This window comes from Microbacterium sp. 10L49, from assembly GCF_056395125.1.
Window position 1 is genome coordinate 732,052 of the sequence record NZ_JBFTIW010000001.1, and the last position, 57,671, is coordinate 789,722.

A 57,671-nucleotide genomic window follows, 5' to 3' on the forward strand; every position below is an offset into this window, starting at 1 on the left:
GCAGGATGATGTCGCCGTCCGACGTGTATTTGATGGCGGGCTCGACCGAGCCGACCAACATCTTCCAGTCGAGCTCGTCACTGCCGTTCGGTGCCACCAGGCCGGTCAGCCGCACGACCAGATCCTGCCGGTGCCGGGTCTCGCCGACCTTCCAGTCCAGCGCCCGGGCCGCTTGCGCCGTGAGCACCACTTCGATCCCCTCTGCCGGATCCGTGCTCTTCGGGTACTCGCCCTGCACGAGCAGGCTGCGCCGCGCGAGCCCCGGATCCATGACGAGCTGCACCAGGTTCTTCGGAACGGCCCGGTCGGCGAAGAGGCCGGTCGCGCCGAAGGCGCCGATCATCCGAGGAGCGCCGAGAACGCTCCGCAGCGGCTCGGGCTGCCTGTCCCGGGCCGCTGCGACGACGCCCAGGGGCCCTGACCACGCATCGACTGTCGGCGTCCCCTCCAGGCCGGCGATGCCGGAGTACGCCGCAGTGAGGGATCGACCCACGTCGGGGATCCCGCCGATCTGGTGCTGCACCGTCGCGGTGCGGGCCTGGTCGATGAGCGCGGGCACCAGCACGCCCACGAACGTCAGCGCGGCGATCGCGAGCACGAGGAAAGCGGAGAGCAGCGGCGCAGTGAGCACGGTGCGCAGGATCACCGTGGGCGCGGCGGGATGGCGCGTCATGAGCCGCTCCCCCACATGACCGGCAGCACCACGGCCACGACGGCGAGCCCCGCCGCCACGCCGCCGAGCGCGCCGAAGATCGCGATGCCCGTCACCTCGGCGAACCTCGCGGACCGCTGTCGTACGGTGCTGAGCCCGAGGGCGCGCAGCGCGGTGCGCTCCTCCGTGCGGCGGGACCGATCCGCGGCGACGGCCGAGAGGAAGCCGAGCAGGCCCAGGAGGGCGGCGGCCGCAGATCCCAGGGCGAGCAGGATCGCGGACGACCCCGTGATCGGAGCGTCGCTCACCGCGGCGGGGGTGAGGATCCGCAACGGGGTCTTCGCCCGGGAGCGGATCGTCGCGGCCACGGATGACGGATCCGAGGTCGCGACCCACAGCTCGTTGGCGGGCAGCCCCTCGGCCATCGACGTGGCGGCGGTGCGGTCCGCGAGGATCCCGGGGCCGGATCCGACGCCCGCGATCGTTGGAACGATCGCGGACACCTCAGCCTCCAGGCGCGCACCCTCGGGTCGCAGCGTGATCGCGAACCGCGTCCCCTGCGCGGCGCCGAGCCGCTGCGCGAGAGCCGTGGTGATCGCCACGGGCAGGCGGCCACCGGATCCGGCTGTGAGCGCCGCCCGGTCCGCCGCGGGCAGCGCCACGGCCGACGGGTCGACGGCGACGAATGCCACGGTGTCCGCGCCGACCTCCGCGTCCCGACTCAGCACCTCGGCGGCAACGGTGACCGTCGGCAGCGCGGCGGTCTCCGCTGCGGTGAGCGGCACCGCCTGCTGTGCACCGACGGACGCGCGGACATCCAGCCCGAGCGCGGCCCGGACGGCCGAGTGGTCGACAGCGGCGGCGAGCGGGCCCACGCCGACCGCCATCGTCGCGGATCCCGCGGCGAGGGCAAGGCACAGGATCGCGACCGCCGCGATACCCGCCCGGCGCGCGATCTGGCGCAGCGGCAGCACGGGCATGATGCCGCGACCCCGGCGGGCGACGCGTTCGGCGATCGCTGCGACGAGCACGGCGAGCGCCGGGACGAGCAGGCCGAGTGCGAGCAGCGATGCGGCACCGGCGGCCGATGCGACCGGATCCGCGGTGCCGTCGTCCGCGACCACGCCGCCCCGCGTGAAGAGCTGCCAGAGCGCGAACCCCGCCAGAGCCGTGACGACCAGCGCCGGCAGCAGGAGTGCCAGCATGATCCCCCGACCGGCATCGGATCGCGCCGCTGCCGCCGGTGCGGACGCACGTACCGCGGTGAAGGCGGCGGCACCGGCGGCGATCAGGACGGTGAGCGCGGCGGCCACGATCGTCGAGGCGCCGAGAACTCCGGCAGGGAGCAGGGCGATCACCGCCAGGACGGCGCCGATGCCCGTCGCCGCCGTGGCCTCACCGGCGGCCGCAGCGGCGACGCCGGTGGCTGCGGCGCCGCGCGCGCGGATCAGACGCAGCTCTTCCCGGCGGGCTCCCGCCAGTGCGGTCAGGATCACGGCGATCGCGATCGCCCCGAGCGCCACGATGATCGCAGTGGGCACCGCCATCATGCCGCGGGCGACCGCGACCGCCCGAGTCTGGCGGTCCAGCAGGTCGCCGAGCGCGCCCTCGACCGCGGTGTTGGAACTGTTGTCCGCGTCGACCTCGGCAGGAAGCTGTACCAGCCGGGCCAGGCCCGCGCGGTATCCGTCCAGCCTGTCGGCGGTCAGTGAGGTCGGCTGGACGGTCCAGGTGATTGTCGGCGTGGTCCACAGCCGTGCCATGTCGTCCGCAGTGATCAGCACGGGCCCTGCCGCGCCTTCGGAATCGCCGGAACCCACCGCGGGGTCTCCCGCCCAGGTCGGATCGGCGGGATCCTTCGCCGTCCAGGTGCCGACCACGGTGACGTCGACGATGCCGCCGGACGCATCCGGACCGAGCGGGATCCGATCGCCGATCCGCCACCCGCGCGTCTCCGCGGCGGCCGCCAGCACGGCCGCCTCGCCGGAGCGTCTCGGCCACTCGCCGTCGACGAGCTCGCCGCGATCAGCGATGCCCTCCCCGCCGATCGCCTGCACCGCATCGGGGTTGCCCACCGAGATCTCGCTCACGGCCATCCGGCTGACCGCGATCGGTGCGCCGGCGAAAGCCTTCGTGATCGCCGCTCGCACGGCGCGGTCCTGCGCGTCAGGATCATCCGCACGCAGCGCCGTGACCTTCGTGACGCGCGTTCCCGGTTCGGCGTGTTCCGCAACCTGGCGCACACCGTCGCCCACGAGCCGGACCGACAGCGCCTCGGTCGCCCCGACGCCGAGCACGACGAGTCCGGCGGCGAGCAGCACGAGCACGAGTCGCGCGGTCTGCTGCCGCGCCCGCCTCACCGCAAACGTCATCGTCCTCGCCTGTGTCACCGACCGCCGCGCGCGCTCGTCGCGGGATCGTTATCGATCCGAACGAATTGCACTTCCCCATCCTGGAGGCAGCGCTGCGACCGCGCAACGGTGTTCTCCGCTGCGACCGGGCGCAGCACGCACACGCGCGTTCAGGCCTCGCGCACCGCGATCTCCTCCGGTTGCGGCACACCGTTCGCGGCCGCGGGCAGCCGCCGCTCGAGCGCGATCGTCAGAGCGCAGATCAGCAGGGAACCCGCCACCATCGCCACGATGAACCAGATCTGACGCCCCTCGCCGAGCAGCATGCCGGCCGCGATCGGCCCGGCGATCGCCCCGCCCTGGAAAGCCGCGGCGTTGATCGCGTTGTATCGCCCGCGGCTGCGGTCGGAGGCCAGATCGTTGCAGATCGCGGGCACCGTGGGCTGCAGCATGGTCTCTCCGAAGGCGAAGACGCCCATGAACAGCAGCACGCCGATCGCTGAGACCAGAGTCTTCGGCAGCAAGCCGGTGAGCCCCAGCAGCACCCAGGAGAACCCCCAGACCAGGGTCATCACCTGCATCACGCGGGTGCGTCGGTGTCCGGCGATGAGCTTCAGGACGGCGAACTGCAGAAGCACGATGACGGCGGTGTTGACCGCGAATGCGAAGCCGATGACCTGCGTCGAGACGCCGGACACCTGGCGGGCGAAGGCCGGGAACCCGCCCTCCATCTGCCCGTAGCCGATGAACACCGCGAGGAAGGTCAGCAGTGTGAGCCAGAGCACCGCCGGACGGCGCAGGATCTGCCGGTACCCCTCCGCCGGCTCTTCGTGCTCGTCGCCGGGCTCGGCATGCGTGCGCACATGCCGCAGCGGCCCGAGCAGCAACGCCATCGGGATCAGCGAACTCGCGGCGTCGATCAGGAAGATCGCCACGAACGTCTCGGGCCGGTGCACGTCGACGAAGAAGCCGCCGAGGATCCCGCCCACGCCGATGCCGAGATTGATCAGGGCGAAGTTCACGCCGAAGTACTGCTGGCGCAGCTCACCGGCGACGATCGTGGCGATCAGCGCATTGAACCCGGGCCATGAGACGCCGAAGTTCACTCCCATCAGCACGAGCGCTATCGCCGCCACGACCGGCGATGTCGCGAACGCGAGAAGGGTGCAGCCCGCGATCATCGACGCGAGGCCCGCCAGCAGGATCCGCCGGGCGCCGTAGCGATCGATCAGGGTGCCGGCGGGTGCGGTGACCACCAGCCCCGTCACGGCGATGACGCTCATCAGCGCACCGGAGACGCCCAGGTCGAACCCGCGCACCTCGTGCAGATAGATGATCGTGAAGGGGAGGGTCAGCCCGCGGCCCAGCGTCTGGATCGCGACGGTCGACAGCAGCCAGCGCCCGGTCGTGGGCAGCGCTGTCCAGAAGGTTCTCATTCCGGTCACCCGCCAAGTCTGCCGGGTGCCTCGGACATCACTCCGCGCGGACGGCGATCCTGGCCAGCGCCTGCGCCAGATCGCCGATGAGATCCTCCGGATCCTCCAGCCCGATCGAGAGCCGAACGATGTCGGCACCGGGACGAGCCTCCGCCGCGACCGGCCGGTGCGTGAGCGCCGCCGGGTGCTGCACGAGGGAGTCGACGCCGCCGAGCGACACCGCGTGCGTGAACAGCCGTACGCAACCGGTGAGGGCCTCGGCGGCGTCATAGCCGTCCCGCAGGCGCACGGCGATCATGGCGCCCCCGCCGCGCATCTGCCGCGGGATGAGACCGCGCTCGTCGCCGATGCCGGGGTAGAACACCTCGGCCACGGCGGGGTGTTCGGCCAGCCACGCCACGACGCGCTCGGCGGAACGCTGCTGCCGTTCCATGCGCACGGGCAGCGTCGCGAGCCCGCGGTGCAGCAGGTACGCACCGAGCGGATGCAGCAGCGCACCGGTGATCGCACGGACGCGACGCAGCGCCCGCGCGGTCTCCTCCGAGCACGCGATGACGCCGGCGATCACATCGCCGTGCCCGCCGATGTACTTCGTCGCGCTGTGCAAGGACATGGCGGCGCCGAGATCCAGGGGGTTCTGCAGCAGCGGGGTCGCGAACGTGTTGTCGACGACCACGGGCACATCACCCGCCTGTGCGACGACCGCGGCGATGTCGACCAGGTCCAGGGTGGGGTTGCCCGGCGTCTCGACGACCACGAGGCCCGTGTCGGAGCGAAGGTGCGCGTGCACCTCGTGCTCGGCGCAGAACGTGGTCTCGGCGCCGAGGAGCCCGGAGTCGAGCAGGTGATCGGTGCCGCCGTAGAGCGGACGGACCGCGACGATGTGGTGCTTGCCGGCCGCCATGGTGTGCGACAGGATCGCCGCCGTCATCGCGGCCATGCCGCTGGAGAACGCGACGGCCGCCTCGGCGTGCTCGAGCTCCGCGAGGCCCTCCTCGAAGCGCGCGACCGTCGGGTTCCACAGCCGCGCATAGACGTTGCCGCCGTCCGGCAGCGGCTGCCCGCCGGTCGCCATCGACTCGTAGGAGTCGCCGCCGTGCGCGATGTCGGGCAGCGGGTTGGTCGAGGAGAGGTCGATCGGCGCGGCGTGCACGCCGAGGGCGGCGAGGTCTGCCCGGCCGGCGTGCACCGCGACGGTCTCGGGACGCAGGGGCATGTCACGCAGGGAATCGTCGTCGCTCATGCACACAGGATCCCTCCACGCACAGCAAACTGCTATCTGCGTTGCTGCACGGATCCGCAGATGATGTCAGTCTTGTGTTCAGCACAACAAACGGGCGATACGAGGAGTGGATCTTGAGCACGGAGCAGCACGGCGTCGACGGCCTCGATCTGCGCATACTCGCCGCCCTGTCCGAGCACCCCGACGCCCCGATCAAGCAGCTCGCGGCCGCGCTGGGGATCCCCGCCTCCACCTGTGCATTCCGGCTGCGCTCGTTGCGCACGCGGGGTGTGATCCTCGGGCTGCGCCTGCAACTGGATCCTGCCGCGCTCGGCCGCCCGGTGCAGGCCGTGATCCGGGTGCGGCTGGGCAACCACAGCAAGACCGGTGTGGAGGCGCTGTTCGACGCACTGGAGACGACCGAGGGCGTGCTGCAGGTGTTCCACATCGCGGGTGCCGACGACTTCCTCGTGCACGTCGCCGTCGCCGATGCGGCCGCGCTCCGCGACATCGTGCTGGAGCGCATCACGGTGCACGACGTCGTCCGCGCCACCGAGACGCAGCTCGTGTTCGAACGCCGCGACGGCTCGGGGCTCGCCGCGCCGCGCTGACAGCCCGGCTGTACAACGTCGCGGAGGTTGGGCACTCTGAAGGGGTGGCCGCCCGCCACCGCGCGGATCCGGCACGAACCGCGCGATCATCGCAGAGAGAGCAGCGTATGACCGCCTCTGACAACGCCCCCGCCGGCACCATCGCTCCCCCGTCTGCACCGCGCGAGACGCCGCGCTGGATCCGCGCTGTGCTGACGTATCTGCTGCGCAATCCGTTCAGCGCGGCGCTGGCCCTGGTCGTGCTGGCCGCCGGATTCGTCACGGGGACGTTCCTCGGACGGTTCCCGCAGGAGTTCGCCGCATCGGTGAGCACCACGATCGAGGACGGCGACTGGTGGACCCCGCTCACCGCGCTGCTGTTCGGAGACTCGGTGATCGGCGGGGTGCTCGCGATCCTGCTGATCCTGACCGCCGGCGCGTACGCGGAGCGCAAGCTCGGCAGCGTCCGCGCCGCGTGGACCTTCTTCTTGACCGGCGTCCTCGCGATGGTCATCGGCCTGGGCGGCCAGTGGCTGCTGGTCTCGTGGGGCTCGCAATGGGGCCTGCTCGCCAGCTACGACGCCGTTGCGGATCCGACGATCGGCACCGTCGGCATGCTGATGGCGGCGAGCGCCCTCGCCCCGGCGCTGTGGCAGCGCCGCATCCGCGTCGTCGGCTTCACTCTGCTGATGATGTTCGCGCTGTACGCCGCGGACAGCGACAGCGTGTTCCGGCTCATCTCCGGGGCGCTCGGGCTGCTCCTCGGCCTCGTGCTGGCGCGCGGCGCGATACGGCCGACCTGGCATCGCAGCTCCCATCGCGAGGTGCGCACCCTGGTCGCGGCCATTGTCGGCGCCACGGGACTCGGGCCGTTCATCGTGCTGATCTCGGGCGCCTGGTACTCGCCGCTCGGGCTCGTGGTCTCGGGATTCTCCCCGATCGAGGCCGCCACCATGCCCAAGTCCTGCGTCGATGACTTCACCGCCGACTGCGTGCGCCAGGCCGACGCGATCCTCAACTCGGGCCCAGGGCCGTTCCTGGTGAGCCTCGTCCCACTGGTGCTCACGCTGGTCGCCGCCTGGGGGCTGCGCACGGGCCGCCGCGCCGCGTGGATCATGGCGCTGGCGGTCAACGCCGTGATCGCCCTGCTGACGGCCACGTCGGTGGGCATCAACGACCTGCTCGACGACAAGCTCCGCGGCGCCCTGCTCATCGAGGACGGGATCGCGATGGTCCTGGCCGTCCTCGTCCCGATCGGCGTGATCGCCCTGCTGCTGTTCACCCGGCGGCACTTCCGCGTCGCCGCGCCTCCCGCCGCCGTGCGACACTTCATCCTCACCGTGGTCGGTGCGTTCGCTGTGTTCGCCGGGCTCTATCTCGCCATCGGGCTGATCGACGGCGACAACTACCTGGACGGCCAGCCGTCGGTGGGCGAGCTGCTCGCCGACATGGTGCGTCCCTTCGTCTCCAGCGGGCTGCTACCCGCCATCTCCGATGCAGGGATACCGATCGACGGCGCAGCGCTGTTCGTCTACCAGTGGGTGGGCGTGCCGTTCTGGATCGTCTTCATCGTCGCCAGCGTGCGGCTGTTCCGCGCCACCCAGGTGGACCGCGCCGTCGTCGAGGAGGCGCGGTTCCGAGCGCTGCTGCGCGACGGGGGCGGCGGCACCCTCGGATTCATGGGCACCTGGGCCGGCAACAGCTACTGGTTCACCGCAGACGGTCGGGGTGCCGTCGCATACCGCGTCATCCGCAAGGTCGCCCTGACGGTGTCGGATCCGGTGTGCGCCGAGGGAGCCGAGCGTGAGACCGTCGAGGCCTTCATCGCCTATTGCGAGTCCCAGGGCTGGTCGGCGTGCTTCTACAGCTTCCACGAGCGCTACCTGCCGATCTTCCAGTCCTTCGGCTGGCAGTACATGTCCGTCGGCGAGGAGACCGTGATCGACCTGCCGGGCTTCGAGCTCGCCGGCAAGGCGTGGCAGAAGGTGCGCCAGCCGCTGAACCGCGGCGAACGCGAGGGCATCACCACGCTGTGGTCGACGTGGAACGACCTGCCGACCCGCTACTCGCGGGAGATCACCGCCGTCAGCGAGGAGTGGGTCGCCCACAAGAAGCTGCCGGAGATGGGCTTCACCCTCGGCGGCATGGAGGAGCTCAAGGACTCCGATGTCGGCATCTTCCTCGCCCTCAACAAGGACGGCGGGATCGAGGCCACCACGAGCTGGCTGCCGAGCTGGACGGACGGGAAGGTCACCGGCTGGACCATCGACTTCATGCGCCGCAGCGACGGATCCATGCCCGGCATCATGGAGTTCATCATCGCCTCGGCGGCCCTGCACATGAAGGAGCAGGGCGCACAGACACTCAGCCTGTCCGGTGCACCGCTGGCCACCAAGCCCGGCGAGCAGGCCCCGGATCCGACCGTCATGACCCGCCTGCTCGGCTGGCTCGGAGAGATGCTCGAGCCCGCCTACGGGTTCACGTCGCTGTTCCGGTTCAAGAGCAAATTCAACCCGCGCTACGAGACCATCTACATGGCCTATGCGGATCCGGCCAAGCTCGCGGCCATCGGGCTCGCGATCGGCGAGGCCTACCTTCCCGAGGCCACGCCGAAGGAGTATCTGGCGCTCGCGCAGACCATCACCAACCGCGGCGGCGGGCGCTGACGACGTGCTCCGATCGCGCCACGCCGAGACGGCGTTTGACGGCCAATGTATGGAACTCTCAGGAACGATCCGTATTATTACGGAGTTGTAACACCCCTCCGTTCCCCCCGATGGCGGAGACGTCACACCCCCTCCGCTGCCCGAGGAGCACATCATCAGTTCGCGAGCCCCCGAAACCGCGCACCCCTCTGCCCGCACGACAGAAGCCCCGTCCGCGACCGTCGGCACCACCGCGCCCCGTTCGCGCCGGGAGATGAGGGAGGCCGCCGCACAGGCGACCACGTCCGCGCAGACCTCTGCACCCGCCGGCACCTCGAGCGCCCCGGCCGAGCCGGCCCCGCAGCCGCTGTTCGACCCGACTGCACCCCAGGCGCGCGTGCCCGCACCCCCGCAGGCCCCCGAGCCGGCGACCCGCTCCGCGGCCCCCGCGCACATCGTCCCCGCCGGCACGCGTCCCCGTCGTGGCGCCAAGAACATCGGGCGCAGCACCGGCGCCGCCCTCGCGATCTCGGCGCTCGTCGTCGGCACCGCGCTGCCCGCCCTCGGCATGGTGCATGCGGGTGACGCCAAGCCTTCCAACAGCGCATCCGCCGACATCCGCGCACAGTCGTTCACGGCCGCAGGCGATGTGCTTCCCGATGTGCAGGTGCACGGCACGTTCACGGCGACCACGCCCTCCGAGCTCAGCGCGATGCAGGCGGCGACCGCCGCCGCCGAGCGCACCGGCGTCGCCTCGATCGCCAAGCCCGGTCAGGTCATCTACCCGATGGCCGCGGGCTCGTACACGTTGACCGATGGCTTCGGCGCCGCCCGCACCGGGCGCAGCCACATGGGCCAGGACTTCGCCGCCGGCATCGGCACCCCCATCTACGCCGTGGCCGACGGCTGCGTCACGCTCTCGTCCGAGAGCTACCAGGGCTACGGCGTGACGGTCGAGATCGCGCACCCGTCCCTGAGCGGCAGCAACGCCGTCTCCACGCTCTACGGGCACATGACCTATGGCAGCCGTGCGGTCCAGGCCGGCGAGTGCGTCACCGCGGGTCAGTTCATCGGCCGGGTCGGCGACACCGGCTGGACGGTCGGATCCTGCCTGCACTTCGAGGTGCACATCAACGACAGCGCCATCGACCCGCTCGCGTGGCTTCAGTCCAACGTCTTCTGATCCGACGTCGCACGAGAAGAGGCCCCCGCCCCGGCGAGGGTCTCTTCTCGTCTGCACCCCGGGCCGTGGCTCAGTGGTGCGCGTGCGGATCGACGAGCGGCAGATCTGCACCGACCCCACGATCGTGTGGATCCCCGTTCGTCGCGGCATCGGTCTGCGCCAAGCCCGGCATCGCGAGCGCAGCGACGAGGAGGGCCCCCACAGCCACCCCCGCCGCCCGCGACCGGGAGGCTCGGACCGGCCCCTCCCCCTTGCCGGTCCGGGCCACCCCCGCTTCCCGCATCCGCGCCGCCATCGCTCCCGAAGCGATGGCCAGCGCAGACGAGGTCCCCACCGCGATCACCGGTGCCCCTCCGACGAGGGCGACAGCCCCCATCAGCACCGCGATGATCGCGCCGACCGCTGCGGCTCTTCCCCCGCGGATCCGCCCGGCACGGAGCACGGCGACACCCCAGGCGATCTCCGCGGCTCCGACCACGAGCATCGGCGTCAGCAGCATGATGGCGTTCCCATCGCCATCTGCGCGGGCGACCGCGGCCCCGATCGCCAAGTGGATCAGACCCGCGCCCCAGGCGAGGAGCGCGGGCCAGCTGCGCAGCACGACGACCTCAGGCCATCGCCTCGCGGGACGCGCCGCGTTCGACGCCCAGCCCGACCGCGAGCAGCAGCAGCGCGCTCGCGAGGTGCAGGAAGTGATCGAACGTGTTCAGCGCGAGGATGTTCGCCGCGGTCCCCACGAGGAAGAATCCGACGATGCCGAGCAGCAGGTATGCCGCCCCCACGACGGTGTTCACGCCCTTCGCCGCACGCGTGGACGCGAGGCCCGCAGCGAGCAGTGCGGCGCCGATGAGCAGGTGGGCGACGTTGTGCAGCGGGTTGACCATGAAGATCCCGAGCAGCATTCCTCCCTGGGTCGCCAGGAAGGAGACTCCTCCGGTCACGGCGAAGCCGAGTGCTCCGACGACGATGTAGACGGCGCCGAAGATGACGGCGATCAGACGGTTCGGTGACGAACGCATTGCTCCTCCTCGAGTGCGGCACGGTGCCGCTCACCCTCTGTTCGGAGCCGTCTGCGGATCGGATGGGATCGTCTTCGGAGCGTGCGGACCGATGGCGGGGCGAGAATCCGCGGAAGCCGCGTCCGCACGCCGACCGCCGCTCGCTTGAGCACGCCGCGAAACCGGATCCGCTCGTACGCGCAATGGGAGATTGTTAACGCGCGCGTTGTTGTCGTCGTCACCCGGGCATGGTTGCATCGGTCCTCATGACAGATGAAACACATCTCCACCGCCACGCCGACGCCCCGCAGCCCCGGTGGTGCTCCTGCGCCGTCCCCGATGACATCGAGCAGGAGCGACGCTCAGGGCTGAGCCGGCGCGGATTCCTGACCGGCGTCTCCGCGGCGAGCGCCCTCGCGGCGGCCGGCTGGGTCGCCACCAGCTCCGATTCGGCGTCCGCGGCTGCAGGCGGTGTCGGCAAGTCCGTGACCATCACGATCATGGGCTCCTCCGACATCCACTCGCATGCGGTCAACTGGGACTACTACAAGGACGCGGAGTACACCGACAAGGCCGGCAACGTCGTCGGCCTGTCCCGCGTCTCCAGCGTCGTCAACCAGATCCGCGCCGATCGCGGGCGGGACCGCACGCTGCTCTTCGACGCCGGCGACACCATCCAGGGCACCCCGCTGGGCTTCTACTACGCGACCGTCGACCCGATCACCACGAGCGGCGCGATCCACCCCATGGCCGCGCAGATGAACGCGATCGGCTACGACGCGGTGGCCCTGGGCAACCACGAGTTCAATTACGGCCTCGACTTCCTCGACACGTGGATCTCGCAGATGAATGCGCCGGTGCTCGGCGCGAACGCCGTGCACACGGGAACCACCGTGCCGGCCTACACGCCGTACACGATCAAGACGCTGCACCCGAAGGGCGCCAAGCCGATCCGGGTCGGCGTGCTCGGCCTGACCAACCCGGGAATCGTCATCTGGGACAAGGCCAACGTGAGCGGCAAGCTCGAGGTGCTGGACATCGTCGAGACAGCGAAGCGCTGGGTGCCCGTGATCCGCGACCAGGGCGTCGACGTGCTCGTCGTGAGCGTGCACTCCGGCGACAGCGGCACCTCGTCATACGGCGACGCGCTGCCCAACGAGAACGCCGCGGCACTGATCGCCGAGCAGGTGCCCGGTGTCGATGCGATCCTGTTCGGCCACGCGCACAAGGACATCCCGCAGCGGTTCGTGACCAACGCCACCACGGGACAGCAGGTCGTGCTCAGCGAGCCGATGTGCTGGGGACAGCGCCTGAGTGTCTTCGACATCGAGCTGCAGCAGGTCAAGGGGCAGTGGACGGTGGTCTCGAAGAAGGCCACGAACGTCAACACGAACACGGTTCAGGACGATCCTGCCCTCGTGTCGCTCATCCAGGCGCAGCACGACGCCGTGGTCGCGTACGTCAACAAGCCCGTGGCGAACTCCACGGAGGAGCTGTCGGCCGCCGAGTCCTGCTGGAAGGACACCGCGATCCTCGACTACGTCAACAAGGTGCAGGTCGACACCGTGACGAAGGCGATCGCCGGCACGGCGGAGGCATCGCTGCCGATCGTGTCGATCGCCGCTCCCTTCAACCGGCAGGCGACATTCCCCGCCGGGGAGGTCACGATCCGCGACGTCGCTGGGCTGTACATCTACGACAACACGCTCATGGCCTCGGTGCTCACCGGTGCGCAGATCAAGGACTACCTGGAGTACTCGGCGAAGTACTTCCAGCAGGTCGCCCCCGGCGCCCCGGTGGATCCGGCGAGCTGGACCAACGCGCTGAACACCCCGGACTACAACTACGACCAGTTCTCGGGAGTGACCTACGACGTCGACATCGCGCAGCCGCAGGGATCCCGGATCCAGAACCTGTCCTGGAACGGCGCGCCCGTCGACCCGGCGCAGAAGTTCGTGGTCGCGGTGAACAACTACCGCCAGTCGGGCGGCGGCGGCTTCCCGCACATCGCGACCGCGCCGGTCGTCTACAACGCGCAGGTCGCGATCCGTGAGGCCATCGTGTCCTACGCCTCGGCGGCCGGCACGATCGACCCGAAGGACTTCCACGTCGTGAACTGGCAGCTCACGCGCGCGGGAACCCCGGTCTTCTGAGCGCTCACGACGCCCCTCCGTTTCGATCCCGCGCGGAGGGGCGTCGCCGTGCCGCCTCTACTTCACAGTGGGCGGCGCGGGGATCGCGTAGCCGGACGGGGCGATGTTCGCGTCGAGCGACTTCTTCCATGCCCCGGAGGAGATGTAGTCCTTGAGCGCGGTGCGCACGGTGTCGAGCCGGTGGTCGCCCTGCTTCAGGCCGACCCCGTAGTTCTCATCCGTGAAGCCCTTGCCAATCACGCGCAGCACGCCCTTGTATTCGGGCAGTGTCGCGAAGCCGGCGAGGATGAGGTCGTCGGTCGACACCGCATCGACCGTGCCCGCCGCCAGATCACGAACGCATTCGGACCAGGACGGCACCTTCACGACGGTGATCTTCCCCCGATAGTGCGACGTAAGGTAGTCGATCGAGGTCGTGCCGGCGGCCGCGCACACCTTCTTCCCATCCAGGGTCTCCGGACCGGTGATCGTCTCGTCGTTGCGGCGGATGAGCAGATCCTGGTGCGCGACGAAGTACGGGCCGGCGAACGCGATCTCCTTCTCCCGTTCCGGGGTGATCGAGAAGGTGGAAACCACCAGGTCGACCTTGCCCGAGGTGAGCGCGCTCACCCGCTCATCCTGGTCGATGCGCTGCCATGTGATGTTCTTCGTCGGCACGCCGAGCTTGCCCGCGACGTAGTTCGCCGTGTCGATGTCGAAGCCGGCATAGCCCGCGTCCGTCTTGAGGCTCACGCCGGGCAGGTCGTCCGCGATGCCGATCGTGAGGGTCGCGGATCCGGTGGCGTTGTTGTCACCGGTGTTCTGCGGGGTCGCGGAGGAGCAGCCGGCGACGAGCATCGAGACCGCGACGAGGCCCATTGCGACGAGGCTGAGGCGGCGCATGTCACCGGCTCCCTTCGCTCTTGTCCGAGCCGCCCTCATGCGGGTTCTTGTCCGGCTCCTCGAGGTTGTCCCACTCGTGCATCTCGATCTCGATGGGACCGATCTCGATGCCGTCGTCGTCCTCGTCCTCATCGCGCTCGTGCACGTCGAACTGCACGGTGCCGAGGGCGGCGATCGATTCGGTGCGCGGGCCGGGTTCTCGAGGCGGATAGCGCAGGCCCGTGTCGGTCCACTTGCTGAGCATCCGGCCGTCGGTGTGCGCGGCGACCTTCCCCTTCACGATCAGCCAGCCGAGCTCGAAGATCACGAGCAGCACGGGGATCCCCACGACGACCACGACGAAGCCGGTCTTGTGCCAGAAGTACGGGGAGGCCTGCCACCCCGAGATCGCCATGCCGACGATCACGAACACGAGGAACGCGAGGCCCAGGTAACTCGTCCACGGAGTGCCCGGTGCGCGGAACGTGCTCGCCGGCAGCACTCCCCTGTCGCTGAGTCTTCGCAGACGCAACTGACAGATGAAGATCGTGCCCCAGGTGAACACCACCGCGATCGAGGCCGCCTCCAGCGCGATCTCGAAAGCATCGGGGCTCACCGCGTTCAGGATGGATCCGAACACGTAGACGACGGCCGTCATCACGATGCCCGCCCAGGGGACGCCGGACTGGCTCATCTTGAGCGTGAAGCCCGGAGCCTGCTTCGCCATGCCGAGGCTGCGCAGCACGCGACCGGTCGTGTACAGCCCCGAATTCAGCGACGACATCGCCGCGACGATGAGGATCGCCTGGATCACGTTGGCCATCCAGGGGATGCCCATCCGCCCGAACACGGTCACGAACGGGCTGATGCCCGGAGTGAACTCGCTCGTCGGCAGGATGCAGACCAGCAGCAGCAGCGCACCGCAGTAAAAGACGCCGATACGCACGATGACCGCGTTCACGGCCTTCGGCACCTCGCGCTTCGGATCCTCCATCTCACCCGCCGCGATGCCGACCATCTCGATGGCGGCGTACGCGAAGACGACGCCCGACATCACGATGATCGGTCCGTACCAGGCGAAGCCGTCACCCGAGGGCCAGAATCCGCCGGGGTTGGACCAGAGGTTCTGGATCCCCGCGCGATGCCCTCCGACGTCGAAGCTGAACGCCACCACGACGATCCCGACGACGAGGAAGACGATGATCGCGGTGACCTTGAGCACCGACGCCCAGAACTCGAACTCGCCGAACGCCTTCGCGGAGAGCAGGTTGACCACGAGCACCACGGCGAGCGCAATGAGCACCGTGGCCCACGTGGGCATCTGCGGCCACCAGTACTGGATGTACAGGCCGACGGCGCTGAGCTCGGCGATGCCGGTGAGCGCCCAGTTCGTCCAGTACATCCAGCCCGTGTAATACGCCGCCTTCTCGCCGAAGAACTCGCGCATCCACGACACGAAGGCGCCGGAGGTGGTGCGGTACAGCACGAGCTCGCCGAGCGCGCGCATGAGGAAGTAGGCGATCACGCCCACGAACGCGTAACTGAGCACGAGGGCGGGGCCGTTGCTGTGCAGCCGGGAAGCGGATCCCAGGAACAGGCCCGTGCCGATCGCACCGCCGATCGCGATCATCTGCACCTGTCGGCGGTTCAGGCTCTTCTTGTACCCGGCCTGCTCCGCATCGTGCTCCGCGCCGTGGTCTTCGGCGTGCATGAGACTCCCGGCATCGGTCTGCGACATGCGATCCCCCTGTCGTTCACCCGTGGTCACCGGTGGGGCGGGTCGCAGGACGGCTCGGAGCATCGGTGCTGACGTGGTACCGAGGATGGCACGTTTTCTGGACCGAGGGCAACGGATCCCCGGCGCGTTCCGGTTCCGGTGCTCAGCCCTGCCGCTCGGCGATGTCCTTCATCGCACGCACGAGGCTGTCCCACATCCTCTTCGAGTGCAGGGCGGCCGCCTCGTCGGGGTTGTTGTCCTGACTCAGCGTGAACTCGACCGGGCCGTCCCCCGCGATCGTCCAGGTCAGCGTGTGGTAATTCTCCGGGATGTCGGGCTTCCCCGTGAGAGGGCTGAAGTGCGTGCAGACGAGACGCCGCCCCGGCTCGGCCTCCAGGATCACGCCCTTGTCCTCATAGGCGCGCCCCTCCCACTCCCCCTGCCAGCGGATCGGCGCCCCGACCGTCCAGTCCGTGACGACCGTCGTCCCGAACATGAACTCCCGGACCGCGTCCGGATCCGTCAGCACCTCCCACACGCGGTCGGGGGACGCATCGATCATGATGCTCGACGTGGCGACCTGGTCCTCGGACATGCTCGACTCCCGTTCGTTCGGCCCTCGCCCCATGATCCGCCGAAATCCGCGGCGCGTACAGGGGCGCAGCGCGAACCGACTCCGGCTCAGTGTCTCCCGCACGCGGCATGATGGGTGCAAGGATCCGGGCTCGGATCCTGCGGACGAGAGGGCTCAGCGCATGACAGGCGACGACATGCAGGACTGGGTGCAGGCGCGTGCCGAGGAGCTTCCCGGCGTCACCGTGGACCAGCCGTTCGGGCCCGAGGTCGACGTCTTCCGCGTGCGAGGACTGATGTTCATGGCGCTCTCGCCGTCCACCCGCACGGGCGTGACTCTCAAGTCCGCGCCGGAGGACGCCGAGGCCCTGCGTGCCACGTATCCCGCGATCATCCCCGGCTATCACATGAACAAGCGGCACTGGATCACGCTGCGCGCCGACGGCAGCCTCGAGCGGGGCCTCGTCGAGGAGCTCGTCACCGAGGCCTACCGTCTCGTGGTCGCGAAGCTCCCGCGGGCGCAGCGCCCAGTGGATCCTGAGGTCTTCGGGAGGGTGTGAACCAGAGGCCGGCCGCGGCCTCGATCGCCGCGCGGAGGACGAGTCCTGTATCAGGAGCGGCGCCGCGTGCTCCTTGTCATCGCTGGATCCCAGCACGACGAGAATCAGGGTGATCAGGATGAACGAGCTGTTCCGCTTCATGGTGATGCGTCCGGCGGATCTGCCCGCCACGACCGATGTGCACACGCTCGACGCCCGAGCGATCGACATCGGCGACGGCGCGCCCGCCCTCCGACGATCGGCGAAGGCGTTCCTCCAGTCCGACGTCGCGGTGCGTACGGTCACCGAGGACCCGCTGGGCATCGCGGCCCGCGCCGTCGCGGCCGCACTCGGGGTATCGCGTATGTCGAACGCCGACGCGGAGGCGGTGATCCTGGCGGCGACCGGACGCGCATCGACGGCGGTGGTGTCGGGAGGGGACTTCGCCGCGTACCGTCAGCGCGTCGAGGACACGCTGATCGCCGCGAAGGCGCTCTCCGACTCCTCGGGCACCGATGCGCGCGGTCTCGCGACGGTCGCGCAGGGTCTCGACGTCATCGCCCGGACGGCAGACGGCGACCCCGAGATCGCCGTGCGCCCGCTCGTCATGCCAGCAAGCCTGCCGAAGGCGGACAGGCCAGCATCCGAGCCGCCGTCGACGGACCCAGGGCCGAGGCCCACCGGCCCGGACGAGGGCAGGATCCGCGCCGAGATCGACCGTCTGGACCGCGCGATCGCCGCGCTGGGCGGGCTCTCCGCCTCCGGCTTCGCCGCCCAGACCCGCTCCGAGGCGCCGCAGCCGCGGACCCGCACCGCACGGGCGGCGGGCGACGCCGGCGGCGCAGCGCGTACGAGCGCTGCGCGCACCGAGACGGAGAACTCCGGATCCGTCACCCCTGGGATCCCCTGGGTCCTGGACACGTCCACCGTCCAGAAGCTGCCCGCCGCGGTGCGCAGCACCCTGCGGGGGCTCACGCTCGACGTCGCCGTCACCCCGCTGCCCGTCATGCTGCGGACGCTGGACGAGGCACGAGGATCTCTGCTGACGTCGCTCACCGTGCCGATCTCCGCGGTCTCCGCCGTCTCGCTCGTGGGCAGCGCCCTGGTGCAGACCCCGGGAGCATCCGATCTCGTAGGCGACCCCGCGACAGGCATGCCCACCGGGCACGGATCCATCCGCCCCGTCGGCGTGGGCGACCTGCTGCTCGTCAAGGAGCATGTCCTGCGCTACGAGGGCGGCGAGCTCGCACATGTGGAGAACGTGCTGAAGTCCGAGCACCTCGACCGCGAGACACGGCGTCTCGAGCGCACCGAGACCACGATCCTCACCGAGCAGGAGACGACGAAGGAGGAGGAGCGCGACACGCAGTCGACCGATCGGTTCTCGCTCAGCCGTGAGACCAGTTCCACGATCAAGGACGACACCCAGTTCAAGGCGGGCCTGTCCGTGGACGCGAAGTACGGCCCGTTCGTGGAGGTGAAGGCCAACGCCGACTTCGCCACGAACCACTCGTCGGAGGAGTCGACCAAGCAGGCCTCGGAGTTCAGCAAGGACGTCGTCGCTCGCTCCGTCAGCAAGGTCGTCGACCGCGTGCTCGAGCGACGTACCACCACCACGCTGAACGAGTTCGAGGAGCGCTATTCGCACGGCTTCGACAACACGAAGGGCGCCGGCAACATCTCGGGCGTGTACCAGTGGGTGGACAAGGTGCTGCAGGCGCAGGTCTACAACTACGGCAAGCGGATGCTCTTCGACGTCACGCTGCCCGAGCCTGGCACCGCCTTCATCGTCGCGCAGACCAAGGGCAAACTCGAGGGACAGACCTTCACCGCACCGGTGCCGTTCACGCTCACCCCGACCCTGGTCACGGAGGGCAATTACGCGTTCTGGGCGCATCAGTACGACGTCACCGGAATCGAAGCTCCTCCCCCGCCGGTGAAGACGTTCAGCAAGGCGTTCGACGGCACGGTTCCGCAGGATCCGTACGAGTTCAGCAAGTCGGCCGACATCGCGATCGACGACGGCTATCAGGCCAAGTACGCCCTGTGGACGGCCGCATGGAACACCTACTCGGGGGCGGCCTGGTATCTGCTCATCGGGAACAACGCGCTCAACGTGTTCGCCGACGCGACCTACGTCGACATGGCCGGCGAGGTGGGCACGGTGTCGGTGGCCACCTATGGCTGGAAGCTGCGCGACTTCGCGGCGACCGTGGAGATCTTCTGCGAGCGCACCGCCCGCGCGATGACGGCCTGGCAGCTGAAGACGCACGCCGCGCTGACCCAGGGATACCTCGCGAAGCAGCAGGCCTACCAGTCGCAGCTCGACGAGGCGGCGGCCGCCGCCGGCGTGGTCATCTCCGGCCGCAACCCGATGTGGAACTCGAGGATCGTGACGACGGAGCTGCGCAAGCAGTGCCTCACCCTGCTGACCGCGCAGCAGTTCGACGCGTTCGGCGCGCTGCAGACCTCCGTCGAGGGCTACCCGCAGCCGGATCTGCCGCGCAGCGAGCAGCAGATGCCGTACGTGCGCTTCTTCGAGCAGGCCTTCGAGTGGGAGCACATCGTCTACTTCTTCTACCCGTACTTCTGGGGCTGGAAGCCCGCCTGGTCGCACCGGATGCTGCTCGACGACGTCGACACCGAGTTCGCCGACTTCCTCAGAGCGGGCGCTGGTCGCGTGGTCTTCCCGGTCCGTCCCGGCTTCGAGGCCGCGGTCGTGCACTACCTGGAGACCGGCGAGATCTGGAACGGCGGACCCGCGCCCGACATCTCCAGCTCGCTGTACGTGCCGATCGTCAAGGAGATCCAGGAGGCCACCGGAGCGCCCGGCGACGAGGTGCCGGTCGGCGACCCGTGGCTCGTGCGGCTCCCCACGACCCTCGCCAAGCTGCGCGCGGACGACGCGCTCCCGACCTGGACCAAGGTCGGAGAGGACTGGCAGCCGTCCAACTGAGCCTCGTCCGTCCCGTGGCGGACGACGACCGGCAGGAGGCCGAGACATGCGCAACCACATCATCATGGCCGGCGTGGACTGGGAGTTCCAGGGGGTCGACTTCCAGGTGCTGGCCACGAACCGCCGTAAGTACCTCACGCGGCAGAACACCGCGAAGGCGGATCTCCGATTCCTCATGATGGACGTTCGCGCCGGTCAGGTCACCCGCATCGACGTGACCTACCCGGGCGGTACGAAGACCGAGACCTCGAGCGTGGTGGCGACGTTCGGGGCCGTCGGCCGCTCCAGCATCGGCACGTTCACCGACTCCGCCGGGGTGAGCCGCACCGGGTTCAAGCCGGGTCAGTTCAGCGTGATGTCGATCACGGACCTGTACGCCGCGATCCGCGACATCGGCCAGAACGCGCCCGGCACGCTGCAGGAGGTGAGCTTCTTCGGACATGGCTGGATGGGCGGCCTCATCCTCGTCAACAGCTTCAACGACCGTGCCCCGATCATCCCGGTGCCGTCCACGGGGGGCGCCCCGACCACGATCACGGCCACGCTCGGCCCGACGCAGCGGGATCCGAACGACAAGGACTCCCGGGGCGAGTACGACTTCGTCGCGCCGACCCAGGACGCCGCCGCGCTCACGCTGTTCCAAGCGGCGTTCGCGACGGACGGCTTCTCCTGGCTCTGGGGCTGTGCGTTCCCGCGGGTGATCCACCACGCGATGTGGGCGATGGAAGGCGCCAAGGGCTACGCGACGAGCGGCACCGGCGACAACACCGTACTGACGCTCGATCGGGTCGTGAAGGAGGACGTCGACTACATCGAGGGTTTCCTGCTGCCGATCCTGAAGACGCCGTTCCCGTCGCGCTCCACGATCACGACGAAGTTCAAGTTCCTCAAGTACGTGTTCTGCGCGGCCAACGCGTCGGCCTTCGCCGCCCAGCTCGCGACAGCGACCGGCAAGCCCGTCCGCGCGGCGCTGCTCGGCACCTACGCCGAGTACGACGATCCGACGGACATGATGCACGTGCACACCGGTTTCACCGCGCACGTCGCGTTCTACAAGAACTACGTGGGCATGTCGATGGATCCGGAAGGGCGCGGCTACGGCGTGTATCAGCCGGGGCTGACCTGCACGGCGCCCTCGGTTCCGTGACCCGACCTCAGTCGGGAACGATCACTCCGGTCGGTGGGATGACGTGAGCAGCATCCGTATTCCCGCCTGCGCCGCGGCGACACGACGCGGCAGGGAGGCCCATTTGTCCTCGAGCCCGGAGAGGACCTGCGCACCGACGAAGATCTCGTTCAACAGCTCGGCCGTCGCACGCACCTCGAGATCGGCTGACATCGACCCGTCCGCGACCCCGTCGCGCACGACGGCAGCCGCGATATCGACCCATGCCGTGTAGGGCGTGCTGGAGTCGATCTCCAACCCCGTCGCGGGCTGCATCGAGAGGCGGATCCCCGCCTGCACGAGCTCATCCGTCGCGATCAGTTCGGCGAGGCCCTCGAACAGCCCCAGGATGCTGTCCAGACCCGAACCCGGACGGGCCTGCACGTCGGCGAGCACCTGGGCCATGCGCCCCTGCTGAACAGTGAGAACCGCGCGCGCCACGTCATCCTTGTTCCCGAAGTGGAAGTACAGAGACCCCTGGCTGATGCCCGCTTCTTCAGCGATGTCCTTCAGTCGGGCCTCCGCGTACGCTATCCGCGAGAACACCGCGCCGGCCGCCACGAGCAGGGCTCGCTGCGTCTCCACACCATTGGCCCGCTTCGCGGCCTTCGCCTCCATCGCGCCTCCCGGGCCACTCCGTTGTCGGCCGTGTGCCGAACCCAGTACATCGTAGGTTCCTGTCACGGATATGCCGTGATCGCCGGCATGACGCGACCCGTGCCGCGCGCTCGCGTGCGGAGGAGTTCCCGTACCGCCCGATCGGTACGGGAACTCCGGGCGGCGCGGCAACACCCCCCTGCCGCTCAGCGCCGGCACGGCCGCCACATGCCCCAGGCGACCTTCCCGCGCTCACCGCCACTCCGATCATCCCGAGTCGCTTGCGGGCGAGCTCACGAAGATCCTAACCATACTAAGTCAGCGGTCCAACTAACGAGGACAGGTCTGCTCAGGGGATGTCGACGCGATGGTTCTGCGGCGCGCCTGTCTCAGACCAGGAAGGGAACTCGGCGCCACGACACGGACGAGCTCCGCTCGAGCTGATCCCGAAGAGTGGAACAGGAACACGCATCTCGGTGGATCCGCTCTCCCCCATCAGGACAAGACCGAGGCCCGGACTGAACGAGTTTCGCGCTAGATCTGCCTCCGCGGTGCGCGATGATCGTCTCATGAAGCGTGATGCCACTCTGGTTCGAGCTGACATCCTTTTGCGATGGGCAGAAATTGCGGTCCTAGTCAGGACGATCGCTGATGTGCACGCCCGATGCGTGATTCCTGTCACGGGAAGCGACTCCGAGATCGTGGATCAGCAGTATCCGCGCGAGTCCTTCAGCCAATGGGCCCGCGAAGGGCTGCGCTCAGGCCTAGACCACATGCTTGCCTGGGCAGACGTGGCGATACCAACCCAGCGCCGAGTCGATGGTCCGATTACGCACCAGGGCTTTCGGTGGTTCCACACGCTGTCCCGAGCCGCGATGGAAGGAGCCGCACAGTCGCTTTGGCTCACCAACGTCAGCAACACCGGCGAAGCGATCGCGCGTCTCATCCGGGCTGTCCGGGATGACCTCAGGGAACAACGCCTGGCTTGGAGCGCCCAGGGCAAGAGTCTTGTCGAGACCGATGAGCGGATAGCGTTCCATGCGAGAAACGCCCAGTCTTGGACGGAGTACGGCCCCTCTGTGGACAAGATGCCGTCTTACGTGGATATGATCCGCGCGGCCGCCGAACGCGGGGATTTGAACCCAGACCGCTGCGAAGCTGCCTGGAGAACCGCGAGTGCCGCTGCTCACGGGAAGACATGGGCAATCCTCGATCTGCAGACGTTCAAGGGCACGTCTGTGGAGTGGCGCCCGGGCCAGTTCCACACGCCGGGGGTCGCTGATCAAGATCGGCTCACGGAGTCGCTGGAAGTTGCGAGCTCGCTGCTCGCGAGCGCTTCTGCGCAGTTGTTGCTTCGGAACGGTTACAACCCGACTCCCGAGTACGCCAAGTCTGCCATCGCAGTGGGGCGCGGATCACAGATGAAGGACGGTGGCGCGCAGGTCGAGGCGCTAGCGAAAGAGTTGGGGATCGAGTAGTTCAACCACGAGATATCCCACATATCTCCCACGCGCCTTCCACCGGGCGCCTACCTAAACCAGAAAACCCCCGCCTTAGCGGGGGTTTTTCTTGCTGGGGTACCTGGACTCGAACCAAGAACAACTGAACCAGAATCAGCCGTGTTGCCAATTACACCATACCCCAAGGGCGAAACCGGAGCCTCGCACCGAGAGTCAAGCTTACCCGAGCTGATCCCGGGATCCAAACCGGGGCGAGATCCCGCGCGCGTCGCGCTCCCCCGCCCCGGCCCGCGATCGGGTCAGCCCAGGAACTCGGCCAGCGCGCGGAGGCGGCGGAGCGTCTCGTCCTTGCCGAGCAGCTCCATCGACTCGAAGAGCGGCGGCGACACCCGGCGTCCGCTCAGGGCGACGCGCGGCGGGCCGTAGGCGACGCGGGGCTTGAGACCGAGACCGTCGATCAGCGCGGCCGCCAGGGCATCCTGGATCGCCTCCGGCGTGAACGTATCGAGCGGCTCGAGCGCCACGACGGATGCCGTGAGCACCTCGGCGGCGTTCGCGGGCAGCCCCTTGAGCGCGTCCTCGTCGTATGAGACCTGGTCGGAGAACAGGAAGCCCAGCAGGCCGGGCACTTCGCCGAGCAGCTGCACGCGCTCCTGCACGAGCGGGGCGGCGCGGAAGGCCAGCACGAGCTGCTCGTGCGTCGGCTCCCCGTCGAACACGTCGGCGGCGGCGAGGTACGGCAGGATCCGCTCGGCGAAGTCCTTCGCCTCGAGCTTGCGGATGTGGTCGCCGTTGATCGACTCGGCCTTCTTCTGGTCGAAGCGGGCCGGGTTCGGGTTCACGTTGACGATGTCGAACGCGGCCGTGAACTCCTCGAGCGAGAACACGTCGCGGTCGGGGCCGATCGACCAGCCGAGCAGCGCGAGGTAGTTCAGCAGGCCCTCGTGGATGAAGCCGCGCTCGCGGTGCAGGAACAGGTCGGCCTGCGGGTCGCGCTTGCTGAGCTTCTTGTTGCCGGTCTCCCCCAGCACGAGCGGCATGTGCGCGAAGCGCGGCACGAAGGTCGTCACGCCGGCGTCGATGAGCGCACCGTAGAGCGCGAGCTGACGCGCTGTCGACGGCATCAGATCCTCGCCGCGCAGCACGTGCGTGATGCCCATGAGCGCGTCGTCGACCGGGTTCACGAGCGTGTACAGCGGAGCGCCGTTCGGACGCACGACCACGAAGTCGGGGAAGGATCCCGCCGGGAACGTGACCTCGCCGCGGATGAGGTCGACGTAGGTGACGTCTTCATCCGGCACACGCAAACGCAGCGCGGGCTGGCGACCCTCGGCGCGGAACGCGGCCCGCTGCTCCTCGGTGAGGTCGCGGTCGAAGTTGTCGTAGCCGAGCTGCTTCGCGCGGCCGTTCGCCTCGTTGCGGGCGTCGATCTCCTCCGCCGTCGAGTAGCTCTCGTACACGGATCCGGCGGCCTTGAGCTTCTCGATCACGCCCTGGTAGATGTCACCGCGCTGCGACTGGCGGTACGGCCCGTGCGGGCCGCCGACCTCGACGCCCTCGTCCCAGTCGATCTTCAGCCAGGTCAGCGCGTCGACGAGTTGGCGGAAGCTCTCCTCGCTGTCGCGCGCGGCATCGGTGTCCTCGATGCGGAACACCATCTTGCCGCCGGTGTGCCGGGCGTAGGCCCAGTTGTAGAGCGCCGTGCGGACCATGCCGACGTGCGGCAGACCCGTCGGCGAGGGGCAGAAGCGGACGCGGACGTCAGCACCGGACGCGGTCGTGGTGCGGGGATCGGGAGTAGCCATAGCCCTTCGATTCTAGTTGCGGGCGGCCTGCCTCCCGAGCAGGGTCCGGGGCCGGACGGGAGAACCCCGCCCGGCCCCGGATCGTGGAATCACTGCGCGACGAGCTGTGCGACGTACCCCGGCACCATGGGCGCGCCCCATCCGGTGGTCAGGTCGTAACCGTCCGTCGTGGCGTAGCCCGGCACGGCGTTCGGCGTGAGCGAGCCGTCATCGGCGAGCGCCCACATCCGGTTGCTGTCGAGCACCCCGCTCGGCGTTGTCCCGTAGGTGCGCGGAACGATGTCGTTGAACGCCGACGAGTGGTCGAACGACGCGCTGTACAGCGCCTTGTTCAGATCGCCGATCGGGCCCTTGCCCGCGGCGGCCCGCGCCTGGTTCGCGATCGCGGTCGCCGCGGCCGCCTGCGGGGACGCCGCCGAGGTGCCGCCGAAGACGCCCCACGCCGCGGGACCCTCGGTGCTCGGGAAGTACGTGTGGTAGACCAGCACGCCTCCGTTCACCGCCGCGTTCCACGCGAGGTCCGGCACGCCGCGCGCACCGCCGACGACGCCGGAGACGCCGTCCTGGTACGCCGGCCGCGAGTACACGGTCGACAGGCCGCCGCCTGTGCCGATCTGGAAGCCGCCCTCGTTCCACACGGGCTCGGTGTTGCCGCCCGAGTTCCACGCCCAGTACGCCGGGTTGCGGGCGCCGCTCGCGAGATACGGCACATCCTGGGTGGGGTTCCACGTCCAGCCGTCCTGCACCTGGGTACCGCCGACAGAGGTCACGTACGGCGAGACGTTGGGGTAGCTGACCTCGGGCGTGGATCCGACCGTGCCGGCGCGGTGCGAACGGACGTATCCGGTGGATCCGTCATCGCCGGACGACGCGAAGAACGTGTCGCCCTTCGCGATGCCGCGCTGGAAGGTCTGGTCGAACTTCGTGAACTGCGTCTTCGCCGCGGAAGCGGATCCGAAGGTCTGCTCGTCGGTGCCGAACGACATGGAGAACACCGTCCCCGACGGGTACTTCTGGATCGCCCAGTCGATCGCCTTCATCAGGTTGGGGACGCCCTGCACGCCCTGCGTCTCGGCTGGCGGGGTGGACAGCAGCACGATGTGCGCCTTCGGCGCCATCGCGTAGGCCCACTGCACGTCGAGGTTGGCCTCTCCGGCCCAGCCGGCGGCGGAGTTCGGGCCGGACTGCCCGACGCCCTTGCCGGTCGGGTTCTTGTAGTCGGGCGTGCCGAGCGGCGAGACCGCCTCGAAGTCCGGGGCAGGTCCACCGAACGTCTGGGCGAAGAAGGCCAGGTCATCGGCGGCGGTCGGGCTGCCGTAGGCGTCCACCAGCACGATCGTCTGTCCGGCGCCGTCGTTGCTGGAGGCGAGCGGACCCAGGCCGTAGTGCGCACGCAGCTGATCCGGCGTGTAGCAGTGGATCGTGGTGGAGACGCGGTTGTCCGGGGCGGGGCGCTGGCAGGCGATGGCCCCGCCGTCCGAATCGGCCTGCGAGGTGAACGCGCTGTCCGGAGCCTGCGCCGCGAACGGCACCACGCTCGCCGCGGCGGGCGGTGGAGACGAGACTGGGGCGAGGGCGAGCGCCGTCGCTCCGGCCATCGCGGTGACGCCGAGTGCGGCGAAGAGGGCCCTGGTACGTGACATGCCAACCTCCTTGTTGACGGATCACCCGGGCCGCCGGGTCAGCGGCGCGGGACCGCCCATGACGCTACACCCGCACCAGCGCTCTGATACCGGATGTTCAGCGGTCTCATAAGGACGGATCCCGGCGCATCACCGCGATCCCGGCGACGTGCCTCTCATCGCTTCCCGAACGGCGACAGCACGACGATCGCGGCGACCACGACGAGGGCCGCGATGGCGAGGCCCGCGTAGGAGAACGACTGCAGGATCACGCCGGCCAGCACCGCACCGCCGGCCGCGCTCAGGCTCATGAGCGAGTCGCTGCGGCCCTGACGGCGGGTGCGCAGCGCGGGCGCGGACGCCTCGGTGAGCAAAGCAGCACCGGCGACAGTCGCGGCGCTCCACCCGAGGCCCAGGAGGATCAGCGCGACCATCACACCCCACGTGGTCTCCCCCGCGAACATCGCGAAGCAGAGGGACACGACGAGCAGCGCCTGCCCGAGCAGCACCGTGCGCAGCCGGCCCCAGCGGTCGGCGAGGATGCCGAACACCGGCGACAACCCGTACATCCCGGCCACGTGCATCGCGATGGTCACGCCGACGAGCACGGTGACGTCGAGCTCCATCGACATGCCGTCGTGCATGCCACCCATCACCCCGCCGGCCATGGCCATGTGCGACAGGTGCACCGGGGTCATCGCCATGACCGAGGCCATCGTGACGTGCGAGCCGGCGATCGCGAAGATCGCGTAGCGGGCGGCGACCGGGCGGTCGACGCGCTCGATGCCGGCCGCGACGGATCCGGTCTCGGGCAGCGTGCGCGAGGTGAGCAGCGGATCCGGCCGGAGCGCGATCAAGTACAGCGCGAACGCCGCGATCTGCGCCACCAGCGAGAACAGGTAGGAGCCGGTGTGCTCAGGCATCCCGATCGCCCGGCCGAGCTGTTCGCCCGGGCCGAGCAGCAGGGGCCCGGCGACCCCTCCGATCGTGGTCGCCCACACGACGACCGACAGATCCCGACCGCGATGCTGCGGCTGGGCGAGATCGGTCGCGGCGAACCGGGACTGCAGGTTCCCGGCGTTGCCCATGCCGATCATGATGATCCCGACCAGCAGCAGCGGGAACACGCGGATCGCCGCCGCGCCGATCACCACCACGATGCCGACCAGGGCGAGCAGGTTGCCCGCCGTGAGCGCGAGGCGGCGGCCGCGCAGCCCGGCGAGGCGCGCCAGCGGGATCGCCGCGAGGGCGGCGCCGAGCGTCACAGAGGCGGTGGCGAGGCCGGAGAGCGCGTCGCTTCCCGAGATGTCCGCCGCGAGCAGCGCGCCCAGCGAGACCGTCGCGCCGAAGGCGATCCCGCCGAGGACCTGACCGAGCGAGAGGATTCCGACGGTGCGACGCTGGATCCTGGTGCGCTCCTGTTCGGTCAGGATCGCTGCGGTCACGACGCGGGCACGGCGTCGCGCACAGCGTTGCGCAGCGTCCCGATTCCGGAGATCTCGACCTCGACCGTGTCACCGGCCTCGAAGGCGCCCACGCCGGCCGGAGTGCCGGTCATGATCACATCGCCCGGCAGCAGCGTGAAGACGGCCGAGGCATACGCGATGATGTCGGCGACGGAGTGGATCATGTCGGTGAGAGGGGCGTGCTGGCGCACCTCGCCGTTCACCCGGGTGGTGAGCTCCGCGACGTCCAGGTCGACATCGGTCTCGATCCACGGTCCCAGCGGGCAGAACGTGTCGAAGCCCTTCGCGCGCGACCACTGGCCGTCCTTGCGCTGCAGGTCGCGAGCCGTGACGTCGTTGCCGACCGTGTAGCCGAACACGTACTGCTGCGCGTTCTCCGCGGCGACGTTCTTGGCGATGCGCCCGATCACGACCACGAGCTCGCCCTCGTGCTCGGTGCGCTCCGAGAGCGCATTCGGACGCACGATGGTGTCACCGGGGCCGATCACCGCGGTGTTCGGCTTGAGGAACAGCAGCGGCTCCGCCGGCGCCTCGCCGCCCATCTCGGCGGCATGGTCGTGGTAGTTCTTGCCGACGCAGACCACCTTCGACCGCGGGATCACCGGGGCGAGCAGCGCCACATCGGCCAGCGGCACCCGCTCCCCCGTCGTCTCGTAGCCCGCGAACATCGGGTCGCCGGCCAGCACGACCAGCTCGCCCTCGTCGAGGATCCCGTACTTGATGCCGTCGTTGTGGCTGAACCGAGCGATCTTCACACGCTCAGCCTATCCAGACGCGCGATCAGCCCGTCGTCTCGGCCTTGTTGCCGCCGGCCTCGAGCACGTCGCCCGCGGGCAGCTCCTTGTGCCCGCCGAACTGCAGGCGCATCGCCGAGAGCACCTTGTTCGCATACAGATCCTCGTCCCGCGACGCGAAACGCTCGAACAGCGAGGCGGCGAGCACCGGCACCGGCACGCCCACGTCGACGGCGGCCTTGACCGTCCAGCGGCCCTCGCCCGAGTCGGACACCCGGCCGGCGAGGCCGTCGAGCGTGGGGTTGCCCTGCAGAGCCGCGGCGGTGAGGTCGAGCAGCCACGACGAGATGACGGATCCGCGCCGCCACAGTTCGGCGACCTTCGGGGTGTCGATGTCGAACTGGTAGTACTCGGGCTCCTCGAGAGGTGCGACCTCGGCGGAGTGCTCGGCCTCGCGGATCCCCGCGTCGGCGTTCTCGAGCAGGTTCAGCCCCTCGGCCAGCGCCGCCATCACGCCGTACTCGATGCCGTTGTGCACCATCTTCACGAAGTGACCGGCACCGGACGGCCCGCAGTGCAGGAATCCGAGCTCCTCGTCGCTGAGCTCGCCGGTACGACCCGGGGTGCGCTCGATCTCGCCGACGCCCGGCGCGATGGTCTTCAGGATCGGGGTGATCGTGGCGAACGCCTCGTCGGGGCCGCCGACCATGAGGCAGTAGCCGCGCTCCAGGCCGAAGACCCCACCGCTGGTGCCGACGTCGACGTAGTTCAGGCCCTTCTCGCGCAGGGCCTTGGCGCGGCGCACGTCGTCGCGGTAGTTCGAGTTGCCGCCGTCGATGAGGATGTCGCCGGGCTTCAGCACCTCGCTGAGCTGGTCGACGACACGCCCGGTGAGCCCGGCCGGGATCATCAGCCAGACGACGCGCGGCCCGTCGAGCTTGGACGCGAGGTCGGCGTAATCGGTCGCGCCGATCGCCCCCTCCGCCACGAGTGCGGCGACAGCATCCGGGTTGACGTCGTAGACGACGCACTCGTGCCCTCCGCGCATGAGGCGGCGCACGATGTTCGCCCCCATCCGTCCGAGTCCGACCATGGCCAGCTTCATAGCGGGGTCCTCTCCTGTCAGGGATCGCGGTTCATGCGCCGCCTCCGCGTCGGAGGCGGCGTGGATCGTGCGGCGGGTCAGGCGTCCAGGCGGACGAGCCAGCCGTGGGTGTCCTCACGGCGGCCGTACTGGATGTCGGTGAGCTCCTCGCGCAGCGACATCGCGAGTTCGGTCGACGCGGGACCGGCGTGCACGATCTCGAAGTCGTCTGCCATGAGCGTGCCGATCGGCACCACGACCGCGGCGGTGCCGCAGGCGAACGCACCGACGATCTCGCCGGACGCGGCGCCGTCGCGCCACTCCTGGATGGAGACCTTGCGCTGCTCGACCTCCAGCCCGCGGTCCTTCGCGAGCTGCAGGATCGACGCGAGCGTGATGCCCTCGAGGATGGAGTCGCTGGCCGGGGTGATCAGCTTGTTGTCGCGGGTGACGAGCACGAGGTTCATGCCGCCGAGCTCCTCGATGTACTCGCCGTCGAGGAACAGGACCTGCTGGCAGCCCTTCTTGTACGCCTCCTCCTGCGGGAGCAGGCTCGAGGCGTAGTTGCCGCCGGTCTTGGCCGCGCCCGTTCCGCCGTGACCGGCGCGGGCGTAGTCACGGGACAGCCAGATGTTCACCGGCTGCACGCCGCCGGGGAAGTACGCTCCGGCCGGGCTCGCGATGAGGTAGTAGGCCACCTTCTTCGCGGCCCGCACGCCGAGGAAGGCCTCCTTGGCGAACATGAACGGGCGGAAGTAGAGGCTCTCCTCGGGGTTGCTGGGCACCCAGGAGGAGTCGACGGCGACGAGCTGCTTGAGCGACTCGATGAACAGTTCGGTCGGCAGCTCGGGAAGAGCCAGGCGCCGCGCAGAACGCTGCAGGCGGGCGGCGTTGCGGTCGGGGCGGAAGGTCCACACGGATCCGTCCGCGTGCCGGTAGGCCTTGAGGCCCTCGAAGATCTCCTGCGAGTAGTGCAGCACGGCGGCCGCCGGGTCGAGCTCGATGGGGCCGTACGGCGAGACGCGAGGACGGTGCCAGCCGCCCTTGTCCGACCAGCACAGATCGACCATGTGGTCGGTGAAGTGCTGCCCGAAGCCGGGCGCGGCGAGGATCTCCTCGCGGTCGGCGTCGGAGCGCGCGTCCTCGTTACGGGTGACGCGCCAGATGAGTCCGGCTGGTGACGGAGCCTGAAGAGGGAGTTCGATGGTCATGAATGCGTCCTGACAGGTCGAAGGGTGCGGCGTCGTGCGCTGACTTCAGGTTACGCCTGGAGCCGGGCGATGATCGCCGCGCCGGTCTGTTCGGTGGTGCGGGCGCCGTCCCGTGCGGCGATGTCCTCCGAGGCCGCACGCTGCACGCGTGCGGCCTCGTCGCTCAGCCCCAGGTGGTCCAGGAGCAGAGCGACCGAGAGGATCGCTGCGGTGGGGTCGGCCTTCTGCTGGCCCGCGATGTCGGGTGCCGAGCCATGCACGGGCTCGAACATCGACGGGAACGCGCCGTCGGGGTTGATGTTGCCCGAGGCGGCGAGGCCGATGCCACCGGTGACGGCGCCGGCCAGATCCGTGAGGATGTCCCCGAAGAGGTTGTCGGTGACGATCACGTCGAAGCGCGAAGGGTGGGTGACCAGGAAGATCGTGGCCGCATCGACGTGCAGGTAGTCTACGGCCACGTCGGGGTGCTCCAGCGCCACCTCGTCGACGATGCGCTTCCAGATCGCGCCGGCGTGCACCAGCACGTTGGTCTTGTGCACGAGCGTGAGCTTCTTGCGGCGCTTCTCCGCGAGCGCGAAGGCGTAGCGCACCACGCGCTCCACACCGAAGGCGGTGTTCACGCTGGTCTCGTTCGCGACCTCGTGCGGGGTGCCCTTGCGGATGGCGCCGCCGTTGCCGACGTAGGGTCCCTCGGTGCCCTCGCGGACGACGACGAAGTCGATCTCGCCCGGGTCCGCGAGCGGTCCGGGCGCACCCGGGTAGAGCTTGGACGGGCGCAGGTTGACGTAGTGGTCGAGCTCGAAACGGAGCTTCAGCAACAGCCCGCGCTCGATGTTCGCGTCCTTCAGGCGCGGATCCCCCGGCTGCCCGCCGACGGCGCCGAGCAGGATCGCGTCGTGCGCGCGGATCGCATCCAGATCCTCATCGGTCAGCGTCTCGCCCGTCTCCAGGAAGCGCGCGGCGCCGAGCGAGAAGCGGGTCTTCTCGAACGTCACGGGGCTCGAGGCGGTCACGGCGTCGAGCACCTTCTCCGCTTCGGTGACGACCTCGGGACCGATGCCGTCACCCGGGATGACAGCCAGCTTCACGACACGGGACGACGATTCCGACACGGGCGCTCCTTGCGATTCGTTACGGGTGCAGGATCCCAGGCTATCGGGAGCCGGAGACCCACCCGACAAAGAGTCGTCGAGAATGGTGGTCAGTTGCCGAGCCGGCGCCCGAGGGTGAGCGCGGCGATCGTCGCGGCGCAGATCACCAGGAAGCCTCCGATGAGCGAGGTCACCATGACGCCGGTGCCGAACGCCTCGGATGCGGCCTGCTGCAGCGCCTGTCCGAGCGCCCCCGGCAACTGCTCCGCCACGGAGAACGCTCCGGCGAGAGTCTCCTTCGCGCGATCGGCCAGCGCCTCCGGCACACCCGCCGGCACGACCAGCGAGGTGCGGTAGAACGCGGTGATGATGCCGCCGAGGATCGTGGTGCCGAGCACGGCGCCGAGCTCGTACGCCGTCTCCGACACGGCGCTGGCCGCGCCCGCCTTCTCCGGCGGGGCGGCGGCGAGGATGAGCTCGTTCGAGACGGTCTCCGCCGCGCCGATGCCGGTGCCGAGCAGCACGAACGCGACGATCAGGGGCGCCACACCGTGCGCGTGCGTGGTGAAGGCCACCACGAGATAGCCGGCGAGCGAGAACACCAGGGCGGCCGGGACGAGGATCTCGGGACGCACGCGGCGCGCGATCGGCACGACGACGAGTCCGGAGACGATCATCATGGCCATACCCGGGATGAGCGCGAGGCCTGCCTCGACGGGCTTCAACCCGAGCACGAGCTGCAGATGCTGCGACACGTAGTAGAGGAAGCCCACGAGGGCGACGACGCTGAGCAGGTTCACGAGGATCGCACCGCTGAACATGCCGCGGCGGAACAGCGCCATATCGAGCATCGGGATCTCTGCGCGCAGCTGCCGGCGCACGAACAGCACGCCCATGCCCACGCCGAGGATGACCAGGATCACGACGAGCGGGGTGAGCCCTTCAACGGCGAACTCCTTGATCGCATAGACCACCGGCACCATCGTGGCCATCGACATCAGGATGCTGAACGGGTCGATCCGGCCCGGCTTCGGATCCCGGCTCTCCGGCACCAGGATCGGTGCGAGGATCAGCAGCGGGATGAGCACGGGCACGGCGACGAGGAACACGGATCCCCACGCGAAGTGCTCGAGCAGCACTCCCCCGACGATCGGCCCGAGTGCGGAGCCGGTGGAGAACGCGGCCGCCCACACGGCGATCGCGAGCCGTCGCTGCTCGCGGTTCTGGAACACCGAGCGCAGCAGCGAGAGCGTAGACGGCATGAGCATCGCGCCGAAGAACCCGAGCAGAGCGCGGGCGGCGATCAGCAGCGCCGCCGTGGGAGCGAACGCGGCGAGCGCGGAGACGAGCGCGAACCCGGTGGCGCCGATGAGCAGCATCTTCCGTCGCCCGAAACGGTCACCGAGCGTGCCCATCGTCACCAGGAGCCCGGCGAGCACGAGCGGGTAGACGTCGATGATCCAGAGCTGCTCGACGCCATTGGGGCTCAGCGCCGTCGAGATCTCCGGCAGAGCGAAGGACAGCACGGTGTTGTCGACCGAGACCAGCAGCACCGGCAGCATGAGCACGACCAGCGCCGCCCAGCCGCGTGCACCGACGCGGGGGCCGTCCTCGGTCCCCGGAAGGGAGATCGACGCTGTTGCGGACATGGTGCACCTCTCGGATTCATCGCGGAAGGACGAGTTACTTAACCGTCCAGCTGGTATAGTAACAGACATGGCCAGACCTCCGCATGCCCGTGAGCGCGTTCTCGACGCCTACGAGGCCCTGCTCATCTCCGCGGGCGAGCGCACCGCGACCCTCGACGCCGTGGCACGGGCCGCCGGCGTCTCCAAAGGCGGTCTGCTCTATCACTTCGCGTCGAAGGACGAGCTCGCGAGTGCGATGATCGGACGCCTGGACCGTCTCGTCGAGGAGGACGTCGCGACGATGGGCAAGGCGCAGGATGGGCCGGTCGAGTACTACCTCCGCACATCGGTGATGATGGACGACTCGCTCGACCGCGCGATCATCGCGGCATCCCGGCTGGCGCAGGGCGGAAGCTCGCCCGCGGCGGAGGCTCTGCACCGGATGCGCGATCGCTTCGCGGAGGGGATCCGCCCGCACGTCCGCGATCAGGCGGCGCTCGATCTCGTGCTGCTGCTCAGCGACGGCCTGTTCTTCAACAATGCGCTGGACTCGCACGGGCCCGCAGAGGACGCGGACGGCGTCGTCCCCACCGGCGCCGACTTCGACGCCCTGGTCGCCTTGGTGCTCCGCTCCGTTGAGACCTGAGACTGTCCCGAAGCGAAGAACCGCCGCCCCCGGATCGTCCCGGGGCGGCGGTTCTTCGTTGAGCCGGGTCAGGCCTCGACGAGCTCGATCTGACGGAACAGGTCGGCGTCGATCGCCTCGCGCACCTCATCGAGGAGGGTCTCCGGGATCGGCGAGTCGAGCGTGAGCACGGACAGCGCCTGGCCGCCGGCCGTCTCGCGCGCGATCTGCATGCCGGCGATGTTGATGCCCGCGTCGCCGAAGCGCTGCCCGTAGACCGCGACGATGCCGGGGCGGTCGGTGTAGAGCATGACGACATGGTGCTTCTCGATCGGCAGCTCGACCGCGTGGCCGTTGATCGCGACGAGCTTCTCGATCTGCTTCGGGCCGGTCAGGGTGCCGGACACCGAGACCTGGCTGCCGTCGGCGAGCGCGCCGCGCAGCGTGATGACGTTGCGGTACTCCTCGCTGACGTCGTCCTGCACGAGGCGCACGGCGACGCCGCGCTGCTCGGCCAGCAGCGGCGCGTTCACGTACGACACGGTCTCGCTGACGATCGGGGTGAACACGCCCTTGAGTGCGGCCAGGCGCAGCACGCTGACCTCGTAGCCGTTGAGCTCGCCGTGCACCTCGACGTCGAGGCTCGTGAGCGGCGACTGGGCGAGACCGGAGAGGATCTGGCCGAGCTTCTCGGTGAGCGGGATGCCGGGGCGCACGTACGGGTCGATGACGCCGCCGGCCACGTTGACGGCGTCGGGGACCAGGTCCCCGCCGAGGGCGAGGCGCACCGAGCGCGCGACGGAGACGCCGGCCTTCTCCTGCGCCTCGTCGGTCGACGCACCCAGGTGCGGGGTGACCACGACGTTCGGCTGCGCGGTGAGTGCGCGCGCGGCGCTGCCCTCGACGGGCGGCTCGGACGTGAAGACGTCCAGGCCGGCACCGGCGATCTCGCCGTTCTGCAGGGCGACCAGCAGCGCCTCCTCGTCGATGAGCCCGCCGCGCGCGACGTTGACGACGTACGCGGTCTTCTTCATCGCGCGGAACTGGTCTGCGCCGATCATGCCCGTGGTCTCCGGCGTCTTCGGCATGTGGATCGTGAGGAAGTCGCTCTCGGCGACGAGGTCCTCGAGGCTGAGCAGCTGCACGCCGAGCTGCTGGGCGCGGGCGCTCGTGACGTAGGGGTCGTAGGCGACGACGCGCATGTCGAACGCCGCCAGGCGCGCCGCGACGAGCGCGCCGATCCGGCCGAGGCCGACGATGCCGACCGTCTTCTCGAAGAGCTCGGCGCCGGTGTAGGAGCTGCGCTTCCACTCCCCCGCCGACAGCGAGGCGTGTGCCGCCGGGATCCGGCGGGCGAGGCTGAGGATGTGGCCGACGGTGAGCTCGGCGGCGGAGACGATGTTCGATGTGGGCGCGTTCACGACCATGACGCCGGCGGCCGTCGCCGCCTTGATGTCGACGTTGTCGAGGCCGACGCCCGCCCGGGCGACGACCTTCAGCACCGGGGCGTGCGAGAGCGCCTCCGCGTCGACCTTCGTGGCCGAGCGGATCAGCACGGCGTCCGCGTCGGCGAGGGCGGCGAAGAGCGCCTCGCGGTCGGTGCCGTCCACCGAGCGGATGTCGAAGTCGGGACCGAGCGCGTCCACCGTGGCGGGAGACAGCGTCTCCGCGAGCAGGACGATGGGCTTGCGGGCGGACGTGTTCACGGCATTCTCGGGCACAGAGAGATCCTTCGGGGCTGGGAAGGGGGATCCGGACGCGCCGCACCGTCGGGGCGCGATAGTGCCCACACTCTACCCGAGGTGCCAGAGCCGCCCCGACCGTGTGACGGCGAGAGACAGGGGCGGTCAGTGCGTGCCGGAGAGCGTGTAACCGACCACGTCGAGCCAGAACACGGCGACCAGGCACAGGCCCGTGAGCAGCACGAGCGCCACCGTGCCGAGCCGGCGCCGTCGGGTCAGCGCGATCGCGACGACGTAGATGACGGCAGGCAGGATGATCGCCAGGATCAGCGCGACCCACGTCGTCGCTCCGACGGCGAGGCCCACGAGAGGGATCATGTACGCGATGGCGTTCCAGATCGCGTAGGCGTACAGGAGGCCGAACACGCCCAGCAGCGTGTAGAAGATCCAGCGCGGACGCCGCGGATCCGTCTGCGGTGCGGTCGACATAGACTCGGCGCTCATGCTCCCACCGTCCCGAACATCACGAAGGGCCACGGCACCAGCAGCGCGGCGCCGGCGATCAGCGCCACGACTCTGATCCAGGTCACCCTGCCGCGGGTGAGCATCCAGGCCGTGGCGAACCAGAACACCGGGGCGAGCGCTGCGAGCCACATCCAGGGGAAGTACATCCAGTCCACGAGCAGCAGAGACGCGCGCGGACGCAGACGGAAGCCGCCCACGATCCAGCCCACCGCGAAGAGCAGGTACACGCCGCCGATGATCCCGTAGAAGACCAGGGCTGCGTTGCCGATCCCCGCCGGTTCGTCGTCGGCGTCGGTCTCGACCTCTGCAGCCGACGTCGCCCCGCCCGTCGCGGCGCGCGCCACCGGAGTTCCGGCTGCGCTCTCTCCGACCCGCTCCCCCTTCTGAGCGTCGCCCGCGGAGGCCTGTGCCCGCGGCACTGCAGGGGGCGCATTCTTCGCGGCAGCGTCCGGCGCATCGGGCTCGTCGCCCTCCCAGCGCAGCGCGTCGTCCGGGTCGGTTGTCATGTGTCCAGCGTAGCGACCGATATCCCACGCGTGCGGCTTCGCCGCCGCTAGGCTCAGGTCCAGCATCAGGGGGAAGGGAAAGGACCACCGTGCCCGAGAACAGCAGCAAGAGACCCGCCCGCACCGCAGCGAGCAAGAGCGCTTCCGCCGCAGGGAACGCCGCGGCCGCCAACGGCCCCGCGGATCCGCCCGCCGGCTGGGTGCCCACCCCGGAGGCAAAGGCGACCGCGACCCGGTTCCGCTGGATCGCGGCCGTGCTCTGGGCCGTCGCCATCGCCGCCGAGGCCGTCGGCATCTTCTGGCTGCTGCGTCAGCGCCAGGTGGTCGGCGAGGACGGCAAGCTCGTCCGCAACCCCGACACAGGCCTGCTCGAGCAGCAGGGCGCGACCGTCACCTTCCCGCAGTGGGCGTTCATCACGCTCATCGTGCTGTTCGTGGTGATCGCCGCGCTCTCGATCACCGGATCCTTCCTGTGGAAGAAGGCGAATCATCTGGATCCGGCCCGCCGCTCCGACACCGTCCGCTTCTTCGTGCAGAACCAGCTCGGCGCGATCATCGCGATCATCGCGTTCGTGCCGCTCATCATCATGGTGTTCCTGAACAAGGACATGGACAAGGGGCAGAAGACGATCGCGGGCATCGTCGGCATCGCGCTCGCCGCGCTCGCCGTGGTGCTCGGCATCGACTTCAAGCCTGCGTCCGTCGAGCAGTACACGGCGGACCAGTCCACGGTCATCCAGCTGCTCGGCAAGGATCAGGTGACCTGGGTCTCCGGCGGCGCCGTCTACCACGTGTGCGACAAGGTCTCGGACATCCAGACCGGCAGCGCGATCCAGACCGGGACCACCGCCGATGCCGTCGCGGCGGGCAAGGAGCGCCTCACGCTGAAGTTCGCCTCGGAGCTGGAGAAGTGCGGCCTGCCGGTGCCGGAGAACGCCACGGCGATCGCTGACGCACTGCGTCAGATCCAGGGCGGGCAGACCGTCACCCTTCCCGCTCCGGTATGGGGCGCAGGAGTCCAGGCTCCCCTGACGGTGCCGGACGCGGCGTCGAGCGGCTCCGAGCCCTCGCCGACCAGCACGCCCTGAACCGAGCGGGCCCCGCCGCGACCGCTGCGAAGAGCGCGACGCTCCCGAGAGGACGTCGCGCTCTTCCTCGTCAGGGGACCGACGGCTCGGAGGCGGCCACGGTCAGAGGCGGCGGGTCAGAGTCGCACGCGCAATGCAGCAGCGGCGTGGCGCACGATGCCGCCGTCGGTCACATCGAAGCCGGGATCCCCGCCGCCGGGACCGCTCGGCGCGGTGTCCCCGGAGGGCCGGCGTGCGGAGAGGTGGATCGCGTCGACGCCGCAGGCGACGAGCCGGGGGATGTCCTCGACGCGCACGCCTCCCCCGGCCATGATCTCGAGCCTGCCGTCCGCCTCCGCGACGAGGGCGCGCAGGGTGTCGCGACCGTCGATGCTGCGGGCGGCCCCTCCGCTCGTCAGGACGCGCCGTACCCCGCTCGACACGAGATCGTCGACGAGGGCCGCGGGCTCCGGCACCGTGTCGATCGCCCGGTGGAAGACGAGATCCGCGGCACCCGCGGCGCTCCTCCAGCGCTCGAGAGCGCCGCGGTCCACGGCGCCGTCGGCGGTCAGCGCGCCGGCCACGACCGCTCCCGCGCCGCGACGGACGAGATCGGCGATGTCGGCGGCCACGAGGTCGACCTCCTCGGCGCTGTAGACGAATCCGCCGACGCGCGGCCGGACGAGCACGGCGATGCGCTCCGGATCGCCGGCGACGGCGAGGACCGCGTCGACCGTCGCCCCCGAAGGCGTCAGGCCGCCGGTCGCGGCGAGCGCCTGGCAGAGCTCGACGCGATCCGCGCCGCCCGCGAACGCCGTCTGCGCTCCGGTCGGCCCGTCGACGGCGATCTCGAGCGCGATGCGCGTCACGGCGCGACCGTGAGGGTGGCGACGGGCTCGGCCCGCAGCCCCGCGGGGATGCGCACGATCCGCGTGCCGTCGCCGGATGCCTCCGATTCCGCGGCGGAACCGTCCGCCCAGCGCGCCGCACCGTCGGCCAGTTCGGCGGGGAGGCGGACCTCCCCCGTGCTCGGGTCGAGGGCGTGCACGTGCACCCCCTCCGCGGACCGCGTGTAGCGGCGCGGCTCGCCGATCTCCTCGCCGAAGCGCACCCAGGGACGCGTCCCGTGGATCGCATCGCCGTTCACGCGCATCCATGCGCCGAGATCCTGCATCGTGCGGCGCTGCAGCTCCGGGATCCGCCCGGCCGCGTCTGGACCGACGTTGATGAGCAGGTTCCCGTTCTTGGAGACCACGTCGACGAGCATCCGGATCAGGTCCGGCCCGGACAGCGTCTGCCGCTCGTCCTCGGCCTGGTTGTACCCGAACGAGTAGCCGAGGCCGCGCGTCGACTCCCACGGCGCCTCGAGGATGCCGGGGATGTGCGTGTACTCGCGCGTGAGGAAGCCATGGTGCGGCACGCCCCAGCGGTCGTTCACGACGCCGTGCGGCACTCGCTCGAAGTAGCGGCGCAGTAGCGCGGCGACCGCGAAGTCGTCGTGGCCCTTGCCGCCGTCGGGCCATTCGATGTCGTTCCAGAGCACGTCCGGCGAGAACCGCTCGACGAGCTCGTCGAGCTGCGCGGCCGCGTAGCGCGAGAAGTGCTCGTCGTTGCGGCGGTAGCGGAACAGGTCGGTGTCCGACTCGATCGCCGGGAAGTCGCTCGCGTGCCAGTCCAGCGCGCCGGAGAAGTACACCCCGAAGCGTGCGCCGGCACGTCGCGTGGCGTCATGGAGCTCCGCGATCAGGTCGCGCCGGGGCCCACGGGCCACCGCGTTGAAGCCGGTCGTGCCGGTGCCCCAGAGGCAGAAGCCCTCGTGGTGCTTGGTCGTCGGGATGACGTAGCGGGCACCCGCGTCCACGAGCTCGCCGATGAAGGCGTCGGCGTCGAAGGACGACGTGTCCCAGAGGTCTGCGAGGTCCTCGTACGACGTGCCGGGTCCGTAGAGCTCCTGGTGCCGCTGCCAGGTCGGGCTCCCGGCGATCCGCACGGTGTTGCCGTACCACTCCGCGTACTGGTGCCAAGCGTACGCGTCCTCGGTCGGGATGTTCACGCCCTCGCCGTGCTGCACGGCCCAGGCCGGCACCGAGTACAGCCCCCAGTGCACGAAGAATCCCAGCTTGGCGTCGCGGTACCAGTCCGGCACCCGGGTGGCGGGATACGCCGGAGCTTCGGATCCGAAGTCGGGTCCGGTGCGCGTCTCGAAGTTCATCATGCGGACAGCTCCTCTCCGCGACGGCTCACGTGCGCGGTCAGGGCCGGCGTGCCGTCGGCGTCGAACGGGAAGACGCCCGGCGCGAGCCGGTGGTGCCCCAGGCGGAGCAGATCCTGGTCCACTCCTCCCGGTGTGAGGGCGAGGGTCCAATCGGCGGCGAGGTCGTACAGCTCGGGCTCGAGGTACCCGATCTTGACGATCACGATGTCGGCGCTCTCGGGATCCAGCCCCAGCATCCGGAAATCGTCGAGGTGGTGGAAGGGCTTGCGCCGCTCGGTCACGATCGCGTGCACGCTGCCGGCGCGGAGCACGACCTGCGTGCCCGCCTCGGGGTCGCCTTCGGTGATCGAGAACACCTCGCCCGTGATCGGCACGGGACCGCGGGGGCCGGGGTCCACTCGCCCGCCGACCTCCAGAGTCACGGTCGCGCCGACGCCGGCGGTCACGGCCTGTGCCACCGCCGCGGGATCGAACACGGAGGCGTGCACGACGACCCGTCCCTGCTCCGCGAGCTCGGGGCGCGCGAGCAGCTCGCCGAGGGTCCAGGAGACGTCGCCCGCTCCGCCCGCGGTGGGGTTGTCGCCGGAATCCGAGATGACGTACGGGTGCGCGGTTCCCGGAGTGAGCGCACGGTCGAGCGCCTCGTCGAGGCCGGCGGTCGGCCCCACGAAGACGAAGTCGGCGCGCGCGTCCCAGTACTGCCGGGCAAGGCGCTCGGCCTCCCGCGCGATGACGGCGCGGTCGTCACCGGTCACCATCACGATCGCCATGTTGCGCGGCTCATCAGCCCAGGCGTAGCCGACCCAGATCGCCGCGTCCACGACGCCGTCGAGCTCCTCCACCGCAGGCACCTGCGCGTAGATGCCGCGCGCCGGCTCCAGCCGTGTGCTCGTCTTCTCCCCCGGCAGCAGCACGGGCACCGGCACCCATGCCTTGTAGGGACGGCGCTGCATCGGGTCGGATCCGTACGGACCGCGCAGGCGCGCGAGCAGGTTCCACACCGCGCGCTCCTTGGTGTTCATCCAGTCCTCGTGCGGCGCCATCCGGTAGCAGGTGAGCAGATCCAGCGCGTCGCGCAGCACCTCCGACACGTTGCCATGCAGGTCCATCGAGGTCGACACGAGCGCGTCGTCGCCGAGCGCGGCGCGCACGGCCGCCGCCAGGTCGCCCTCCGCGTCCTGCATGCCGACGACGCTCATGGCGCCGTGGATGTCGAAGAAGAATCCGTCGAACGGACCGCCCGCGGCGATCTCGGCGCGGATGCCGCGCACGATCGCCTCCTTCATCCGCTGGTAGGTGGCCGGCGCCACGGCTCCGCCCGGCAGCGAGCGCCCGTGGTGGATCGGGACCCACTCGGCCGCCTCGCGCAGTTCACGGCCCTCGTCGAGGAACGGGTAGTACCGCAGGAGGTCGACGCCCTCGCGGATCGTGAACGCCTCGTCGCCGGAGATGTGCGGCGAGAAGGTGCTGGACTCGATCGAGATCCCGGCGATGCCGATCCGGGGACGGACGAGCCCTCCGTCCTGGACGGCCGGGAGCGGCCCCATCCAGACCGTGTCGGCCTCGGGGCGGATGTGCGGGGTGGGCGCTGTCATGACGACGTTCGTTCCTTCTCAGGCGATGCGGGTGGTTCAGACGGGGGCGGGGACGGAATCGGCGAGTCGCGCGGAGGCGAGCGCCGCGGCTCCTCGCGCGACGGCGTCGGCGGAGATCTCAGCGGGCACGATGCGGAGTGCGAACCCGGAGACCGGGGCGTCGGTGCGCAGCGCATCGAGGATGCCGGGCTCGAGCAGATCCCAGGCCTCGCGCACCCCTCCGCCGATCACGACCATGCCGAGATCGAGCAGGGAGGACGCGACGGAGGCGGCGAGCGCCGTCGCACGGGCCGCGTCCGTGAAGACGTCGAGCGCCGCGGTCTCCCCGGCCCTCGCCCGATCCGCGATCTCCGGGGCGGTGGCATCGGATCCGGTCGCCGCGCGGTAGCGGCGGGCGATCGAGGTGCCGGAGGCGAGCGTCTCCAGGTGTCCGGTCTGCCCGCAGGTGCACACCAGGTCGCTGAAGCCGGGCGTGTGCCCGATCTCCCCCGCCGCGCCGTGCGCGCCGTGGTGCACCGCGCCATCGAGGGCGATCGCGCCGCCGACCCCCGTGCCGAGCATGATGCCGAGCACGTCGCTCTCCCCGCGGGCCGCGCCCCAGCGCAGTTCCCCGAGCAGGAAGGCGTTCACGTCGTTCTCGACCCACACGGGCACGCCGAGGCGCAGCGCGAGCTCGTCGGCGAGCGGGAAGCCGCTCCAGTCGGTGAACGTGGCGGAGGCGGCGACGACGACGCCGCGCTCCTGGTCGATCACGCCTGCCGCACCGACGCCCGCCCCGGCCAGGGAAGCGCCGAGCGCGTCGCACAGCCGGAGGACGAGATCGGCGGCGGCGTCCGCCATCGCGGCGCCTCCCTCCGCGGCGGGCGCCGGCACGACGCCCTTCGCCAGGACCGCGCCGGTCTCGTCGGTCAGCACGGCGGAGATCTTCGTCCCGCCGATGTCGACGCCCGAGATCACGGGCGCACTCGTCTCCCGGTGCTGCGCGGCACCGGATCCTGCATCGTGAGTCATCGTCCGCCGAGCCCCGCCATCGCGATGCCCTTGACCAGGTGCTTCTGCAGCACGATCACGAGGACCGTCGTCGGCACCATCGAGATGATCGCCGCCGCCATCTGCAGATCCCAGCGCGTGCCGGTCAGGCCGGAGAAGGTTGCCAGGCCCACCGGGAGCGTGCCATGCGCGTTGTAGTCGACCGTCACGATCAGCGGCCACAGGTAGCTGTTCCAGAACGAGAGGAAGGTGAAGACGGAGAGCACCGCGACCGCGGACTTCGCCAGCGGCAGGATGATCTGGAGGAAGGAGCGCAGGGGTCCCGCGCCGTCGACACGGGCCGCCTCTTCGAGCTCGTAGGGGATGCCGCGGAAGAACTGCCGCATGAGGAACGTGCCGAAAGCGGTGAACGCGAACGGGAAGATCAGTGCCTGGTAGGTGTCGACCCAGTTCAGCCACTGCATCACCTGGAACATCGGGATGACCAGCACCTCAGCCGGGACCATGAGGGTCGCAAGGAACAGCACGAACACCGCGTCGCGTCCACGCCAGCGCAGCCGGCCGAAGGCGTACCCCGCGGTCGTCGAGACGATGAGGACGACGAGGGTTCCGGCGATGGCCACGAAGAACGAGTTCCCGATAAAGGTGAGGAACGGACCGTACGCGAACACGTCGGCGAAGTTCGACCAGCGCACCTCGGATCCGACGAGCTTCGGCGGCATCGAGAACATCTCGTTGTTGGGCTTCAGCGCCGAGAAGAACGAATAGATCAGCGGAGAGACGAAGATGAGCGCCGCGAGGTAGACGAAGACGTGCGCGATGATGAGTCGCGTCCGCTCGCCGCCGGACAGCGGCGCCTTCGAGCGCTTTCCGCGGTCCTCGACCGCGACCTCCACCGACTCGGAGGACTCCCGGATGGCCGCCTGCTGCAGATCAGTGCTCATAGTGCACCCACTTCTTCTGCGCCCCGAACTGCAGCGCGGTGATGATGATGATGAGCGCGAACAGGATCCACGCGCCAGCGGCGGCGATGCCGAGATCCTGGAATTTGAAGCCCTGGTTGTAGATGAACTGGACCAGAGGCTGCGTCGCGTTGCCCGGGCCGCCTCCGGTGAGCAGCTGCGGCTGCGCGAACACCTGCAACGACGTGATCATGGTCATGATCGTCGCGAAGAAGATCGACGGCGAGATCATCGGGACGACGACGCTCCACTGCATCCGGAAGCCGGAGGCCCCGTCGATGCGCGCCGCCTCGATGACCGATTCCGGCAGCTGCTCGAGCGCGGCGGAGAAGATCAGCATGTTGTAACCGAGCCCCTGCCACACGCTCATGATGATGACCATCGCCATGGCCCAGAACGGGTCGGCGAGGAAGTTCGGCAGCTTCATGCCGAACCAGCCCTGCGCGATCCCGTTGAACAGGCCCTGGGGCTGCAGCATCATCTTCCAGACCAGGACGCTCGCCACCATCGGCGTGACGACCGGGATGAAGAACAGCACGCGCAGCGCGCCACGCCCGCGGATCCGCGGGCCGAGCGCCATGGCGAGGATCAGCGAGCAGACGATGCTGAGAGGCACGTAGACGATCGTGAAGACCGCGGTGTTGCGCATCGCCGGCCAGAAGTCCGGGCTCGACGTGAAGAGCTTGATGTAGTTCCCGACGCCGTTGAACGTCTTGTCGCCGAACGTGGGCCAGTTGTAGAAGCTCATCACGATGGAGAGCACGACCGGCACGACGGTGAACACGGCCAGGCCGATCAGGGCGGGACTCGCGAAGCCGAGCGCCTGACGGCCCTCCGCGCGCGTAAGGGATCCGCGACGGGGCGGAGCACCGCGTCGGCTCTGCGACGCGCGGCGGCGGGATGCGGCGATGGTCACCGTTCCTCCTTCTTCCAGATTGGTGTCCCGGTCCGGCGGACGGATCCGCCGGACCGGGAGTCGATCACTTGCCGAACTGCTGCTGAGCGCTCTTGAGCACCTCGGCCATGGGGGTCTGGCCGTTGTAGACGCTCACCAGCTGCGGCTGGATATAGCTGCCGACCTTCGACCAGTTGTCGGTGACGTACTGACCCTGCACGTTCGCGAAGGCGGCCTTGAAGACCTCTTCGACCTGCGGACGGAACTTCTCATCGATGGACTGGAAGTACAGCGGCTGGCTCTCCGCACGCGCCGGGTAGCTGCGGCCCGAGGAAGCGATGTAGTCCTGCGAGTCCTTGCTGAGCAGCGAGCCGAGCACCTTGAGCGCGGCGTCCTTGTTCTTGCAGGTCTTGGAGATGCCGTATCCGGAGCCGAGGATGAGGCTCAGCGAATCCTTGCCCTCACCCGGCAGCGGCGCCATGCCTGCGGTGAAGCCCGCCTCGTTCTTCAGGTAGCTGACGGCGTTCCAGGTGCCGTCGACCGCCATCGCGGCGTTGCCGTTGGAGTACTGATCCTCGCCCCAGCCGCCGTCCGAGGCGCTGGCGACCGGCAGAGCGACCTTCTGGTCCGTGACGAGCCCCGCGTACCAGGTCGCGGCGTCGGAGAACTTCTTGTCGGTGAGCTGCAGCTTGCCGTCCTGCGACGCCGGCTGCACGCCCGCCTTCGCGATCGGCAGCGCCTGCCACTGGAAGTCGCCCATGCCGACGGCGAAGCCCTGCTTGCCATCGCGGGTGGCGGCCTTGGCGGTCTTCTCGAAATCATCGAAGGTCCAGCCCGGCTTCGGGTCTGCGGCGCCGGCGGCCTTGAGCTGATCGGCGTTGTAGTAGACGAGCATCGTGGCGGTGTCGAAGGGGAGGCCGTACAGGTCGCCCTTGTTCTTCAGGATCTCGGTCGTGCCCGAGGCGAAATCGTCCTCCTTGAGGCCCGCGGTCTTCAGGTCGTCCGCGGTGAGCTTCTGGAAGCCCGAGGTGTAGCCGGACAGCATGCCGCTGTTCATGCCGGTGACGCACGCCATGTTGCCGGAGGCCATGTTCGTGGTCAGCTTCGTGAAGAAGTCGTTCCACGGCGCGGTGCGCAGCTCGATCTTCAGGTCGGGGTTCTGCTTCTTGGCGACGTCGATCTGCGCCTGGAGCGCCTTGGTGTCGTCGGCGGATCCCGCCCACATGTCCACCACGACGGTCTTGTCGTCGGCGCCGGCGCTGCTGCTCGAGCTGCCGCAGCCGGTCAGCGCGAGCGCGGCGCCCACCGTGAACGCCGCCACGGGGACGAGGTGAGTCTTCTTCATTGAAATGCCTCCTCAGGCACGAACAGATCCTTGCTTCATTCGATGTCGAACGAAGTAGTTCGGGGTTATGCCCTCATCTTGTCAGAGGCGCCCGGGAAACTCCAGCTGAACATCGGATGTCTGCGTCGGATCGTGAGAATTCCGTGATGAATCCCGAAGTCCGGCGACTTCCGCATTAGAGTGATCTTCATTCGACCTCGAAGGAAGTGTCATGGCACGTTCGGCAGACCGGTCCCCTGACCGTCGTGAGGCACCCACGTCCGGTGACCACGCACGACAGATCGTCGAGCTGGTGACGCGCGGGGAGGCATCGTCCCGCTCGGATCTCGCGCGCCTGCTCGGCATCGCACCGTCGACCGCCTCCCTGCGCGTGCAGGAGCTCGTCGACGCCGGAATCCTGCGAGAGAACGGTCAGGCGCAGTCCTCCGGCGGGCGGCGCGCCCGCCGCCTCTCCCTGGGCGGCACGCCGCACCGCGTGCTCGCCGCGGAACTCGGGGGCGAGCACGCTCGATTGGGCGTCCTCGACCTCGGCGGTCATCTGCACCGGACAGCCACGATCCCGATCACGATCGCAGACGGCCCTGAGGCGACGCTCGCCCTCGTCGAGGCCGGTCTTCGCGAGCTCGCCGAGGGGGCAGACATCCGAGCTGTGGGCATCGCGCTCCCCGGGCCGGTCAACTTCGAGACCGGCAGCGTCGACCAGCCCTCACGGATGCCCGGGTGGCCCGGGTTCCGCGTCGGCGAGGCTCTGACCGAACGCTTCGGCGTCCCCGCCGCCGTCGACAATGACGCGAATCTCATGGCGCTGGGCGAGCACCATCGCAGTCTCCACCGGGATCAGCACAGCATCACGGTCAAAGCCGGAACGGCGATCGGATCCGGCATCATCGTCGCCGGTTCCGTGCACCGTGGCGCCACCGCGGCGGCCGGCGACATCACGCACACCCGCGTCGCCGAGGCCGCGGACATCCCGTGCTCCTGCGGCAACCACGGCTGCCTCGAGACCATTGCGAGCGGCGCAGGTCTCGTCCGCCAGATGCGCGAGCGCGGCGTTGCCGTCTCCGGCGCCGCGGAGGTGCTGGAACTCGCACGCAACGGCGACCCGATCGCGACCACACTCGTGCGCACGGCCGGCACGCACCTCGGTCAGGTGCTGTCCGGCGTCGTGAACTTCTTCAACCCGCACGCCGTGTTCCTGACCGGCAGCATGAGCGCGAGCGAGCCCTTCCTCGCCGCCGTGCGCAGCCGCGTATACGAGGCCTGCCATCCCCTCGCCACCCAGACCCTGCGGATCGAGTCGGCCCAGACGGGGCCGGATGCGGCACTGTACGGCGCGGCCCGGCTGGCGACGGAGCTCGTCGACCCCGTGGCGTGAGCCTCGAGGTCGCGCCGGTCAGGCGCCCGGTGCGAGCGTCAGCTCGATGACGGGGATCAGCACGTCGGGGCGCTGCACGGGCAGATGCACCGTCAGCGTGCCCTCAGCCTCCCCCGCGGGCGTCATGAGAGTCGCCTCCTGGTCAGGATCGGTGACCGAGGTCTTCAGCCAGGATCCATCGTTCAGCAGCCGCGCGTAGGTGACCCGGTCGGCGAGGCCCTCGAGGTGCACGTATCCGAGCGGCCACGAGAACAGGTGCAGGTAGAGGCGGTCGCCGCGTCGGGTGTAGACGCCCTCGCGGGGAGCGGCGAAGGCAGCGTGCCCGGCGCCGACGATCGCGTGGCGGTGCAGCCGCATCCACTCGCCGAGCTCGGCGAGCACTTGCTCATCGCGGGGGGCGAGGCTTCCCCGGCCGACCGGCCCGACGTTGAGCAGCATGTTGCCGTCCATCGACACGGAGTCGGCGAGCATCTGCGCGAGCAGCACAGCCGACTTCTGGTCGTGGTTGTCGCGGTGGTAGCCCCAGGAGCCGTTGATCGTCTGGCACGCCTCCCAGACCTGCGGCTGGCCGTCGACCACGATCGGCGCGGTCGGCTGATACTGCTCCGGGGTCACGAAGTCGCCGGGGATCCCGAGGCGGTCGTTCACGAGCATCTGCGGCTGCAGTTCGCGGCAGAGAGCGAGGAGCGTCTCCGCGTCCCAATCGCGCGGCCCCTTGCCTTCCCAGCCGTCCTTCGCCTCGGGGTAGGTGAAGTCGAAGAACAGGTAGTCGATGTCGCCGTACTGCGTGAGCAGCTCGCGCACCTGTCCGTGCAGATACGCCCGGTAGCGGTCCATGTCGCGCTCGCGGTTGCGATCGTGCTCGATCGCGTCGTCGCGGCGCGGGTGGTTGGCGTCGACGGTGAAGTCGGGGTGGTGCCAGTCGATCAGCGAGTGGTACAGGCCCACACGCAGGCCCTCCGCCCGCAGCGCGTCGACGTACTCGCGGACGAGATCCCGCCCGCACGCGGTGACCGAGGTGTAGTCGGTGAGCGCCGAATCCCACAGGCAGAAGCCGTCGTGGTGCTTCGTGGTGAGCACCACGTATCCCATCCCCGTCGCCTTCGCGCGGCGGGCGAGCGCGGCGGCGTCGAAGAGATCGGGGTCGAAGTGGTCGAAGTAGACCCGGTACTCCTCGGCGGTCAGGCGCTCGTAGTTCTGCACCCACTCGTGCCGCGCGGCTCCGCTGTACAGGCCGAAGTGCACGAACATCCCGAACCGGGCATCGTCGAACCACTGCTGTCGCATCCCTGCCTCCTTCTCGTTCCTGGGTGGTGCGGCTCAGGCGGAGGGGTGCCCGACGACGCCCTTGCGCAGCAGCGCGTTGCCGTATTTGCGGGTCTCCCCCGTGCGCACCATGAGGTAGGCGCCCTTCGCGACGTCGTAGTACGCGAAGCGCTCCACGAAGCGCGTGGTCCGCTCCTCGGTGCCGGCCGCGGTCATGAGCTCGCGTTGCACGTCGAGCACGGACCCGTCGGCGGACTCCATGAGGTCCATGCCGGGGGCGTCGTCGAGCGGCAGCACCGAGCGGATCGCCGCGACCACAGCGGGCGTCGTCGTGCCAGGCAGATCGATGACGCGCGCGCCGAGCGCCCACGCCGGGAAATGCGCGTCGGCGATGACGACCGCGTCCGAGTGGCCCATCCGATCGAGGTGCAGCAGCAGCTCACCGGTGAGCAGCGGGTCGATTCCTTCGAGCATGTCGTTCCCTTCGTCGTGGCCGTTGCGCCGGTCGCCGCTCAAGCCGGGATGAGCGCCTCGGCCGCGAGCTCTCCCCAGAGCTCCGCGGGGATGTCGATCGCGGCGAGCTGCGCGTTCTGGCGAAGCTGCTCCGGACGGCTTCCGCCGACCACGACCGAGGTCACGACCGGGGACTGCAGCGGGTACTGTATCGCGGCAGCCGGCAGCGGCACGTCGTGCGCGCGGCAGATCTCGGCGATCCGGGTGAGCCGCTGCCAGAGCTCCTCCGGCAGCGCCCCGTACTCGTAGCGTCCGTCACGGCGCGGCTCGCTCTGCGCGAGCAGCCCGGAGTTGAACACCGAGGCGGCGACGATGTCCGTGCCGCGCTCGGCGCAGGCCGGAAGCACGTCGACGGCCGCCGGTTGCTCGAGCAGGGTGTACCGTCCGGCGACCATGATCGTGTCGAGGTCGGCCGAGCGCACCGCGGCGGTGAGCGCGTCGGCGGTCATGGATCCGATGCCGATCCGGCTCACCTGCCCCTCTGCGCGCAGCTCCTCGAGCGCGGGGAACGCCTCGGCGAGCGCCAGGTCGAGATCGTGGCGCTCCGGGTCGTGCAGGTAGAGGATGTCGATCCGCTCGATGCCCAGGCGCTCGCGTGACTCGTCGAGGCTGGCGCGGATCCCCGCCTCCGAGAAGTCCCAGACGCGCCGCAGCTCATCCGGGACGTGGAAGTCGTTCGCCGTGTCGAGTCCGCCCGCGACGTGTTCGGCGTTCGGGCGCAGCAGGCGCCCCGCCTTGGTCGAGAGCACGTACTCGTCCCGCGGCTTGGTCTGCAGGAACGCCCCGAGCCGGCGCTCCGAGAGCCCCAGCCCGTAGTGCGGCGCGGTGTCGTAGAGGCGGATCCCGCTCTCCCACGCGGCGTCGAGCACGGCCCAGGCCTCGTCGTCGGTGAGCGCACGGAACAGGTTTCCGACGTTCGCCGCGCCGTAGCCGAGGACCGGGATCGGGGACAGAGCAGCGGCTCCGACGCGCTCAGACATGCGCGCCCGCCTCGCGGTGCTCGCCGGTCCAGGTGAACTCGGCGCGGCTGGAAGCCTTCATCTCCATGCCGTTGCCGGGTGCGGTCGGCGCGGAGTAGGAGCCGCCCCGGATGTCGGTCGGCACCACGAAGTGCTCGTGCAGGTGATCCACGTACTCGATCATGCGCCCTTCGCGGGTGCCCGAGACGGCGACGAAGTCGAACATGGACAGGTGCTGCACGGCCTCGCACAGCCCCACGCCGCCGGCGTGCGGGCACACCGGCACGCCGAACTTCGCGGCGAGCAGCAGGTTCGCGATGTTCTCATTCACGCCCGCCACGCGCACCGCATCGATCTGCATGACCTGGATCGCCTCGGCCTGCAACAGCTGCTTGAAGATCACCCGGTTCTGCGCGTGCTCGCCGGTGGCGACCCGGATCGGCGCGACGCCGCGGGCGATCTCGGCGTGCCCGAGCACGTCGTCGGGGCTGGTGGGCTCCTCGATCCATGCGGGGTGGAACTCCGCGAGCGCGTTCACCCAAGCGATCGCCTCGGACACCTCCCAGCGCTGGTTCGCATCGATCGCGATCGGGAAGTCGGGGCCGCAGACCTCGCGGGCCTTGCGGAACCGGCGGATGTCGTCGTCGAGATCGGCGCCGACCTTGAGCTTGATCTGTGTGAACCCGTCGGCCATCGCCTCGCGGGCCAGTCGTTCGAGCTTCTCGTCCGAGTAGCCCAGCCAGCCGGGGCTCGTCGTGTAGCCCGGGTATCCGGACTCGATCAGCTGCTGTTCGCGTTCGGCCCGGCTGCCCTCGGCATCGCGCAGGATCGCCAGCGCATCCTCGCGGGTGAGGGCGTTCGTCAGGTAGCGGAAGTCGACCAGGTCGACGAGCTCCTCCGGGGTCATCCGGGCGAGCAGCTGCCAGAGCGGGAGCCCGGCGCGCTTGGCCTTGATGTCCCACAGGGCGTTGATCACGGCGCCGATGGCCATGTGCATGACGCCCTTCTCCGGCCCGAGCCAGCGCAGCTGCGAGTCGCCGATGAGCTCTCGGAACGTCCCGCCCATGTCGTCGAGCAGCGGCTCCAGCTCACGGCCGACCAGGTGCCCGGCGAGCGCGTCGATCCCCGCGACCTGCACATCGTTGCCACGGCCGATCGTGAAGACGAAGGCGTGCCCGTCGATGCCGTCCGCCGCGTCGGTGCGCACGATGACGTATGCCGCGGAGTAGTCGGGGTCGGGGTTCATCGCGTCGGAGCCGTCGAGGCTGAGCGAGGTGGGGAATCGGATGTCGCTGGTCTCCAGCGCGACGATGCGGCTCACGGTTCTCCTGTTCTGGGCCTGATGTCGAGAACCGGGGGCGCGGACGACCGGATCGCTTCTCGACAGTTGGAGTGTAAACATCGGATGTCTATACTGTCAACGCGGGATGCGTTCGCCCTCGCCGTTCTGGCGGAGGATCCATCCATCCCCGAGACAAGGCAGGAGAATCATGAAGTTCGCGCGTCTGGGCGACTCCGGATCCGAGATCCCCGTCGTCATCGCCGAGGACCGTACGTACGATCTGCGGTCCGTGACCTCCGATGTGAACGGTGATTTCCTCGCCGCAGGCCCTGTCGAGCGCACGCGTGCCGCGCTCGACGCCGGCACCCTGCCGGAGCTCGCCGACGCGGACACGCTCCGCATCGGGGCGCCGATCGCACGCCCGAGCGCGGTGATCTGCGTGGGGCAGAACTACGCCGCGCACGCCCGCGAGTCGGGGGCGGAACCGCCCACGGTCCCGATCCTGTTCCTGAAGACGCCGAATACCGTGGTCGGCCCCGACGACGCGGTGACCATCCCGCGCGGCAGCGAGAAGACCGACTGGGAGGTCGAGCTCGGCATCGTGATCGGATCCCGCACCGCCTACCTCGACTCCCCCGCCGAGTCCGCTGCGCACATCGCCGGGTTCGTCGTCTGCAACGACGTCTCCGAGCGGGCGTTCCAGATGGAGGTCTCCGGCGGGCAGTGGTCGAAGGGCAAGGCGGCTTTCGGGTTCAATCCGACCGGCCCGTGGCTGGTCACGCCCGACGAGGTCGACGTGCAGAACCTGCGGCTGCGCAGCTTCGTGAACGGCGAACCGCGGCAGGACTCGAACACGAACGACATGATCTTCTCGGTCGCCGAGATCGTGCACCACATCTCGCAGTACATGACGCTCGAGCCCGGGGACCTGATCCTCACGGGCACGCCGCAGGGCGTCGCGTTCGGCGGGAAGTTCCCGTACCTGCGCGCCGGGGACGTCGTGGAGATCGACATCGAGGGGCTGGGCGGCCAGCGTCAGGAATTCACGGCATGGGAGGCACAGGCATGACCGGTCAGGTCGAGGGACTCGTCGCGATCGTCACGGGCGGCGCGTCAGGGATCGGTGCGGCGATCGCCGCGCAGCTGCACGATCAGGGCGCGCAGGTCGCCGTGCTCGACCGGGACGTGACCGGTGCCGATGCGCGATTCGCCGCGTTCACCGCGGATGTGTCGGACCGTGCGAGCGTCGACGCCGCGATCACCGCGATCGGCGAGCGTTTCGGTCGCATCGACATCGTCGTGAACAACGCCGGGATCGGCGCCCAGGGCGACGTCGCGGCGAACGATGACGACGAATGGGCGCGCGTGCTCTCGATCAACGTGACCGGCATCGCCCGGGTGTCCGCCGCGGCGCTGCCCTGGCTGCGGCGCTCCCCCGCCGCGGCGATCTGCAACACCGCGTCAATCGCGTCGACCACGGGCCTGCCCCAGCGTGCGCTCTACTCCGCATCGAAGGGCGCGGTGTCGGCCCTCACCAGGGCCATGGCCGCGGACCACCTCCGCGAGGGCATCCGGGTCAACGCGGTCAACCCCGGCACCGCGGACACCCCGTGGGTCGGGCGCCTGCTCGACTCCGCCGCCGACCCCGCTGCAGAGCGCGCCGCGCTCAGCGCCCGCCAGCCGCACGGCCGGCTGGTGTCGCCGGACGAGGTCGCCGGTGCCGTGGTCTACCTCGTCAGCCCCGCTTCCGGATCCACCACCGGCACCTTCATCGAGGTGGACGGCGGGATGGCCCAGCTGCGCCTGCGGGCGAAATAGGCCCCACGCTCGGCCGCCCGGGCTCAGGCCTGGGTGGCCTGGCGCAGCCAGCGCTCCACACCCGCGATGTGCGCGGTGGCGAGCGAGGTCGAGAGAGACGGATCGTGCTGCGCGATCGCGTCGGCGATGGCACGGTGCTCCGAGAGCGTGCGCTCGACGGCACCCTGCTCGGTGAGACCGCGCCACACCCTGGCGCGGATGGTCTGGCTCGACAGGCTGTCGATGAGACTCGCCAGGTAGCCGTTGCCGGTCATCCGCACGATGTCCTGGTGGAAGCGGATGTCGTGCGCGACGAGGTCGTCGATCGAGACGCCCGCATCGACGCCGGCGATCTCGGCCTGCAGGGCGGCGATCGCCTCGTCGTCGCCGTGCGTCGCGGCAAGGCCCGTCGCCTGGGATTCGAGCATGCGGCGCACGGCGAACAGCTCGAGCAGGGAGTCGTCGTCGTGCATGTCGATGACGAAGCTGATCGCCTCGAGCAGCAGATGCGGTTCGAGACTCGTCACGTATGTGCCATCGCCGCGACGCACATCGAGGACGCGGATCACCTCGAGCGCCTTGACGGCCTCCCGCATCGAGTTGCGGCTCAGACCGAGCCGCTCGGCAAGCTCCTTCTCCGGGGGCAGCCGGTCGCCCGGGCCGAGTTCGCCCGACACGATCATCGCCTTGATCTTCTCGATCGCCTCGTCGGTGACTGCCATGGCGTCATCCTAGGGGCTTTTCACGAACATCGGATGTCTGCGCCACAACGGCGTCGATCTGCGGAAGGATGTGCCCATGCGCGTACTCGACTCCCATCTGCATCTGTGGGATCCGTCCCGCCTCGACTACGAGTGGCTCGCCGGGCCGCTGGCCCGTCGCTACGCGACCGAAGAGCTTGCGCAGGCAGCCGTCGACGGCGTCGAACGCGCCGCGGCGATCTTCGTGCAGGCGGAGTGCGTCGAGAGGCAGTTCCTCGATGAGGTGCGCTGGGTCGCGGAGACCGCCGCGGCCACCGGCGTCGTCGGCATCGTGGCAGGTGCCCGGCTCGACCGCGGCGAGCAGACGGCTGTGCATCTCTCGGCCCTGACCGCACTCGACGGGGTGGTCGGAGTGCGGCACAACCTGCAGGACGAGCCCGATGGCACCGCGCGCAGCGACGCCTTCCGCGACGGTGCGGCCGCCCTCGCCGCGCACGGGCTCCGATTCGACGCGTGCGTGCGCGCCCATCAGCTGCCCGACGTCTCCGACCTCGCGGCGGCGGTGCCCGCGCTGCCGATCGTGCTCGACCATCTCGGCAAGCCCGCGATCGGCACCGCCTCGGATCCGCTCCGCCCTTCCGGCGTCTGGCTCAGCGACATGACAGACCTGGCGGTGCATCCGCAGGTGTCCGTCAAGCTCTCAGGCCTACCTGCCGAGGCCGGCGGCTCCTGGAGCCCGGCGCAGGTGATCCCCTTCCTCGACGCGGCCGCCGAGGCGTTCGGATCGGACCGGCTGCTCTGGGGCAGCGACTGGCCGGTCTCCGCCGTCACCGGCACGGCGCACGAGTACCGACCCGAGAGCCGCGACCTCTGGGCGCGAACGGTGGCGGACTGGGCCGTCGAGCGCGGCCTCGACGTCGACGCGATCTTCTGGGACAACGCTGCGCAGTTCTACGGCGTGGCCTGACCCGCTCCTCGCGGTTGCCCGCCGGGGGTTCCGCGCCGATTCCGCGCCGTTCACAGGAAGGTCATCAGGTTGTTGGGTGAGGCTTGCCTTACCTATTATGTGATTCGCGACTCCCGCACTTCTCCCTCCACGAAGGACACTCCGTGAACCGTTCCCTCCGACTGCTCTCCGCCGCCGCGGCGGCCTCCGCCGTCGCCCTCGCGCTCACCGCCTGCAGCGGCTCCCCGGCGCCGACCTCCAGCACGGGTGGCGGCGACGACCTCGCCGGTCAGACCATCACGATCTACAACGCGCAGCACGAGGAGCTCACGAAGTCGTGGACCGACGCGTTCACGAAGGCGACCGGCATCAAGGTCCAGGTGCGCAACGGCGACGACACCGAGATGTCGCAGCAGCTCATCCAGGAGGGCGATCGCTCCCCCGCCGACGTGTTCCTCACCGAGAACTCGCCGTCGATGTCGGCCGTCGAGAAGGCCGGCCTGTTCACCTCGCCGGGCGATGAGGCGCTCAAGAACGTCCCGACCGAGTACCGCCCGTCCTCCGGCAAGTGGGTGGGCATCGCCGCCCGCTCGACCGTGTTCGCGTACAACACGTCGAAGCTCACCGAGGCTCAGCTCCCGAAGTCGCTCATGGATCTCGCCGACCCGTCGTGGAAGGGCCGCTGGGCCGCGTCCCCGTCCGGCGCCGACTTCCAGGCCATCGTCTCGGCGCTCGTGCAGCTCAAGGGCGCCGACGCCGCCGAGGAGTGGCTGAAGGCCATGAAGACGAACTCCGTCGCCTACAAGGGCAACTCCACCGCGATGAAGGCCGTGAACGCCGGCGAGATCGACGGCGCCGTCATCTACCACTACTACTGGTTCGGCGACCAGGCCGAGACCGGTGAGAACTCCAAGAACGTGCAGCTGCACTACTTCAAGAACCAGGATCCGGGCGCGTTCGTCTCCGTGTCCGGCGGTGGCGTGCTGAAGTCGAGCAAGCACCAGGCCGCCGCGCAGAAGTTCCTCGCGTTCGTCACCGGTTCGGAGGGTCAGAAGATCCTGCAGACCGGCACCTCGTTCGAGTACCCGGTCGGATCCGGGGTGGCCGCCAACCCGAAGCTCGTCCCCCTCAAGGACCTGCAGGCGCCGACCATCGACCCGGCTACGCTGAACTCCAAGCAGGTCACCGATCTGATGACCCAGGCGGGCCTGCTCTAAGGCGCAGACATCACCACGACGACCACCTCCCGACGGGCGGCCGGAGCGCGACAGCTCCGGCCGCCCCGCGGCGTCTCCCGGGGGGCCTGGGTCGTCATCGCGGCGGGCGTCGTCGTGGCGGCGCTCTCGCTTCTGCCGCTGTTGTTCGTGGTGGCGACCGCGGCGCAGATCGGCTGGGCCGAATCGGCCGCGCTCATCTTCCGACCCCGCGTCGGCGAGCTGCTCACGAACACCGTGCTCCTCGTCGCGATCACCGTGCCGCTGTGCGCCGTGATCGGGGTCGGCGGCGCCTGGCTCGTGGAGCGCACATCGCTCGCGGGCGCCGGCGCGTGGGGCGCGATGCTCGCGATGCCGCTGGCGATCCCCGCGTTCGTCAACTCCTATGCCTGGGTCTCCGCGATCCCCTCGCTCGCCGGACTCGGATCCGGTGTGCTGCTGGCGACCCTGTCGTACTTCCCCCTCGTGTATCTGCCGGTGCGCGCGGCGCTGGCCCGACTCGATCCCGCTCTCGAGCAGGCCGCCGCGTGCCTCGGCCGCGGACCGGTGCGCGTGTTCTTCGGCACCGTGCTGCCACAGCTGCGGCTGGCGCTGCTCGGTGGTGCGCTGCTCGTCGGGCTCCATCTGCTGAGCGAGTACGGCGCGTTCGCGCTGATCCGGTTCGACACCTTCACGACCGCGATCATGGATCAGTACCGGTCCACGTTCAACGGCTCCGCAGGCAGCATGCTCTCCGGCGTGCTGATGCTGCTGTGCTTCGCCCTGCTCCTGCTGGAGAGCCGGGCCCGAGGACGCGCCCGCTATGCACGGATCGGATCCGGCTCCGCGGCACCGCCCCGCCGGATCCGGCTGCGCGGATGGCAGCTCCCGGCGCAGGTCGCCCTGCTCGCACTCGGGATCGCCGCCCTCGGAGTGCCCGCCGTCGTGATCGGCGGATGGCTGGCCTACGGCGGTGCGGCGGTCTGGACGGCGCCCGATCTCGTGCCGACGCTGCTGCAGACCCTCGGTCTCGCTCTCGGCGGCGGCGTGGTCACGGTCCTCGCCGCGTTCCCCCTGTCCTGGCTCGCGGTGCGCCGACCCGGCGCGTTCAGCCGGCTGCTGGAGCGCACGAACTACGTCACGAGCTCGATGCCGGGCATCGTGCTCGCGCTCGCGCTCGTCACCGTCTCGCTCTTCTTCGTGCCGGCGCTGTACCAGACCACCGCGCTGCTGCTCCTCGCGTACGCGCTGCTGTTCCTGCCCCGCGCACTGGTGCCGCTGCAGGCGGGCATCGCACAGGCGCCGCAGAGTCTGGAGGAGGCCGCGCAGGCTCTCGGGCGCCGCCCGCTGCGCGCGTTCATCGGAGTCACCCTGCGCCTGGTGGCCCCCGCCACGGCCGCTGCCCTGGCGATGGTGTTCCTCGCCGTGGCCGGGGAGCTCACCGCCACGCTGCTGCTCTCCCCGATCGGGGTGCAGACGCTGGCCACGCGGTT

General features: G+C 69.7%; 49 protein-coding genes and 1 tRNA gene (2 of these 50 only partly in view). 16 read left to right on the forward strand and 34 right to left on the reverse strand.

What is annotated here, in order from left to right:
- The 4 genes from AC1DCT_RS03515 to AC1DCT_RS03530 all read right to left on the reverse strand — a co-directional run.
- Positions 1–673, reverse strand: the 5' portion of a protein-coding gene (locus AC1DCT_RS03515) for an FtsX-like permease family protein (protein WP_477427490.1). 1,982 nt of this gene lie to the left of the window's left edge; only the first 673 of its 2,655 coding nucleotides appear in the window; its start codon is at positions 671–673; its stop codon lies off the left edge, out of view.
- The gene (locus tag AC1DCT_RS03520) at positions 670–3,024 is read right to left on the reverse strand and encodes a hypothetical protein (RefSeq protein ID WP_477427492.1); all 2,355 of its coding nucleotides are present in this window, start codon (positions 3,022–3,024) and stop codon (positions 670–672) included. Before AC1DCT_RS03520 ends, AC1DCT_RS03515 begins: the two co-directional genes overlap by 4 nt.
- A 149-nt stretch (positions 3,025–3,173) precedes the next feature.
- Positions 3,174–4,439: an MFS transporter gene (locus tag AC1DCT_RS03525; protein WP_477427753.1), complete on the reverse strand. Its 1,266-nt coding sequence runs from the start codon at positions 4,437–4,439 to the stop codon at positions 3,174–3,176.
- A gap of 37 nt (positions 4,440–4,476) precedes the next feature.
- The gene (locus AC1DCT_RS03530) at positions 4,477–5,682 is read right to left on the reverse strand and encodes a trans-sulfuration enzyme family protein (protein WP_441976127.1); all 1,206 of its coding nucleotides are present in this window, start codon (positions 5,680–5,682) and stop codon (positions 4,477–4,479) included.
- 113 nt (positions 5,683–5,795) lie between these two features.
- On the opposite strand from AC1DCT_RS03530, the gene AC1DCT_RS03535 reads away from it, so the two are divergent.
- From AC1DCT_RS03535 to AC1DCT_RS03545, 3 genes are all read left to right on the forward strand, one after another.
- A complete protein-coding gene (locus AC1DCT_RS03535; protein WP_440731999.1) occupies positions 5,796–6,272 on the forward strand; it encodes an Lrp/AsnC family transcriptional regulator in 477 nt (158 codons plus the stop codon).
- Positions 6,273–6,379: 107 nt separating this feature from the next.
- Positions 6,380–8,917, forward strand: coding sequence for a bifunctional lysylphosphatidylglycerol flippase/synthetase MprF (locus AC1DCT_RS03540; RefSeq protein ID WP_477427494.1), 2,538 nt, complete (start codon positions 6,380–6,382; stop codon positions 8,915–8,917).
- Between the two features lie 253 nt (positions 8,918–9,170).
- Positions 9,171–10,079, forward strand: a complete 909-nt coding sequence (locus AC1DCT_RS03545) for a M23 family metallopeptidase (protein ID WP_440732001.1) — start codon at positions 9,171–9,173, stop codon at positions 10,077–10,079.
- A gap of 70 nt (positions 10,080–10,149) precedes the next feature.
- Here the strand turns inward: AC1DCT_RS03545 and AC1DCT_RS03550 are convergent, their stop codons facing one another.
- A complete protein-coding gene (locus AC1DCT_RS03550; RefSeq protein WP_477427496.1) occupies positions 10,150–10,680 on the reverse strand; it encodes a hypothetical protein in 531 nt (176 codons plus the stop codon).
- 7 nt (positions 10,681–10,687) lie between these two features.
- The gene (locus AC1DCT_RS03555; RefSeq protein WP_440732003.1) at positions 10,688–11,098 is read right to left on the reverse strand and encodes a DUF4383 domain-containing protein; all 411 of its coding nucleotides are present in this window, start codon (positions 11,096–11,098) and stop codon (positions 10,688–10,690) included.
- Between the two features lie 245 nt (positions 11,099–11,343).
- On the opposite strand from AC1DCT_RS03555, the gene AC1DCT_RS03560 reads away from it, so the two are divergent.
- Positions 11,344–13,230 carry a bifunctional metallophosphatase/5'-nucleotidase gene (locus AC1DCT_RS03560; RefSeq protein ID WP_477427498.1) on the forward strand — a complete coding sequence of 629 codons (1,887 nt, stop codon included), beginning with the start codon at positions 11,344–11,346 and terminating at the stop codon, positions 13,228–13,230.
- A 57-nt stretch (positions 13,231–13,287) separates the two neighbouring features.
- Here the strand turns inward: AC1DCT_RS03560 and AC1DCT_RS03565 are convergent, their stop codons facing one another.
- The 3 genes from AC1DCT_RS03565 to AC1DCT_RS03575 form a co-directional block, all read right to left on the reverse strand.
- A complete protein-coding gene (locus AC1DCT_RS03565; protein WP_477427500.1) occupies positions 13,288–14,112 on the reverse strand; it encodes a glutamate ABC transporter substrate-binding protein in 825 nt (274 codons plus the stop codon).
- A gap of 1 nt (position 14,113) precedes the next feature.
- The gene (locus AC1DCT_RS03570) at positions 14,114–15,829 is read right to left on the reverse strand and encodes an amino acid permease (RefSeq protein WP_477427502.1); all 1,716 of its coding nucleotides are present in this window, start codon (positions 15,827–15,829) and stop codon (positions 14,114–14,116) included.
- A 142-nt stretch (positions 15,830–15,971) separates the two neighbouring features.
- Positions 15,972–16,403, reverse strand: coding sequence for an SRPBCC domain-containing protein (locus tag AC1DCT_RS03575; RefSeq protein ID WP_441976121.1), 432 nt, complete (start codon positions 16,401–16,403; stop codon positions 15,972–15,974).
- Positions 16,404–16,563: 160 nt separating this feature from the next.
- Here AC1DCT_RS03575 and AC1DCT_RS03580 point away from each other — a divergent pair, with 160 nt between their 5' ends.
- The 3 genes from AC1DCT_RS03580 (at position 16,564) to AC1DCT_RS03590 (ending at position 21,023) form a co-directional block, all read left to right on the forward strand.
- Positions 16,564–16,941, forward strand: coding sequence for an MmcQ/YjbR family DNA-binding protein (locus tag AC1DCT_RS03580; protein ID WP_477230591.1), 378 nt, complete (start codon positions 16,564–16,566; stop codon positions 16,939–16,941).
- A 118-nt stretch (positions 16,942–17,059) separates the two neighbouring features.
- The gene (locus tag AC1DCT_RS03585; protein WP_477427504.1) at positions 17,060–19,876 is read left to right on the forward strand and encodes a hypothetical protein; all 2,817 of its coding nucleotides are present in this window, start codon (positions 17,060–17,062) and stop codon (positions 19,874–19,876) included.
- Between the two features lie 46 nt (positions 19,877–19,922).
- Complete coding sequence (locus AC1DCT_RS03590; RefSeq protein WP_477427506.1) at positions 19,923–21,023, forward strand: hypothetical protein; 1,101 nt, start codon at positions 19,923–19,925, stop codon at positions 21,021–21,023.
- Positions 21,024–21,044: 21 nt separating this feature from the next.
- On the opposite strand, the gene AC1DCT_RS03595 is transcribed toward AC1DCT_RS03590, so the two are convergent.
- On the reverse strand, positions 21,045–21,659 hold the full coding sequence (locus AC1DCT_RS03595; RefSeq protein ID WP_477427508.1) for a TetR family transcriptional regulator: 615 nt from the start codon (positions 21,657–21,659) through the stop codon (positions 21,045–21,047).
- Positions 21,660–22,207: 548 nt separating this feature from the next.
- Here AC1DCT_RS03595 and AC1DCT_RS03600 point away from each other — a divergent pair.
- Entirely contained in the window at positions 22,208–23,116 is a 909-nt protein-coding gene (locus AC1DCT_RS03600) for a hypothetical protein (protein WP_477427509.1), read from the forward strand.
- 94 nt (positions 23,117–23,210) lie between these two features.
- Here the strand turns inward: AC1DCT_RS03600 and AC1DCT_RS03605 are convergent.
- From AC1DCT_RS03605 to AC1DCT_RS03645, 9 genes are all read right to left on the reverse strand, one after another.
- Positions 23,211–23,282, reverse strand: a tRNA-Gln gene (locus tag AC1DCT_RS03605).
- 115 nt (positions 23,283–23,397) lie between these two features.
- Positions 23,398–24,903, reverse strand: coding sequence for a glutamate--tRNA ligase (gene gltX / locus AC1DCT_RS03610; protein ID WP_477427510.1), 1,506 nt, complete (start codon positions 24,901–24,903; stop codon positions 23,398–23,400).
- An 89-nt stretch (positions 24,904–24,992) separates the two neighbouring features.
- Entirely contained in the window at positions 24,993–26,546 is a 1,554-nt protein-coding gene (locus AC1DCT_RS03615) for a S53 family peptidase (protein ID WP_477427512.1), read from the reverse strand.
- Between the two features lie 155 nt (positions 26,547–26,701).
- Entirely contained in the window at positions 26,702–27,970 is a 1,269-nt protein-coding gene (locus tag AC1DCT_RS03620) for an MFS transporter (protein ID WP_477427514.1), read from the reverse strand.
- A complete protein-coding gene (locus tag AC1DCT_RS03625; protein ID WP_441976099.1) occupies positions 27,967–28,746 on the reverse strand; it encodes a fumarylacetoacetate hydrolase family protein in 780 nt (259 codons plus the stop codon). Before AC1DCT_RS03625 ends, AC1DCT_RS03620 begins: the two co-directional genes overlap by 4 nt.
- A gap of 25 nt (positions 28,747–28,771) precedes the next feature.
- On the reverse strand, positions 28,772–29,830 hold the full coding sequence (gnd, locus tag AC1DCT_RS03630; protein WP_477427516.1) for a phosphogluconate dehydrogenase (NAD(+)-dependent, decarboxylating): 1,059 nt from the start codon (positions 29,828–29,830) through the stop codon (positions 28,772–28,774).
- 77 nt (positions 29,831–29,907) lie between these two features.
- Positions 29,908–31,020, reverse strand: a complete 1,113-nt coding sequence (locus AC1DCT_RS03635) for a branched-chain amino acid aminotransferase (RefSeq protein ID WP_441976097.1) — start codon at positions 31,018–31,020, stop codon at positions 29,908–29,910.
- A 50-nt stretch (positions 31,021–31,070) separates the two neighbouring features.
- Positions 31,071–32,132, reverse strand: coding sequence for a 3-isopropylmalate dehydrogenase (locus tag AC1DCT_RS03640; RefSeq protein ID WP_477427517.1), 1,062 nt, complete (start codon positions 32,130–32,132; stop codon positions 31,071–31,073).
- An 89-nt stretch (positions 32,133–32,221) separates the two neighbouring features.
- Positions 32,222–33,760, reverse strand: a complete 1,539-nt coding sequence (locus tag AC1DCT_RS03645; protein ID WP_477427519.1) for an MFS transporter — start codon at positions 33,758–33,760, stop codon at positions 32,222–32,224.
- Positions 33,761–33,827: 67 nt separating this feature from the next.
- On the opposite strand from AC1DCT_RS03645, the gene AC1DCT_RS03650 reads away from it, so the two are divergent.
- A complete protein-coding gene (locus AC1DCT_RS03650; protein ID WP_477427520.1) occupies positions 33,828–34,385 on the forward strand; it encodes a TetR/AcrR family transcriptional regulator in 558 nt (185 codons plus the stop codon).
- Positions 34,386–34,453: 68 nt separating this feature from the next.
- Here AC1DCT_RS03650 and serA read toward each other — a convergent pair whose 3' ends face one another.
- From serA to AC1DCT_RS03665, 3 genes are all read right to left on the reverse strand, one after another.
- Positions 34,454–36,085, reverse strand: coding sequence for a phosphoglycerate dehydrogenase (gene serA, locus AC1DCT_RS03655; protein ID WP_477427522.1), 1,632 nt, complete (start codon positions 36,083–36,085; stop codon positions 34,454–34,456).
- A 126-nt stretch (positions 36,086–36,211) separates the two neighbouring features.
- Entirely contained in the window at positions 36,212–36,550 is a 339-nt protein-coding gene (locus AC1DCT_RS03660; protein WP_477427524.1) for a bacitracin resistance protein, read from the reverse strand.
- Entirely contained in the window at positions 36,547–37,077 is a 531-nt protein-coding gene (locus tag AC1DCT_RS03665) for a hypothetical protein (protein WP_477427526.1), read from the reverse strand. Before AC1DCT_RS03665 ends, AC1DCT_RS03660 begins: the two co-directional genes overlap by 4 nt.
- A gap of 89 nt (positions 37,078–37,166) precedes the next feature.
- Here AC1DCT_RS03665 and AC1DCT_RS03670 point away from each other — a divergent pair, with 89 nt between their 5' ends.
- On the forward strand, positions 37,167–38,165 hold the full coding sequence (locus AC1DCT_RS03670; protein ID WP_477427528.1) for a hypothetical protein: 999 nt from the start codon (positions 37,167–37,169) through the stop codon (positions 38,163–38,165).
- Between the two features lie 116 nt (positions 38,166–38,281).
- Here the strand turns inward: AC1DCT_RS03670 and AC1DCT_RS03675 are convergent, their stop codons facing one another.
- The 7 genes from AC1DCT_RS03675 to AC1DCT_RS03705 all read right to left on the reverse strand — a co-directional run bounded on the left by AC1DCT_RS03675 (position 38,282) and on the right by AC1DCT_RS03705 (position 46,146).
- On the reverse strand, positions 38,282–39,013 hold the full coding sequence (locus AC1DCT_RS03675) for a copper homeostasis protein CutC (protein ID WP_477427529.1): 732 nt from the start codon (positions 39,011–39,013) through the stop codon (positions 38,282–38,284).
- Positions 39,010–40,359, reverse strand: a complete 1,350-nt coding sequence (locus tag AC1DCT_RS03680) for an alpha-L-fucosidase (protein ID WP_477427531.1) — start codon at positions 40,357–40,359, stop codon at positions 39,010–39,012. The genes AC1DCT_RS03675 and AC1DCT_RS03680 overlap by 4 nt, the downstream gene beginning before the upstream one ends.
- Positions 40,356–41,906, reverse strand: a complete 1,551-nt coding sequence (locus AC1DCT_RS03685; protein WP_477427755.1) for a M81 family metallopeptidase — start codon at positions 41,904–41,906, stop codon at positions 40,356–40,358. The genes AC1DCT_RS03680 and AC1DCT_RS03685 overlap by 4 nt, the downstream gene beginning before the upstream one ends.
- 84 nt (positions 41,907–41,990) lie before the next feature.
- On the reverse strand, positions 41,991–42,965 hold the full coding sequence (locus AC1DCT_RS03690) for an ROK family protein (protein WP_477427533.1): 975 nt from the start codon (positions 42,963–42,965) through the stop codon (positions 41,991–41,993).
- A complete protein-coding gene (locus AC1DCT_RS03695) occupies positions 42,962–43,888 on the reverse strand; it encodes a carbohydrate ABC transporter permease (protein WP_477427535.1) in 927 nt (308 codons plus the stop codon). The genes AC1DCT_RS03690 and AC1DCT_RS03695 overlap by 4 nt, the downstream gene beginning before the upstream one ends.
- Positions 43,878–44,822: a carbohydrate ABC transporter permease gene (locus AC1DCT_RS03700; protein ID WP_440732054.1), complete on the reverse strand. Its 945-nt coding sequence runs from the start codon at positions 44,820–44,822 to the stop codon at positions 43,878–43,880. The genes AC1DCT_RS03695 and AC1DCT_RS03700 overlap by 11 nt, the downstream gene beginning before the upstream one ends.
- 64 nt (positions 44,823–44,886) lie before the next feature.
- Entirely contained in the window at positions 44,887–46,146 is a 1,260-nt protein-coding gene (locus AC1DCT_RS03705) for an ABC transporter substrate-binding protein (protein WP_440732055.1), read from the reverse strand.
- A 211-nt stretch (positions 46,147–46,357) separates the two neighbouring features.
- On the opposite strand from AC1DCT_RS03705, the gene AC1DCT_RS03710 reads away from it, so the two are divergent.
- Positions 46,358–47,521, forward strand: coding sequence for an ROK family protein (locus tag AC1DCT_RS03710; RefSeq protein ID WP_477427537.1), 1,164 nt, complete (start codon positions 46,358–46,360; stop codon positions 47,519–47,521).
- Between the two features lie 18 nt (positions 47,522–47,539).
- On the opposite strand, the gene AC1DCT_RS03715 is transcribed toward AC1DCT_RS03710, so the two are convergent.
- The 4 genes from AC1DCT_RS03715 to AC1DCT_RS03730 are packed head-to-tail and all read right to left on the reverse strand — an operon-like array spanning position 47,540 to position 51,580.
- On the reverse strand, positions 47,540–48,808 hold the full coding sequence (locus AC1DCT_RS03715; protein WP_477427539.1) for an alpha-L-fucosidase: 1,269 nt from the start codon (positions 48,806–48,808) through the stop codon (positions 47,540–47,542).
- A 33-nt stretch (positions 48,809–48,841) separates the two neighbouring features.
- Entirely contained in the window at positions 48,842–49,261 is a 420-nt protein-coding gene (locus AC1DCT_RS03720; RefSeq protein WP_477427541.1) for an RbsD/FucU family protein, read from the reverse strand.
- A 38-nt stretch (positions 49,262–49,299) separates the two neighbouring features.
- Entirely contained in the window at positions 49,300–50,280 is a 981-nt protein-coding gene (locus tag AC1DCT_RS03725; protein ID WP_477427543.1) for an aldo/keto reductase, read from the reverse strand.
- The gene (locus AC1DCT_RS03730) at positions 50,273–51,580 is read right to left on the reverse strand and encodes an L-fuconate dehydratase (protein ID WP_477427544.1); all 1,308 of its coding nucleotides are present in this window, start codon (positions 51,578–51,580) and stop codon (positions 50,273–50,275) included. Before AC1DCT_RS03730 ends, AC1DCT_RS03725 begins: the two co-directional genes overlap by 8 nt.
- Before the next feature lie 169 nt (positions 51,581–51,749).
- Here AC1DCT_RS03730 and AC1DCT_RS03735 point away from each other — a divergent pair, with 169 nt between their 5' ends.
- Both AC1DCT_RS03735 and AC1DCT_RS03740 read left to right on the forward strand, forming a co-directional pair.
- On the forward strand, positions 51,750–52,610 hold the full coding sequence (locus tag AC1DCT_RS03735) for a fumarylacetoacetate hydrolase family protein (RefSeq protein WP_477427546.1): 861 nt from the start codon (positions 51,750–51,752) through the stop codon (positions 52,608–52,610).
- Entirely contained in the window at positions 52,607–53,359 is a 753-nt protein-coding gene (locus AC1DCT_RS03740; protein WP_477427548.1) for an SDR family NAD(P)-dependent oxidoreductase, read from the forward strand. The genes AC1DCT_RS03735 and AC1DCT_RS03740 overlap by 4 nt, the downstream gene beginning before the upstream one ends.
- Before the next feature lie 23 nt (positions 53,360–53,382).
- On the opposite strand, the gene AC1DCT_RS03745 is transcribed toward AC1DCT_RS03740, so the two are convergent.
- A complete protein-coding gene (locus AC1DCT_RS03745) occupies positions 53,383–54,060 on the reverse strand; it encodes a FadR/GntR family transcriptional regulator (RefSeq protein WP_477427550.1) in 678 nt (225 codons plus the stop codon).
- Positions 54,061–54,136: 76 nt separating this feature from the next.
- On the opposite strand from AC1DCT_RS03745, the gene AC1DCT_RS03750 reads away from it, so the two are divergent.
- The 3 genes from AC1DCT_RS03750 to AC1DCT_RS03760 all read left to right on the forward strand — a co-directional run.
- Positions 54,137–55,006, forward strand: coding sequence for an amidohydrolase family protein (locus AC1DCT_RS03750; RefSeq protein WP_477427552.1), 870 nt, complete (start codon positions 54,137–54,139; stop codon positions 55,004–55,006).
- A gap of 143 nt (positions 55,007–55,149) precedes the next feature.
- The gene (locus AC1DCT_RS03755; RefSeq protein ID WP_440732065.1) at positions 55,150–56,202 is read left to right on the forward strand and encodes an iron ABC transporter substrate-binding protein; all 1,053 of its coding nucleotides are present in this window, start codon (positions 55,150–55,152) and stop codon (positions 56,200–56,202) included.
- Between the two features lie 114 nt (positions 56,203–56,316).
- Positions 56,317–57,671, forward strand: partial view of an ABC transporter permease gene (locus AC1DCT_RS03760; RefSeq protein ID WP_477427554.1) — the 5' portion only. The gene runs 178 nt beyond the window's last position; only the first 1,355 of its 1,533 coding nucleotides appear in the window; the start codon lies at positions 56,317–56,319; its stop codon lies beyond the right edge, outside the window.

Coding starts and splice junctions, on each gene's coding strand:
- AC1DCT_RS03635 (WP_441976097.1), bottom strand. CDS start 31,020: ATGACCATCGAACTCCCTCTTCAGGCTCCGTCACCAGCCGGACTCATC.
- AC1DCT_RS03540 (WP_477427494.1), top strand. CDS start 6,380: ATGACCGCCTCTGACAACGCCCCCGCCGGCACCATCGCTCCCCCGTCT.
- AC1DCT_RS03585 (WP_477427504.1), top strand. CDS start 17,060: ATGAACGAGCTGTTCCGCTTCATGGTGATGCGTCCGGCGGATCTGCCC.
- AC1DCT_RS03750 (WP_477427552.1), top strand. CDS start 54,137: ATGCGCGTACTCGACTCCCATCTGCATCTGTGGGATCCGTCCCGCCTC.
- AC1DCT_RS03595 (WP_477427508.1), bottom strand. CDS start 21,659: ATGGAGGCGAAGGCCGCGAAGCGGGCCAATGGTGTGGAGACGCAGCGA.
- gltX (WP_477427510.1), bottom strand. CDS start 24,903: ATGGCTACTCCCGATCCCCGCACCACGACCGCGTCCGGTGCTGACGTC.
- AC1DCT_RS03575 (WP_441976121.1), bottom strand. CDS start 16,403: ATGTCCGAGGACCAGGTCGCCACGTCGAGCATCATGATCGATGCGTCC.
- AC1DCT_RS03735 (WP_477427546.1), top strand. CDS start 51,750: ATGAAGTTCGCGCGTCTGGGCGACTCCGGATCCGAGATCCCCGTCGTC.
- AC1DCT_RS03530 (WP_441976127.1), bottom strand. CDS start 5,682: ATGAGCGACGACGATTCCCTGCGTGACATGCCCCTGCGTCCCGAGACC.
- AC1DCT_RS03665 (WP_477427526.1), bottom strand. CDS start 37,077: ATGACAACCGACCCGGACGACGCGCTGCGCTGGGAGGGCGACGAGCCC.
- AC1DCT_RS03570 (WP_477427502.1), bottom strand. CDS start 15,829: ATGTCGCAGACCGATGCCGGGAGTCTCATGCACGCCGAAGACCACGGC.
- AC1DCT_RS03580 (WP_477230591.1), top strand. CDS start 16,564: ATGACAGGCGACGACATGCAGGACTGGGTGCAGGCGCGTGCCGAGGAG.
- AC1DCT_RS03660 (WP_477427524.1), bottom strand. CDS start 36,550: ATGAGCGCCGAGTCTATGTCGACCGCACCGCAGACGGATCCGCGGCGT.
- AC1DCT_RS03695 (WP_477427535.1), bottom strand. CDS start 43,888: ATGAGCACTGATCTGCAGCAGGCGGCCATCCGGGAGTCCTCCGAGTCG.
- AC1DCT_RS03525 (WP_477427753.1), bottom strand. CDS start 4,439: ATGAGAACCTTCTGGACAGCGCTGCCCACGACCGGGCGCTGGCTGCTG.
- AC1DCT_RS03545 (WP_440732001.1), top strand. CDS start 9,171: ATGAGGGAGGCCGCCGCACAGGCGACCACGTCCGCGCAGACCTCTGCA.
- AC1DCT_RS03710 (WP_477427537.1), top strand. CDS start 46,358: ATGGCACGTTCGGCAGACCGGTCCCCTGACCGTCGTGAGGCACCCACG.
- gnd (WP_477427516.1), bottom strand. CDS start 29,830: ATGAAGCTGGCCATGGTCGGACTCGGACGGATGGGGGCGAACATCGTG.
- AC1DCT_RS03715 (WP_477427539.1), bottom strand. CDS start 48,808: ATGCGACAGCAGTGGTTCGACGATGCCCGGTTCGGGATGTTCGTGCAC.
- AC1DCT_RS03565 (WP_477427500.1), bottom strand. CDS start 14,112: ATGCGCCGCCTCAGCCTCGTCGCAATGGGCCTCGTCGCGGTCTCGATG.
- AC1DCT_RS03705 (WP_440732055.1), bottom strand. CDS start 46,146: ATGAAGAAGACTCACCTCGTCCCCGTGGCGGCGTTCACGGTGGGCGCC.
- AC1DCT_RS03685 (WP_477427755.1), bottom strand. CDS start 41,906: ATGGGGCCGCTCCCGGCCGTCCAGGACGGAGGGCTCGTCCGTCCCCGG.
- AC1DCT_RS03680 (WP_477427531.1), bottom strand. CDS start 40,359: ATGATGAACTTCGAGACGCGCACCGGACCCGACTTCGGATCCGAAGCT.
- AC1DCT_RS03720 (WP_477427541.1), bottom strand. CDS start 49,261: ATGCTCGAAGGAATCGACCCGCTGCTCACCGGTGAGCTGCTGCTGCAC.
- AC1DCT_RS03520 (WP_477427492.1), bottom strand. CDS start 3,024: ATGACGTTTGCGGTGAGGCGGGCGCGGCAGCAGACCGCGCGACTCGTG.
- AC1DCT_RS03555 (WP_440732003.1), bottom strand. CDS start 11,098: ATGCGTTCGTCACCGAACCGTCTGATCGCCGTCATCTTCGGCGCCGTC.
- AC1DCT_RS03615 (WP_477427512.1), bottom strand. CDS start 26,546: ATGTCACGTACCAGGGCCCTCTTCGCCGCACTCGGCGTCACCGCGATG.
- AC1DCT_RS03560 (WP_477427498.1), top strand. CDS start 11,344: ATGACAGATGAAACACATCTCCACCGCCACGCCGACGCCCCGCAGCCC.
- AC1DCT_RS03725 (WP_477427543.1), bottom strand. CDS start 50,280: ATGTCTGAGCGCGTCGGAGCCGCTGCTCTGTCCCCGATCCCGGTCCTC.
- AC1DCT_RS03645 (WP_477427519.1), bottom strand. CDS start 33,760: ATGTCCGCAACAGCGTCGATCTCCCTTCCGGGGACCGAGGACGGCCCC.
- AC1DCT_RS03745 (WP_477427550.1), bottom strand. CDS start 54,060: ATGGCAGTCACCGACGAGGCGATCGAGAAGATCAAGGCGATGATCGTG.
- AC1DCT_RS03590 (WP_477427506.1), top strand. CDS start 19,923: ATGCGCAACCACATCATCATGGCCGGCGTGGACTGGGAGTTCCAGGGG.
- AC1DCT_RS03600 (WP_477427509.1), top strand. CDS start 22,208: ATGAAGCGTGATGCCACTCTGGTTCGAGCTGACATCCTTTTGCGATGG.
- AC1DCT_RS03690 (WP_477427533.1), bottom strand. CDS start 42,965: ATGACTCACGATGCAGGATCCGGTGCCGCGCAGCACCGGGAGACGAGT.
- AC1DCT_RS03650 (WP_477427520.1), top strand. CDS start 33,828: ATGGCCAGACCTCCGCATGCCCGTGAGCGCGTTCTCGACGCCTACGAG.
- AC1DCT_RS03740 (WP_477427548.1), top strand. CDS start 52,607: ATGACCGGTCAGGTCGAGGGACTCGTCGCGATCGTCACGGGCGGCGCG.